The organism is Lelliottia jeotgali, assembly GCF_977070485.1.
The window spans coordinates 1-57671 of record NZ_CDRVFO010000022.1 but is presented as its reverse complement, the minus strand read 5'-3'; the positions used below and the strand labels follow the sequence as shown (position 1 = coordinate 57671).

At 60.8% G+C, this 57671-nt stretch carries 45 protein-coding genes and 1 tRNA gene; 13 read left to right on the top strand and 33 right to left on the bottom strand.

Annotated elements, in window-relative coordinates; all coding sequences use genetic code 11:
- Positions 1-9 precede the first annotated feature (9 nt).
- A complete protein-coding gene (locus tag ACW4TB_RS24455) occupies positions 10-645 on the bottom strand; it encodes a TetR/AcrR family transcriptional regulator (protein WP_012313442.1) in 636 nt (211 codons plus the stop codon).
- A gap of 71 nt (positions 646-716) precedes the next feature.
- On the opposite strand from ACW4TB_RS24455, the gene ACW4TB_RS24450 reads away from it, so the two are divergent.
- Positions 717-1850 (top strand): aminotransferase class V-fold PLP-dependent enzyme, encoded by a 1134-nt coding sequence (locus tag ACW4TB_RS24450; protein ID WP_279930360.1) that lies wholly within the window; start codon positions 717-719, stop codon positions 1848-1850.
- Between the two features lie 271 nt (positions 1851-2121).
- On the opposite strand, the gene ACW4TB_RS24445 is transcribed toward ACW4TB_RS24450, so the two are convergent.
- The 12 genes from ACW4TB_RS24445 to ACW4TB_RS24390 form a co-directional block, all read right to left on the bottom strand.
- Entirely contained in the window at positions 2122-2904 is a 783-nt protein-coding gene (locus ACW4TB_RS24445; protein ID WP_012313440.1) for a TatD family hydrolase, read from the bottom strand.
- A gap of 30 nt (positions 2905-2934) precedes the next feature.
- Complete coding sequence (locus ACW4TB_RS24440; RefSeq protein WP_012313439.1) at positions 2935-3921, bottom strand: DNA polymerase III subunit delta'; 987 nt, start codon at positions 3919-3921, stop codon at positions 2935-2937.
- A complete protein-coding gene (gene tmk, locus ACW4TB_RS24435; protein ID WP_042111273.1) occupies positions 3914-4546 on the bottom strand; it encodes a dTMP kinase in 633 nt (210 codons plus the stop codon). Before tmk ends, ACW4TB_RS24440 begins: the two co-directional genes overlap by 8 nt.
- Before the next feature lie 9 nt (positions 4547-4555).
- Complete coding sequence (gene mltG, locus ACW4TB_RS24430; RefSeq protein WP_012313437.1) at positions 4556-5719, bottom strand: endolytic transglycosylase MltG; 1164 nt, start codon at positions 5717-5719, stop codon at positions 4556-4558.
- A 4-nt stretch (positions 5720-5723) separates the two neighbouring features.
- On the bottom strand, positions 5724-6539 hold the full coding sequence (gene pabC, locus ACW4TB_RS24425) for an aminodeoxychorismate lyase (RefSeq protein ID WP_279930353.1): 816 nt from the start codon (positions 6537-6539) through the stop codon (positions 5724-5726).
- Positions 6539-7783: a beta-ketoacyl-ACP synthase II gene (gene fabF / locus ACW4TB_RS24420; RefSeq protein WP_012313435.1), complete on the bottom strand. Its 1245-nt coding sequence runs from the start codon at positions 7781-7783 to the stop codon at positions 6539-6541. The genes pabC and fabF overlap by 1 nt, the downstream gene beginning before the upstream one ends.
- 174 nt (positions 7784-7957) lie before the next feature.
- Positions 7958-8194, bottom strand: coding sequence for an acyl carrier protein (gene acpP / locus ACW4TB_RS24415; protein ID WP_012313434.1), 237 nt, complete (start codon positions 8192-8194; stop codon positions 7958-7960).
- A 203-nt stretch (positions 8195-8397) separates the two neighbouring features.
- Positions 8398-9138: a 3-oxoacyl-ACP reductase FabG gene (gene fabG / locus ACW4TB_RS24410; RefSeq protein ID WP_008096412.1), complete on the bottom strand. Its 741-nt coding sequence runs from the start codon at positions 9136-9138 to the stop codon at positions 8398-8400.
- A 16-nt stretch (positions 9139-9154) separates the two neighbouring features.
- Entirely contained in the window at positions 9155-10093 is a 939-nt protein-coding gene (gene fabD / locus ACW4TB_RS24405) for an ACP S-malonyltransferase (RefSeq protein WP_254467369.1), read from the bottom strand.
- A gap of 127 nt (positions 10094-10220) precedes the next feature.
- Positions 10221-11231, bottom strand: coding sequence for a phosphate acyltransferase PlsX (gene plsX, locus ACW4TB_RS24400; RefSeq protein ID WP_080516464.1), 1011 nt, complete (start codon positions 11229-11231; stop codon positions 10221-10223).
- Between the two features lie 3 nt (positions 11232-11234).
- The gene (rpmF, locus tag ACW4TB_RS24395) at positions 11235-11417 is read right to left on the bottom strand and encodes a 50S ribosomal protein L32 (RefSeq protein WP_010223221.1); all 183 of its coding nucleotides are present in this window, start codon (positions 11415-11417) and stop codon (positions 11235-11237) included.
- 13 nt (positions 11418-11430) lie between these two features.
- Positions 11431-11958 (bottom strand): YceD family protein, encoded by a 528-nt coding sequence (locus tag ACW4TB_RS24390; protein ID WP_012313431.1) that lies wholly within the window; start codon positions 11956-11958, stop codon positions 11431-11433.
- Between the two features lie 96 nt (positions 11959-12054).
- On the opposite strand from ACW4TB_RS24390, the gene ACW4TB_RS24385 reads away from it, so the two are divergent.
- Positions 12055-12633, top strand: a complete 579-nt coding sequence (locus ACW4TB_RS24385) for a Maf family protein (RefSeq protein WP_012313430.1) — start codon at positions 12055-12057, stop codon at positions 12631-12633.
- 92 nt (positions 12634-12725) lie between these two features.
- Here ACW4TB_RS24385 and ACW4TB_RS24380 read toward each other — a convergent pair whose 3' ends face one another.
- The 3 genes from ACW4TB_RS24380 to rluC are packed head-to-tail and all read right to left on the bottom strand — an operon-like array spanning position 12726 to position 15394.
- Positions 12726-13751 carry a S49 family peptidase gene (locus tag ACW4TB_RS24380; RefSeq protein ID WP_279930345.1) on the bottom strand — a complete coding sequence of 342 codons (1026 nt, stop codon included), beginning with the start codon at positions 13749-13751 and terminating at the stop codon, positions 12726-12728.
- 2 nt (positions 13752-13753) lie between these two features.
- On the bottom strand, positions 13754-14434 hold the full coding sequence (locus ACW4TB_RS24375; protein WP_012313428.1) for an HAD family hydrolase: 681 nt from the start codon (positions 14432-14434) through the stop codon (positions 13754-13756).
- 3 nt (positions 14435-14437) lie between these two features.
- Positions 14438-15394, bottom strand: a complete 957-nt coding sequence (rluC, locus tag ACW4TB_RS24370; RefSeq protein ID WP_042111265.1) for a 23S rRNA pseudouridine(955/2504/2580) synthase RluC — start codon at positions 15392-15394, stop codon at positions 14438-14440.
- An 811-nt stretch (positions 15395-16205) separates the two neighbouring features.
- Between rluC and rne the strand changes: the two genes are divergently transcribed.
- Complete coding sequence (gene rne / locus ACW4TB_RS24365) at positions 16206-19436, top strand: ribonuclease E (RefSeq protein ID WP_279930339.1); 3231 nt, start codon at positions 16206-16208, stop codon at positions 19434-19436.
- An 81-nt stretch (positions 19437-19517) separates the two neighbouring features.
- Here the strand turns inward: rne and murB are convergent, their stop codons facing one another.
- From murB to ACW4TB_RS24325, 8 genes are all read right to left on the bottom strand, one after another.
- Positions 19518-20537: a UDP-N-acetylmuramate dehydrogenase gene (gene murB, locus ACW4TB_RS24360; RefSeq protein WP_279930337.1), complete on the bottom strand. Its 1020-nt coding sequence runs from the start codon at positions 20535-20537 to the stop codon at positions 19518-19520.
- Entirely contained in the window at positions 20534-20998 is a 465-nt protein-coding gene (locus ACW4TB_RS24355; RefSeq protein ID WP_254467365.1) for a low molecular weight protein-tyrosine-phosphatase, read from the bottom strand. Before ACW4TB_RS24355 ends, murB begins: the two co-directional genes overlap by 4 nt.
- The gene (kdsB, locus tag ACW4TB_RS24350; protein WP_012313423.1) at positions 20998-21762 is read right to left on the bottom strand and encodes a 3-deoxy-manno-octulosonate cytidylyltransferase; all 765 of its coding nucleotides are present in this window, start codon (positions 21760-21762) and stop codon (positions 20998-21000) included. Before kdsB ends, ACW4TB_RS24355 begins: the two co-directional genes overlap by 1 nt.
- Complete coding sequence (locus ACW4TB_RS24345) at positions 21759-21944, bottom strand: Trm112 family protein (protein ID WP_003247142.1); 186 nt, start codon at positions 21942-21944, stop codon at positions 21759-21761. The genes kdsB and ACW4TB_RS24345 overlap by 4 nt, the downstream gene beginning before the upstream one ends.
- A gap of 44 nt (positions 21945-21988) precedes the next feature.
- Complete coding sequence (lpxK, locus tag ACW4TB_RS24340) at positions 21989-22999, bottom strand: tetraacyldisaccharide 4'-kinase (RefSeq protein ID WP_012313422.1); 1011 nt, start codon at positions 22997-22999, stop codon at positions 21989-21991.
- Positions 22999-23433, bottom strand: coding sequence for an ExbD/TolR family protein (locus ACW4TB_RS24335; RefSeq protein ID WP_012313421.1), 435 nt, complete (start codon positions 23431-23433; stop codon positions 22999-23001). The genes lpxK and ACW4TB_RS24335 overlap by 1 nt, the downstream gene beginning before the upstream one ends.
- Positions 23430-24032, bottom strand: a complete 603-nt coding sequence (locus tag ACW4TB_RS24330) for a MotA/TolQ/ExbB proton channel family protein (RefSeq protein ID WP_455843097.1) — start codon at positions 24030-24032, stop codon at positions 23430-23432. Before ACW4TB_RS24330 ends, ACW4TB_RS24335 begins: the two co-directional genes overlap by 4 nt.
- Before the next feature lie 144 nt (positions 24033-24176).
- Complete coding sequence (locus tag ACW4TB_RS24325; RefSeq protein ID WP_279930331.1) at positions 24177-26390, bottom strand: DNA internalization-related competence protein ComEC/Rec2; 2214 nt, start codon at positions 26388-26390, stop codon at positions 24177-24179.
- A 142-nt stretch (positions 26391-26532) separates the two neighbouring features.
- Between ACW4TB_RS24325 and ACW4TB_RS24320 the strand changes: the two genes are divergently transcribed.
- The gene (locus ACW4TB_RS24320) at positions 26533-27159 is read left to right on the top strand and encodes a DUF2062 domain-containing protein (protein ID WP_012313418.1); all 627 of its coding nucleotides are present in this window, start codon (positions 26533-26535) and stop codon (positions 27157-27159) included.
- Here the strand turns inward: ACW4TB_RS24320 and ACW4TB_RS24315 are convergent.
- From ACW4TB_RS24315 to ACW4TB_RS24305, 3 genes are all read right to left on the bottom strand, one after another.
- Complete coding sequence (locus tag ACW4TB_RS24315; protein WP_012313417.1) at positions 27043-27822, bottom strand: ABC transporter permease; 780 nt, start codon at positions 27820-27822, stop codon at positions 27043-27045. The two genes, ACW4TB_RS24320 and ACW4TB_RS24315, sit on opposite strands and share 117 nt — an antisense overlap.
- The gene (locus ACW4TB_RS24310) at positions 27819-28751 is read right to left on the bottom strand and encodes an ABC transporter ATP-binding protein (protein WP_012313416.1); all 933 of its coding nucleotides are present in this window, start codon (positions 28749-28751) and stop codon (positions 27819-27821) included. Before ACW4TB_RS24310 ends, ACW4TB_RS24315 begins: the two co-directional genes overlap by 4 nt.
- Before the next feature lie 132 nt (positions 28752-28883).
- Positions 28884-29507, bottom strand: a complete 624-nt coding sequence (locus tag ACW4TB_RS24305; protein ID WP_254467363.1) for a glutathione S-transferase — start codon at positions 29505-29507, stop codon at positions 28884-28886.
- Positions 29508-29706: 199 nt separating this feature from the next.
- On the opposite strand from ACW4TB_RS24305, the gene ACW4TB_RS24300 reads away from it, so the two are divergent.
- Both ACW4TB_RS24300 and ACW4TB_RS24295 read left to right on the top strand, forming a co-directional pair.
- Positions 29707-32154 (top strand): acyl-CoA dehydrogenase, encoded by a 2448-nt coding sequence (locus tag ACW4TB_RS24300; protein WP_279930325.1) that lies wholly within the window; start codon positions 29707-29709, stop codon positions 32152-32154.
- Positions 32155-32233: 79 nt separating this feature from the next.
- Positions 32234-32641 (top strand): PA2817 family protein, encoded by a 408-nt coding sequence (locus ACW4TB_RS24295; protein ID WP_039601026.1) that lies wholly within the window; start codon positions 32234-32236, stop codon positions 32639-32641.
- A gap of 41 nt (positions 32642-32682) precedes the next feature.
- Here ACW4TB_RS24295 and ACW4TB_RS24290 read toward each other — a convergent pair whose 3' ends face one another.
- Complete coding sequence (locus tag ACW4TB_RS24290; protein ID WP_279930322.1) at positions 32683-34203, bottom strand: hypothetical protein; 1521 nt, start codon at positions 34201-34203, stop codon at positions 32683-32685.
- A 316-nt stretch (positions 34204-34519) separates the two neighbouring features.
- Here ACW4TB_RS24290 and ACW4TB_RS24285 point away from each other — a divergent pair, with 316 nt between their 5' ends.
- The 3 genes from ACW4TB_RS24285 (at position 34520) to ACW4TB_RS24275 (ending at position 36473) form a co-directional block, all read left to right on the top strand.
- Positions 34520-35065, top strand: a complete 546-nt coding sequence (locus ACW4TB_RS24285) for a fimbrial protein (RefSeq protein WP_279930320.1) — start codon at positions 34520-34522, stop codon at positions 35063-35065.
- A gap of 65 nt (positions 35066-35130) precedes the next feature.
- Positions 35131-35856 carry a fimbrial biogenesis chaperone gene (locus ACW4TB_RS24280; RefSeq protein ID WP_279930318.1) on the top strand — a complete coding sequence of 242 codons (726 nt, stop codon included), beginning with the start codon at positions 35131-35133 and terminating at the stop codon, positions 35854-35856.
- Between the two features lie 77 nt (positions 35857-35933).
- Positions 35934-36473 carry a fimbrial protein gene (locus ACW4TB_RS24275; RefSeq protein ID WP_279930316.1) on the top strand — a complete coding sequence of 180 codons (540 nt, stop codon included), beginning with the start codon at positions 35934-35936 and terminating at the stop codon, positions 36471-36473.
- A 49-nt stretch (positions 36474-36522) separates the two neighbouring features.
- On the opposite strand, the gene ACW4TB_RS24270 is transcribed toward ACW4TB_RS24275, so the two are convergent.
- The 4 genes from ACW4TB_RS24270 to ACW4TB_RS24255 all read right to left on the bottom strand — a co-directional run bounded on the left by ACW4TB_RS24270 (position 36523) and on the right by ACW4TB_RS24255 (position 47742).
- Complete coding sequence (locus ACW4TB_RS24270) at positions 36523-40389, bottom strand: YD repeat-containing protein (protein WP_279930313.1); 3867 nt, start codon at positions 40387-40389, stop codon at positions 36523-36525.
- A gap of 71 nt (positions 40390-40460) precedes the next feature.
- Positions 40461-43361, bottom strand: coding sequence for a hypothetical protein (locus ACW4TB_RS24265; protein ID WP_455828671.1), 2901 nt, complete (start codon positions 43359-43361; stop codon positions 40461-40463).
- A gap of 1 nt (position 43362) precedes the next feature.
- Positions 43363-45828, bottom strand: a complete 2466-nt coding sequence (locus ACW4TB_RS24260) for a hypothetical protein (protein ID WP_279930308.1) — start codon at positions 45826-45828, stop codon at positions 43363-43365.
- Positions 45829-45915: 87 nt separating this feature from the next.
- A complete protein-coding gene (locus ACW4TB_RS24255; RefSeq protein ID WP_279930306.1) occupies positions 45916-47742 on the bottom strand; it encodes a hypothetical protein in 1827 nt (608 codons plus the stop codon).
- Positions 47743-47884: 142 nt separating this feature from the next.
- On the opposite strand from ACW4TB_RS24255, the gene ACW4TB_RS24250 reads away from it, so the two are divergent.
- The 4 genes from ACW4TB_RS24250 (at position 47885) to ACW4TB_RS24235 (ending at position 57501) form a co-directional block, all read left to right on the top strand.
- Complete coding sequence (locus ACW4TB_RS24250) at positions 47885-48550, top strand: hypothetical protein (protein WP_279930304.1); 666 nt, start codon at positions 47885-47887, stop codon at positions 48548-48550.
- Between the two features lie 2 nt (positions 48551-48552).
- The gene (locus ACW4TB_RS24245) at positions 48553-53643 is read left to right on the top strand and encodes an RHS repeat domain-containing protein (protein ID WP_279930301.1); all 5091 of its coding nucleotides are present in this window, start codon (positions 48553-48555) and stop codon (positions 53641-53643) included.
- Between the two features lie 297 nt (positions 53644-53940).
- The gene (locus ACW4TB_RS24240; protein ID WP_279930299.1) at positions 53941-56376 is read left to right on the top strand and encodes a fimbria/pilus outer membrane usher protein; all 2436 of its coding nucleotides are present in this window, start codon (positions 53941-53943) and stop codon (positions 56374-56376) included.
- Positions 56377-56421: 45 nt separating this feature from the next.
- Positions 56422-57501: a fimbrial protein gene (locus ACW4TB_RS24235; RefSeq protein ID WP_279930297.1), complete on the top strand. Its 1080-nt coding sequence runs from the start codon at positions 56422-56424 to the stop codon at positions 57499-57501.
- Positions 57502-57594: 93 nt separating this feature from the next.
- On the opposite strand, the gene ACW4TB_RS24230 is transcribed toward ACW4TB_RS24235, so the two are convergent.
- A tRNA-Gly gene (locus tag ACW4TB_RS24230) sits at positions 57595-57670 on the bottom strand.
- Position 57671: the final 1 nt, after the last annotated feature.

Below are 57671 nucleotides of genomic sequence, written 5' to 3'. Positions count from 1 at the left end.
CGGAGCGCTTCAGCTCGCGGGTTCCGGGTCACGCTTGCGCTTGTTGCCCATGCGCACGCCGATGTCCATGAGGAACTGGAAGAAACCTTCCTGGTCCTCAAGCACATTGCTCCAGAATGGCGAGTGGTAGAGCGCCACGGCACCGTGCACCAAGGCCCAGGCTGCGCAGTAATGGAAGTATGGCGGCACGTCTTCGAGCTTGCCTTCGCTGATGCGGCCCTTGATCAGCTGGGTCAGCCGATCGAAGTTGGAGGCACGGATGCTGTGCAGCTCCTCGACCATCTCCGGCACCTGGTTGCCCTTGACCACCTTTTCTTCCAGGCGATCGAACAACCGGTAACGCTGCGGGTCGCGCATGCGGAACTCGAAATAGGCGCGCGACAGCGCCTCTTTGTCGCGGTCGACATCGGCCGAATGCAACAGCGCATTCAGGTCACGCTCGTAGTCGAGCATCAGGCGCAGGTAGATCTCCGCCTTGGACTTGAAGTGCTTGTAGATCGTACCTTTGCCGATACCTACAGCGTCAGCGATCATCTCGACGGTGACACTGTCTTCACCCTGTTCGAGAAACAGCTTGAGCGCAGTATCGAGGATTTCCTGTTCGCGACGGCGAAACTCACGGACCTTACGAGGTTCTTTCTGCATGGGAAGGACTGGATGACATTGAAGCGGTTTATTATGCCTAACTTGCAGCAAATTGCACGGATCATCCAACCATGTCTATGTTTCACGATGAGTTCGACCAGGCTCCGGGGCTGCGCTACCTGAACCACGCGGCCATCGCCCCCTGGCCACGCAGGGCCAGCGAAGCCGTGTCGCGCTTTGCGCGGGAAAACGTGAACCTGGGCGCTAGTGACTACCCGGCATGGTTGGCCACCGAGCGACGCCTGCGTGAACGGCTTGCGCGCCTGCTCAACGCGCCCTCACGCGGCGATATCGCGCTGGTCAAGAACACTTCCGAGGCACTCTCGCTGGTGGCTTTCGGCCTGGACTGGCAGCCCGGCGACCAGGTGGTGATCAGCGACGAGGAGTTCCCTTCCAACCGGGTGGTCTGGGAAGCGCTGACCGATCGCGGCGTCGAGGTAGTTCAGGCAAGCCTCGCCGTAGCCGATCCGGAGGCTTCGCTACTCGGGGCCTGCAACCGGCGCACACGCCTGCTGGCTATCAGCGCCGTGCAGTTCGGCAGCGGCCTGCGCCTGGATCTGACACGCTTGGGCCAGGGGTGTCGGGCACGCAATGTACTGTTCTGCGTCGATGCCATTCAGCAGATTGGCGCCCTGCCTTTCGACGTGCAGCGCTATGAGTGTGATTTCGCCATGGCTGACGGCCACAAATGGATGCTGGGCCCTGAAGGCCTGGGGGTATTCTACTGCAGGGCCGCGTTGCGCCCGCAGCTAAGGCTCAACGCCTATGGCTGGCACATGCTGGATAATCTGGGTGACTTCGAACGCCGTCAGTGGCAGCCCGCCCGCAGCGCACGGCGGTTCGAATGCGGCAGCCCGAACATGCTGGGCGCTTGCGCGCTGGAGGCTAGCTTGTCGCTGCTCGAGGAAGTCGGCATGGACGAAGTTGCCCGACAATTGCAGCGACGCGTCGAGCAGTTGCATCAAGGGCTGGCGGGTATCGCCAGGGTCCAGTTGCATAGCCCGGATAGCCCGGAGCGACGGGGGGGAATTGTCACATTCAGTATTTCCGGCCAGAACAGCGCAGACATTCATCGCACCCTGACCGCAGAGCGGACGATCTGTGCTCTGCGAGGCCCAGGTGTGCGCTTTTCGCCGCACTTCTATACCAGTGAGCAGCTTATCGACGAAGCTGTGCAGCAAGTACGGCGCCTTGCCATGCGCTGAGGAAGGAAGCGGGCTCGGGCGTATTCCAAATCTGTTTAAAAAACGAACAATTGGCACTGGCACTGCGCCAAACCTGACCAATACTAGAAGTGTTGGCGCGGCGCATCCCCCCCAGTGGCGCGTCGATAAAGGTGCTCACGGACCGCGTACCTTTGTTTTACTCCTAATGGTCTTAACCCGGATTCCTCCCCCAGAACCCGGGTTTTTTTTGCCTGTATGACGAAGCTGGCCCGCTGGCAGCTTTGCAGCGCCGTTGAGATTGGCGCCCGACTCAGGCTACCCGGGCCAAAGGGAACAACCGCTTGAAGTTGTCGGTGGTTTGCCCGGCCAACTGCTGGTAGCTGACGCCGCGCAAGGACGCCACGTACTCGGCCACCTCTCGCACGTACTGCGGAAGGTTCGGCTTGCCACGGTAAGGAATCGGAGCCAGGTAAGGCGAATCGGTCTCCACCAGCAATCGATCGACCGGCACCTGTCGCGCCACCTCGCGCAACGCATCGGCATTGCGGAAGGTGACAATACCGGACAGCGAAATGTAGTAACCCAGGTCCAGGGCCGCCCTGGCCATCTCCCAGTCCTCGGTGAAGCAATGCAGCACACCGGCCTGCGGCAGGCTGGCCTCACGCAGCAGCGCCAAGGTGTCAGCTCTGGCTGCTCGCGTATGCACGATCACCGGTTTGCCGGTCTGGCGCGACGCCTCCAGGTGCAGGCGGAACGACGCCTGTTGCAGCTCGGCCGCCTCCGGCTCGTAGTGGTAGTCCAGCCCGGTTTCGCCAATCGCGACGACATGCGGGTGAGCCAGTTCGCGCAAGAGCCATTCCAGCGCCGGGGTCTCGCCGGGGGCCAGGTCAAGCGGGTGCACGCCCACCGAGCAGTCGACATCAGCGTACTGCTCGCTCAGCGCCTTCACTGCACCGGCATTTTCGGCACTGACACCGATGCACAGAAAATGCCCGACCCCGCGCTCGCGGGCCGCCTGCAGGGCGGCATCGAGGGAGCCCTGATGGGCACTGAGGTCAAGACGGTCGAGGTGGCAATGAGAATCTACGAGCATGGGAGACGTCACACATGAAAAATTGAAAAATCAGCGGGAGCCGGGCAACTGCACCCAATGGGCCAACAAAGCTTCCAGCAACAGCACGCGGTTGAGGTTCGCCTTGCCCAGCACCTTCTGGCGCTGCTCGAGGATCCACGCCTGCACCTCGAGCACCTTGGCCTGCCGGCTCTTCTGCGCAAGGTACTGCACCACCTTGCGCATATCGGCCAAGCCTAGCCCCTGCTCGTCCTGGGTCAATTGATAACGCAGGATCAGGTGCGACCAGTCAAAGAACCAGTCGAACAGCAGCAACAAGGGCACACCACTCCACGCCTCGGCCAGCTGACTGGGTGATTGCTGCTGCTTAAGCAGCTTTTTCACCCCATCGGTCACCAGCGCGCGTTGCTCGCGCACACCTTGGGCGTGCAGGTTCATCGCCATCAACGGCGAGCCGGCAGCGAGGGTCAGCAGTTCGTCACGCTCTGTTTCGTCACTGCCGGCCAGCGCAGTCGCCAGCCAGGCCTGGCCTTGGGCAAGGCTCGGTTGCGGGCAACTGACCTGCTGGCAGCGGCTCTTGATGGTCGGTAACAGGCGGCTGGGCTGGTGGCTGACCAGCAGCAGCACGGTGTCGCCGGAAGGCTCTTCCAGGCTTTTGAGCAGGGCGTTGGACGCATTGACGTTCATCGCCTCGACCGGCTCGATCAGGATTACCTTGCGCCCGCCCAGCTGCGCCGTCTGCACGACGAAGGACACAAGCTCGCGCACCTGATCGACCTTGATCGGCTTATCAGCCTCTTCCGGCTCCAGCACAAAGTTGTCCGGATGGCTGCCCGCGTTGAGCAGCAAGCAGGACTTGCACTTCCCGCAGGCATCAAGCCCCTGTGGCTGCTGGCACAACAAGCGGGCCATCAGGCGCTCGGCCAAGGCGCGCTTGCCGATACCCTGCGGCCCGTGCAGCAGGTAGGCGTGGGCATGCTGCGCACGCCCTGCCAACTGCTGCCACAGCGCCTGCTGCCAAGGGTAGGCTTCAGCCACGGCAACGCTCCAGGATGCCCGGCAACAGCGCGTCAATGGCGCGCTGCACGGCTTCCAGCGGCTGCGCCGCGTCCAGCAGATCGTAGCGCTGCGGCTCGCGTCGAGCGCGCTGCAGGTAAGCCTGGCGCACGGCCTCGAAGAAGGCTTGGCCCTCCTGCTCGAAACGATCCAGCCGCCCACGGGCAGCAGCACGGGCCAACCCTACTTCCACCGGCAGGTCGAAAACCAGCGTAAGGTCGGGGCGCAGCTCGCCTTGGACAAACTGCTCCAGCGCGGCGATCCGCTCTACCGAAAGGCCGCGGCCACCGCCTTGGTAGGCGTAGGTAGCGTCCGTGAAACGATCACACAGCACCACGGCCCCGCGGGCCAGCGCCGGGCGGATCACCTGCGCCAGGTGCTGGGCGCGCGCGGCGAACACCAACAGCAGCTCGGTATCGGCGGCCATCACCTCATCACTCGGTGCCAACAGCAGTTCGCGGACTTTTTCAGCCAGCGGAGTACCGCCAGGCTCGCGGGTAAGCACCACATCCAGCCCCTGCTCTCGCAGGCGTGCCGCCAGGTAATCACGGTTGGTACTTTTGCCCGCGCCTTCGGGGCCTTCCAGGGTAATAAACAAGCCGCTCACAGGCAGTCCTTAATGTTGTTCGTCAGGCGCGGGCGCGTCGGCCGGGGCGGGGTCGCTGGCCGGTGCCGGGTCCTGCGCAGAGGGTTCGCCCGGCTCTGGCGACGCAGGGGCCGGTACGCCCTGCGCATCCGGCTGAGCCTGGGGAGCGGGGCTTGACCGGTAATCCGCACGCCGCTTGAGCTGATACTCCCGCACTGCTGAGTTGTGATCGTCCAGATCGTCGGAGAACACATGACTGCCATCACCCCGGGCGACGAAGTACAGGCTGGTGCCATCGGATGGATGGAGCGCAGCGTGGATCGCCTCCCGCCCAACCATGGCGATCGGCGTGGGCGGCAAACCAGAGATGGTATAGGTGTTGTAAGGCGTTGGCTCACGCAGGTCGGCGCGGGTGATTCTGCCGTTGTAGCGTTCGCCCATACCGTAAATGACAGTAGGGTCTGTCTGCAGCATCATGCCCAGCCGCAGGCGACGAACGAAGACCCCGGCAATCTGCCCGCGCTCCTGCGGGATGCCGGTTTCCTTCTCCACCAACGAAGCCATGATCAGCGCCTGGTACGGGTCACGATAAGGCAGATCAGTGGCGCGCTCGGCCCACTCTTTGGCCAACACTTCGTCCAGCCGCATATAGGCCTGCTGCAACAGCTCGACGTCACTCATGCCCCGCACGAAACGGTAGGTATCAGGGAAGAACCGGCCCTCCGGAAACACGCCGGTATGGCCAAGCTTGTCCATGACTTCGGAGTCGGTAAGGCCCTCGAGGGTGTGCTTGATCTTCTCGTGCCTGGCGATCGCCGAACGCACCTGGCGGAAGGTCCAACCCTCCACCAGAGTCAGGTTGTACTGCACCACATCGGCGCGGCGCCAGGCGTCGAACAAGTCTTCGACGGTCATGCCCGGCGTGATGCGATATTCGCCGGTTTTCAGGGGCGTGCCGGCCATGTTGAAGCGCCAGTACAGGCGCAACCAGAAGGCGTCATCGAGCAACCCCTCGCCTTCCATGCGGTAGAACATGCGATTGGGGTTGGTGCCATTGGGCACGTCGAGCAGTTGCTCCTGCGTCACGCGCAAGGGCTGCTCCAGCACCGAGTTGACCTTCCAGGCAGACCAGCCCAATGCCAGGCCGGCCAGGATCAAGCCCATTTCCAGCAGCAGCAGGATTTTGCGTCTCACGAATTCAGGTATCCAGTAACGTACGGGCAAAGGCCTGCAGTTTACGGGTGAGCGGGCCCGGCGACCAGTTCAGTGCAGCAAAAGCCCGCACAGGCCAGACCCCATAAACGCTGTTGCAGATAAATACCTCATCAGCCAGCGCAAGCTCGTCGAAAGACAGGTCGCGCACCTGCACCGGGATACCCTGTGCCTGCGCCTGTTCCAGCAACGCACCTCGCATCACGCCTGCAACGCCGCAACGGCTGAGTTCGGCGGTGAGCAACACGCCGCCTTGCACCAGGAAAAGATTGCTGTAAACACCTTCGACCAGCCTGCCTTGCCCATCACACATCAAGCCTTCGGTATGTTCGCTGTCCTGCCATTCGGCACGGGCCAGCACCTGCTCCAGGCGGTTGAGGTGTTTGAGGCCTGCGAGCAACGGTTGTTCCCCAAGCCGGGTCTGGCAAGGGAAAAGACGCACACCGTGTTCGGCATGTTCGCCCGGGTAGCTGGGCAGCGGGCTGCTCAGCAGGATGCGCCGCGGCGCAGCACCTGCCATCGGCGCATAGCCACGCTGGCTGTCGCCCCTGGTGAGGATCAGCTTGGCGACGCCGTCACCCAGTTGGCTGGCATAACGCAGGATTTCATCGCGCACCAACGCAAGGTCGGCATTGATTGCCAGGCGCTGGCAGCCCAGGGCCAGGCGTGCCAGGTGACCGTCCAGCATGCTGGGCCGGCCACTGCGTACGGCGATGGTCTCGAACAAACCATCGCCATAGGCCAGGCCACGGTTCTGCAGGTTGACCGCAGTCGCAGGCTGGCCGTCGATCCAGCTGTGCATCAGCCGGCGAACCGGCGGAACACCAGCGAGCCGTTGGTGCCGCCAAAGCCGAACGAGTTGGACAGCACTACGTCGATCGGCATGCTGCGCGCCTGGTGGGGCACGAAGTCGAGGTCGCAGCCTTCGTCCGGCTCATCGAGGTTGATGGTTGGCGGCGCCATCTGGCTGTTGATCGCCAACACGCTGAAGATCGCCTCTACAGCGCCCGCAGCCCCCAGCAGGTGACCGGTCATCGACTTGGTCGAGCTGACAGCCAGCTTGTAGGCGTGCTCGCCGAACACACGCTTGATCGCCGCGACCTCAGCGACATCGCCAGCCGGAGTCGAGGTGCCGTGGGCGTTGATGTAACTGACCTCAGCCGGCTGAATGCCAGCATCACGCAAGGCGTTGGCCATGCAGCGCGCTGCGCCTTCGCCACTGTCGGGTGGCGAAGTCATGTGGTAAGCGTCGCCGCTCATGCCGAAACCAACCAGCTCGGCATAAATGGTCGCACCACGGGCCTGGGCGTGCTCCAGCTCTTCGAGTACCAGTGCACCGGCGCCGTCGGAGAGTACAAAACCATCACGCCCCTTGTCCCACGGGCGACTGGCACGCGCCGGCTCATCGTTGCGGGTCGACAGTGCGCGAGAAGCACCAAAGCCACCCATGCCCAAGCCGCAAGCGGCCATTTCGGCGCCACCGGCGATCATCACGTCGGCTTCACCGTAGGCGATGTTGCGAGCCGCCATGCCGATACAGTGGGTGCCAGTGGTACAGGCAGTGGCAATGGCATAATTCGGGCCCTGCAACCCCAGATGGATCGACAGGAAGCCGGAGATCATGTTGATGATCGAACCTGGCACGAAGAACGGCGAAATGCGGCGCGGGCCTTGATCGTGCAAGGTGCGGCTGGTTTCTTCGATGTTGGTCAGGCCGCCGATCCCGGAGCCCATGGCCACGCCAATGCGCTCGCGGTTGGCGTCGGTGACTTCCAGGCCGGCATTGCGTACCGCCTGGAAACCGGCCGCCAGGCCGTACTGAATGAACAGGTCAAGCTTGCGAGCTTCCTTGGCCGACAGGTACTGCTCGACCTCAAAGCCCTTCACCGAGCCGCCAAAACGGGTGGAGTAGGCAGAAAGGTCCGTATGCTCGATCGGCCCGATGCCACTGCGGCCAGCCAGAATGCCCTGCCAGGTGCTCGGTACATCCGTACCCAGTGGCGACAGCATACCCATACCAGTGACCACGACGCGTCTACGCGACACAGTACTCTCCTTTTCTAATAACAGAGTCTCTTGCCATTGCATTCAAGGCAATGGAATGAAATGGCAACAGGCTCTCGAAGCCTGCGGATCATTGCAGGACCTTCGCAAAGAAAAAACCGCACGCCGGCAAAGGCAGTGCGGTTCTTCTCGACAAGAAGCGTCGACTACAGCGTCTTAACCCTGGTGGGAGTTGACGTAGTCGATGGCAGCTTGAACGGTAGTGATCTTCTCGGCTTCTTCGTCAGGGATTTCAGTCTCGAATTCCTCTTCCAGAGCCATCACCAGCTCAACGGTGTCAAGCGAATCGGCACCCAGGTCATCGACAAAGGACTTCTCGTTGGTCACTTCATCTTCCTTCACGCCCAGTTGCTCGGCGACGATTTTCTTGACGCGTTCTTCGATGGTGCTCATACCTAGTTTTCACTCCTAATGGATATATGTCAGGCAGCTGGCCGGTGACCAATTTTATAGAAAGACGTTCGCTTTTCAAGCGGAACGCACCTTCGCTTCAGTCACCCTACCCTCTGCCTGGAATCTGGTTGCAGCTTTATAACGGATTTTAGGCTGGGAGTATGACTCTTTTTTTAAGCAATCCGTCACATTGAGTTGCAGTGTTACATGTACATCCCGCCGTTCACCGGCACGGTAGCGCCGGTGACATAGGCTGCGCCGTCGGATGCCAGGAAGGAAACCACCTTGGCGATTTCTTCGGCCTGACCCAGGCGGCCCAGCGGAATCTGGGTCTGCAGGGCTTCGCGCTGCGCTTCTGGCAATTCGCGGGTCATGTCGGTATCAATGAAGCCTGGGGTCACCGAATTGACGGTGATACCGCGCGAGCCGACTTCACGCGCAAGGGCGCGGCTGAAGCCTTCCAGGCCGGCCTTGGCGGCCGCATAGTTGGCCTGGCCAGCGTTACCCATGGCACCGACGACAGAGCCGATGCTGATGATACGGCCCCAACGCGCCTTGGTCATGCCACGCAGCACGCCCTTGGACAAACGGTAGAGGCTGTTCAGGTTGGTGTCGATCACATCGAACCACTCGTCGTCCTTCATGCGCAGCATGAGGTTGTCGCGGGTGATGCCAGCGTTGTTGACAAGAATGGCCGGGGCACCGAACTGCTCGCCGATGGCGCCCAATACCGCTTCCACGGACTCGGCGCTGGTGACGTTCAGCTCCATGCCGGTACCGGTGATACCGTGCTCTTTCAGGGTCGCGGCGATGCGCTCGGCACCGGAAGCCGAAGTCGCGGTACCGATCACGGTCGCGCCCTGGCGGCCCAGCTCAAGGGCGATGGCCTGGCCGATACCCCGGCTGGCGCCGGTAACCAGTGCAACTTTACCTTGCAGGCTCATGCAAGCTTCTCCAAATTCAGGCCAATGCCGCACGGGTGGCGGCGACGGCGTCGGGGGTATTGAGGTTGTAGGTGGTCACACCGTCGGCGCAACGCTTGTTCAGGCCAGCCAGCACCTTGCCCGGGCCACATTCGACCAGGTTGACCGCGCCGTTTGCGGCGAGGGTCTGCACGCATTCAACCCAGCGAACCGGCTGATACAGCTGCGCCAGCAGATCCTGCTTGAGGGTGTCGAGGTCGGCGGCGACGGCGGCAGTAACGTTCTGCACTACCGGAATCTGCGGTGCCTTCCATTCGATGGCATTGACGTGCTCGGCGAAACGATCGGCAGCCGGCTTCATCAGGGCGCAGTGCGACGGCACGCTGACCGGCAGCGGCAAGGCGCGCTTGGCGCCCTTGGCTTTGCACAGCTCAATGGCACGATTGACCGCCGCGACGTTGCCGGCGATGACCACCTGGCCTGGCGAGTTGAAATTGACTGCGCTGACCACTTCATCTTCGGCCGCTTCGGCGCAAATGGCCTTCACATCATCGTCGCCCAGGCCGAGGATGGCGGCCATGGCGCCATGACCGGCCGGCACGGCTTCCTGCATCAGTTCGCCACGGCGCTTGACCAGCTTGACGGCGTCTTTGAGCGACAGGCTGCCAGCAGCGACCAGAGCGGAGTATTCGCCCAGGCTGTGGCCCGACACGAAGGCCGGCTGCGCGCCACCCTCCTCCAGCCACAGGCGCCACAGGGCGATGGAGGCAGTGAGGATGGCCGGCTGGGTCTTGTCGGTTTGATTGAGTTGCTCTTCCGGGCCTTCCTGGACCAGCTCCCACAGGTCGTAACCCAGAGCCTCGGAGGCTTCCTTGAAGGTCTCAACGATCACCGGCTTTTCAGCGCCCAGTTCTTTGAGCATGCCCAGCGACTGGGAACCTTGACCGGGGAAGACGAATGCGAGGGATGCAGACATTGAACAAGCCCTTATGATCTTGTCGTCGGATAGAGTGCGCCGAGCCAAAGACTAGACGCGGAAACTGAAAACTTGGATGGAAACGCGGACCAAGCGGTCACATTTAAGCACTTCATCGGCGAAATGCCTAAGGCAAGAGATCTTCAAGGCGCCCGTGCAGGCGCTGCGGGAGGTTTTCCTGGATCTCGATCAGCGCACGCTGGATGGCGCTTTGAAAGCCCTGCACGCCGGCCGAGCCGTGGCTCTTGATGACGATACCCTGCAGCCCCAGAAAACTTGCCCCATTATGCCGCGCCGGCGCCAGGTCGGCCTGCAGACGCTTGAGCAGCGGCATCGCGACGGCCCCGGCAACACGTGACAACGGGCCACCCTTGAACAGTTTTTCGATGCGCGCAGCGATCATAGTCGCCAGGCCCTCGCTGGATTTGAGCAGGATATTACCGACAAAGCCGTCGCATACCACCACGTCCGCCTCCCCCCGATAAAGGCCATCACCCTCGACGAAGCCGACATAATTGAGGCCACGAGCGTTCTGCAACAGCGTGGCAGCCAGCTTGACCTGCTGATTGCCCTTGATGTCCTCGGTACCAATGTTCAAAAGTGCCACGCGCGGGCGCCGGACACCCAAGGCCTGCGCCGCAACCGAGCCCATTACGGCAAACTGGTAGAGGTTCTCGGCACTGCAGTCGACATTGGCACCCAGATCGAGCAACTGACAGTAACCCGCCTGAGTCGGGATAGCCGCGACCATGGCCGGCCGATCGATACCCGGCAGCGTCTTGAGCACCAAACGCGACAGCGCCATCAGCGCACCGGTATTGCCGGCACTGACGCACGCCTGGGCCTTGCCATCACGCACCAGTTCTAGGGCGATGCGCATCGACGAGTCCGGTTTACCGCGCAACGCCTGGGATGGCCGCTCGTCCATACCGATCACCTCACTGGCAGCGACAATCTGCAGGCGCGCGCGATCCGCAGCTGCAAGGCCACTGACAAGATCTTCTAGGAGGGAAGGTTGACCGACGAGGGTCAGGTGCAGCGAGGGGGTAGCCGAAAGGCAGGCAATGCTAGCCTGGACAATGCTGCGGGGACCGAAGTCCCCGCCCATTGCGTCGATCGCGATGACCTGAGCAGACAAGGATTACTCGTCAGCGCCCTTGTCGATCACTTTACGGCCACGGTATACGCCTTCTGGCGATACGTGGTGACGCAGGTGTACTTCACCGGTGGTCTTTTCTACCGACAGCGCGTTTTCCGACAGAGCGTCGTGCGAACGGCGCATGTCACGGGCAGAGCGGGATTTTTTGTTCTGCTGAACAGCCATAATTGATTAACTCCTAAACGTTTGGGTCACGCTTTAACTGCGCCAAAACACTGAACGGGTTGGACCGCGATACCTCGTCCTTGCTCGATTCGGGCTCGTCTGCGCCCGCCGGCTGCTGGCATTCTTCCGGATGATGAGCAGGCACGATGGGCAAGGCGAGCAGAAGCTCCTCCTCGATCAAGGCCTGCAGATCCAAAGGATCTTCGCCCAGTTCCAGCACGTCATAGCCTTTCGGCAACGACTGGGTATTCGCACCCTCCTTCACCACAGCGTAAGTGCATTCGCTGTGAATCGGCAGGGTGACCAGCTCAAGACAACGCTGGCAAACCATTTTGACTTCGACATCCAGCTCGCTGTGGATAACCACCACGTGCTGTTCATCTCGTTCAAAATCGAACTTCGCCTGCACCGTACCGACATTGTCGGAAAGCGGGTCGCAGAGTCTTTCCAAATCAGCGAGTTGCAGCGAACCGTTAAGGGTTACGCCACGATCGGCTAATTTGCGCGGGTCAACGTGAGGTGGAATCGGGTCATTCAACATAGGCGCAGCATTCTAGGGATGCCCCCTGCACCTGTCAAAGGAAATTCGGCGGCATGTTGCATGTTAGAATCGGGATCAACCGATCAGGAGTCTACCATGCTGCCTTTGTTGCTGGCTTCCAGCTCCCCTTACCGGCGCGAACTGTTCGCGCGCCTGGGCCTGCCCTTCACCTGGGCAAGCCCCGACCTGGACGAACGGCGGCTCGCTGACGAGCCCGCCACCGAGCTGGTGCGACGCCTGGCCAGACAGAAGGCCGAGGCACTGGCCGGCAGCCACCCGCAACACCTGATCATCGGCTCCGACCAGGTAGCGGTACTGGGCGAGCAGATACTGGGCAAGCCGCACAGTTTCGAGCGCGCCTGCGAGCAACTGCTGGAAGCCAGCGGGCAGCACGTCACCTTCCTGACCGGGGTGGCACTGCTCAACAGCGCCACAGGGCAATGCCAGGTCGATTGCGTGCCGTTTACCGTAACGATGCGGGAACTGGACCGTGAGCGCGTGGAGCGCTACGTGAAGGCGGAGCAGCCGCTCGATTGCGCAGGCAGCTTCAAGGCCGAAGGGCTGGGTGTGAGCTTGTTCAAGAGCACCCACGGGTGCGATGCCACCAGCCTGATCGGGCTGCCATTGATTCGGCTGGTGGATATGCTGACCACGGAAGGGGTAACAGTCCCCTGAGACCACCAGGGCAGTATTGCACCCCATCGCCCGCAAGCCTTATGCAGTAATTGCCGGAAAGCGGCTTGCTGGCAATGGGGCCGGGCAGGCACTCAGCGCAAGGCAGGCCCCTGGAAGCCCATGTACATGGCCAACTTTTCCGCCACGCTGGCACCGATGCGCTTGGAGAAGCGATCGAACGGTGACTCCTCGACCGTGAAATCGACCAGGTCCTTCTCCCCCACGATCTCACGCGCCACATAGCTCGCACTGCCCAGGCCATCGACAAGCCCAAGCGCCTTGGCCTGCTCACCCGACCACACCAGGCCGCTGAACAACTCAGGATGCTCCTTGTCTTTCAAGCGATCACCCCTACCCTGCTTGACCATGGCAATGAACTGCTGATGGGTGGTATTCAGCACGCCCTGCCAGAACGCCCGCTCTTCAGGCTTTTCCGGCGAGAACGGATCCAGGAAGGCCTTGTGCTCACCGGCGGTATACGTGCGCCGTTCGACACCAAGCTTCTCCATCGACCCCACAAAACCATACCCGGCCGCCGTCACACCAATGGAACCCACCAGGCTGGCCTTGTCGGCATAGATCTCGTCCGCCGCACTGGCAATGTAATAGGCACCCGATGCACCCAGGTCAGCGATTACCGCGTACAGCTTGATGTCCGGATACTCACCGCGCAGGCGACGGATCTCGTCATAGACATAACCTGCCTGTACCGGACTGCCTCCCGGGCTATTGATACGCATGACCACGGCCTTGGTCTTTGGATCCTTGAAGGCCTCGCGCAGACTCTTGACGAGGTTGTCGGCACTGGCAGCTTCCTGATCGGCGATCACACCACGCACCTCCACCAATGCGGTATGGCTGGTGCTGCGCGAAGCGGCCTTGTCCATATCCGTCCAAGGCAGGAACAGGGCCAATACACCGAAGAGATAGACGAAGGTCAGCAGCTTGAAGAAGATCCCCCAGCGACGCGCCCTGCGCTGCTCCTGGACACCGGCCAGCAGGGTCTTCTCCAGCAGCTTCCAGCTTTTGCGCTCTACACGCTCATCCTCTTGACGGTCTTCGCGCGTAAGGCGCTCTTCTTCAGCCTCGGAACCGGGTGCTTTCCACTCATCAACCATGCTCACCTACCTTGGAATTGGATTTGCGCAGAACCTGCCAGCCACTCGCGCAACTGGGAAAAATGATCAATGCACACCTGCGGACCGAACTCGGCCAAAGCCTGCAGCGGCATGGCACCATAGCCCACGGCCGCCGAATGCATACCGGCATTATTGGCCATCAGCAGATCGAATGCCGAATCTCCGACCATCAGCGCCTGCCCGGGTTCGACACCGCAATGCCCCAGAATTTCCTCGAGCATCAGCGGGTGCGGCTTGCCACGGGTCTCATCAGCGGCACGGGTGATGTCGAAAAAACGCTCCCAGCCATTGGCCTTGAGCACCCGATCCAGACCACGACGCGCCTTGCCTGTCGCCACCGCGAGGCGATAACCCTCGACCCGGAAGGCATCCAGCGATTCGACCACGCCCTCGAACAACGGCGAAGGCTGCTGATCAAGCGCCGTATAGATGTCGGCATAGTGCTGACGGAAGGTTTCGACCTGCACAGGATCGAGGTGCGGATAGAGGGTAGAAATGGCTTCACCAAGCGCCAGGCCGATGATGCCCTTGACGGCCTCCTCCGGGCTTGGCGCCTCACCGGCGCGCTCGGCGGCGGCATTCATCGCCTCAACGATCCGCCCGATCGAGTCGGCCAAGGTGCCGTCCCAGTCGAAGATCAGCAACTCGTAAGACTTTTTCATGAATCAGGACGCCCCCAGACGCTCCACGGTTTTCGCCCAAACTTCGTCCACAGGCGCCTCGAGCTTGAGCTCACCACCATCAGGCAACGGCACCGTGAGGGCATAGGCATGCAGGAACAGGCGCTTGCCTCCCAAGTCTCGAATCTCGCGACTGAAATCTTCGTCGCCGTATTTGCTGTCACCGGCGATCATATGGCCAGCATGCAGAGTATGTACGCGAATCTGATGGGTACGCCCAGTGATAGGGCGCGCCTCGACAATGGTGGCGAACTCACCGAAACGGCGAAGCACACGGAACAGGGTCAGCGCTTCCTTGCCCTCGTCATTCACCTCGACCATACGCTCGCCCGAACGCAGGTTGCTCTTGAGCAACGGGGCATTGACCTGCTTCTTCGAGGTAGGCCAGTGGCCACGCACCAGCGCCATGTAGCGCTTGTCGACCCCATCGCCACGCAGCGCGGCATGCAGATGGCGCAGCATGCTGCGCTTCTTGGCAATCATCAGCAGGCCCGAAGTGTCGCGATCCAGGCGGTGCACAAGCTCCAGCTCCTTGGCATCCGGACGCAACTGGCGCAGCGCCTCGATCACACCAAAGCTCAGGCCACTGCCACCATGCACGGCGATACCGGCCGGCTTGTTCATCACGATCAGCGCCTTGTCTTCGTAGACGATGGCGGCTTCCAGGCGCTGCAGCAGCCCCTGGGCAACCGGGGCCGGCTCGTCACGCTCCGGGAGGCGCACAGGCGGTACACGGACGATGTCACCCGCCTGGATCTTGTACTCAGGCTTGACACGGCCCTTGTTGACCCGGACCTCGCCTTTGCGCAGGATGCGGTAGACCAGCGTCCTGGGTACACCCTTGAGCGCCGTGATGAGGAAATTGTCGATGCGTTGGCCGGCAAGCTCCGGCGCGACTTCGATCAGCTGAACGCCGGAAGTCGGAGGGGTATTGGTCGTCATCAAGGGATCATAACAATTTTTTATGGAATTGAAGCACTTAATCATTACTGCTATAGTCGCGAACGCCGCCAAAAGCGGCAGGCCAGCGGCACCAGGCCCTTAGCCGGTCCCTGACCAACGCAATTCTGCAGGACGCGAGGCCGTCCTACGGGGTTTTCGCCAGTTTACCGAATTGCCTGGAATCGCCACCAGCGCTGTGTAGAGAAGACCGAAAAAAAACGACAAGTGCGGTGTTTCACCTGCTTACCCGCTTCTTTTCGCTGCACCTCTGCCCGCCCCGACGCTTGCACGCAACGCACGGCGAATGCTTCGGAAATACCTGCCTTGGACATGAATGGCGTCAGCGCGGAAACTGCGCTGGCGAAAAATGCAACCCGTTGCGGATTCAGCGCGCGGCAGCACCCGAATTATCAGGGATACGTGCAGGGTGGAGATGCACAGCCCTCGGACCGTGTAGCACCGCGTCCGGCCACCGGCCCAGTGAATGGCCGGCGAGCGGATAAGGTCCTGAACAGATGCCCCATGGGCGTCCACGGCTGACGGTTGATTCCTCCTCCTGACTGAGTGCACGAGGCCTGCTGGGTTGATTCGGATATCGATTCGGATATCTCTGCAGATACCGCAGGGGCCTCTTGGCACCGCAGCAAACAGGACGCGTCGTCGCGACAACGGCAGGCTGGGAAACCGGCTGGTGCCGAACGTTGCTCGACACGGGGGTGGCCCGGCCACCCTTTGCGCACCTTGGCACCGACCATGAGAAGTCGTGTGTGCCGAACGCCGTTTCCGGCAGCCCGGAAACCGACGGTACAACATGAAAAGAATGCTGATTAACGCAACTCAACCCGAAGAGTTGCGTGTAGCCCTGGTGGACGGCCAACGCCTGTACGACCTGGACATCGAGTCCGGTGCGCGCGAGCAGAAAAAGGCCAACATCTACAAAGGCAAGATCACCCGGATCGAGCCCAGCCTCGAAGCCGCCTTCGTCGACTTCGGCTCCGAACGTCACGGCTTCCTGCCGCTGAAGGAAATCTCCCGCGAGTACTTCAAGAAAGCCCCTGAAGGCCGCGTCAACATCAAGGACGTCCTGAGCGAAGGCCAGGAAGTCATCGTCCAGGTCGAGAAGGAAGAGCGTGGCAACAAAGGCGCCGCCCTGACCACCTTCATCAGCCTGGCAGGCCGCTACCTGGTGCTGATGCCCAACAACCCCCGCGCTGGCGGCATCTCCCGCCGCATCGAAGGCGAAGAGCGCAACGAACTGCGTGAAGCCCTCAACGGCCTGACCGTGCCAGGCGACATGGGCCTGATCGTGCGCACCGCAGGCCTTGGCCGCAGCAGCGAAGAAATGCAGTGGGACCTCGATTACCTGCTGCAACTGTGGACCGCCATCAAGGAAGCATCGCTGGATCGCGCTGCGCCGTTCCTGATCTACCAGGAAAGCAACGTCATCATCCGCGCCATCCGCGACTACCTGCGCCAGGACATCGGCGAAGTGCTGATCGACAGCATCGATGCCCAGGAAGAAGCACTGACCTTCATCCGCCAGGTGATGCCGCAGTACGCCAGCAAGGTCAAGCTGTACGAAGACAGCGTACCGCTGTTCAACCGCTTCCAGATCGAAAGCCAGATCGAGACCGCCTTCCAGCGCGTCGTCGACCTGCCGTCGGGCGGCTCTATCGTGATCGACCCGACCGAGGCCCTGGTTTCCATCGACATCAACTCGGCGCGCGCCACCAAGGGCAGCGACATCGAGGAAACCGCCCTGCAGACCAACCTGGAAGCGGCCGAGGAAATCGCCCGCCAGCTGCGCCTGCGTGACATCGGCGGCCTGATCGTCATCGACTTCATCGACATGACGCCGGCGAAAAACCAGCGCGCCGTCGAAGAACGGGTACGCGAAGCCCTCGAGGCCGACCGCGCCCGCGTACAGGTCGGCCGCATCTCGCGCTTCGGCCTGCTGGAAATGTCCCGTCAGCGCCTGCGCCCGTCGCTGGGCGAAAGCAGCGGCATCGTCTGCCCGCGCTGCTCCGGCACCGGCATCATCCGTGATGTCGAGTCGCTGTCCCTGGCCATCCTGCGCCTGATCGAAGAAGAAGCCCTGAAGGACCGTACTGCCGAAGTACGCGCCCAGGTACCGATTCCGGTGGCCGCCTTCCTGCTCAACGAGAAGCGCAACTCGATCACCAAGATCGAACTGCGCACCCGTGCCCGCATCATCATTCTGCCGAACGACCACCTGGAAACCCCGCACTTCGAAGTCCAGCGCCTGCGCGACGACAACCCGGAAGTGCTGAACAACCAGTCCAGCTACGAAATCGCCGCCACCGAAACCGAAGAAGCGCTCCAGCCGACCGCCACGCGCACCCTGGTGCGCCAGGAAGCAGCGGTCAAGACTGCACCGGCCCGCGCCAACGCTCCGGTACCGAGCGCTGTCGAAGAACAGCAGCCTGCCGCACCGGCAGCCCCGGCACCTAGCGTTCCGGAGCCAAGCCTGTTCAAAGGCCTGGTGAAGTCGCTGGTCAGCCTGTTCGCCGGCAAGGAAGAGCCTGCCGCCGCCCCGGTGGTCACCGCCGAGAAGCCTGCCACCGAGCGCACTCAGCGTAACGAGGAGCGTCGCAACGGCCGCCAGCAGAGCCGCAACCGCAACGGCCGCCGTGACGAAGAGCGCAAACCTCGTGAAGAGCGTGCCGAGCGCACCCCGCGCGAAGAGCGCCAGCCGCGTGAAGAGCGCGCACCTCGTGAAGAACGTGCACCTCGTGAAGAGCGCGCCCCTCGCCAGCCACGCGAAGACCGCCGCGGCAACCGCGAAGAGCGCGTCCGCGAACTGCGCGAGCCTCTGGATGCAGCACCGGCCGCTCGCGAAGAGCGCCAGCCACGTGAAGAGCGTGCACCTCGCGAAGAACGTGCTCCACGTGAAGAACGCGCACCTCGCGAAGAACGTGCTCCACGTGAAGAGCGCGCGCCTCGCGAAGAACGTGCTCCACGTGAAGAGCGTGCGCCTCGTGAAGAACGCGCTCCACGTGAAGAGCGTGCACCTCGTGAAGAACGCGCACCGCGTGAAGAACGTCAGCCACGCCCTCCACGCGAAGAGCGCCAGCCACGTGAAGCTGAGCAGGCTGCCGAGAAGGCTGCAGAGCTCGCCGATGAGCAACTGCCGAACGAGGAGCTGCAACAGGACGAGCAGGAAGGTTCCGATGACGAGCGTCCGCGCCGCCGCTCTCGCGGCCAGCGTCGCCGCAGCAACCGTCGTGAGCGCCAGCGCAACGCCAATGGCGAGCTGATCGAAGGCAGCGACGAAGAAGGCAGCGACGAGCAACCGCAACAGCACCAGGCCACCGAGCTGGGTGCCGAACTGGCTGCCGGCCTGGCTGTCACCGCGGCTGTCGCCAGCAGCAACATAAGTGCTGGCGCCGAAGCGCAAGCCAACCAGCAGGCTGAACGCGCCAGCGCCGAAGCCGCCACCACCGACAACAGCGAAGTCGCTCAGCCGGCCGAGCAGGTCGAAGCCGTCGCCAAGGCCGAGGAAATCGCCATTGCACCGGTGGTCGAGCAGCCGCTCAGCGAGCCGGTCGCTGCGATCGAAGCCGGTGCCGAGCCTGTGGTTGAAGTTGCGCCTGAGCCGGTAGTCGAACAAGCCCCTGCGGTCGAGCCGGTAGTGGTTGCCGAGGCGCCTGTAGAGGCACCTGTCGAAGCGCCGGCCATCGAAGCAGGTGAAGTAGAGAAAGCCCAGGTTGCCGCTGAACAAGCGCCGGCTGCCGAGCTGCCTGCGGCTGTCGTTGAAACCCAGCCAGAAGTGGCTGCCGAGCCTGCAGCAACCGTAGTTGCAGCAGCGCCAGTGGTCGCCGAGCCTGCCCCGGTAGAAGCACCGGCAGCGGTCGAAGCCGCCACCGTCATGCTGCCTAACGGTCGCGCCCCTAACGACCCACGTGAAGTGCGTCGTCGCAAGCGTGAGGCCGAAGCGGCTGCCAAGGCTGCGCAGGAAGCGGCCGCTGCTGGCGCGCCAACGGTGGAGACCGCTGATGAGCAAAAGCCTCATCACGGTTGATAGCCACGGCTGAATGAAAAAGCCCCGCCAGTGCGAACTGGCGGGGCTTTTTCTTGGCTGTTGAGCGTGCCTGCACCGGCCTCAGTACAGGTTGGGTTCCATCTCCAGCTCAACCCCGAAGCGCGCCAGGATATCCGCCTGAATGCGCTGCGCCAGGTCATGCAACTGCGCTCCGCTCGCCTGGCCATAATTGACCAGCACCAGCGACTGCAAGCGGTGCACGCCGGCATCGCCATCCCGATAACCCTTCCAGCCGGCCTGCTCGATCAACCAGCCTGCCGCCAGCTTCACATGCCCGTCAGCCTGGGGATAACCCACCACACCTGGATACTCGGCGCGGATCCGCGCCACCTGTTCAACGGCAACGACAGGGTTTTTGAAAAAGCTGCCGGCATTACCCAACTCTGCCGGATCGGGCAGCTTCTCGCGGCGAATACTGCAAATAGCGTCGCTGATCGCCTGCGCCGTCGGCTCCTGCACGCCCTGCTCGGCCAGACGCTGACGCACCGGGCCGTAATCCAGATGGGCCTGCAGACGATGGCTCAGGGCAAAACGCACCCGCAGGATCAACCAACGCCCAGGGTTACGCTTGAACAGGCTGTCGCGGTAACCAAAGGCACATTCCTCGAGCCCGAAGTCACGCAGCTCACCCGTCTGCCGGTCCAGTGCCGTCAACCCGGCAAACACATCCTTGATCTCCACCCCATAGGCACCCACATTCTGCATCGGCGCAGCCCCCACCGTCCCCGGGATAAGGCTGAGGTTCTCAAGGCCACAAAGGCCTTGCTGCAACGACCATTGCACGAAGGGATGCCAGGGCTCACCCGCCTCGGCCTCCACCAGTACACGCCCCGCTTCATCGTCAAGGACGTGACGGCCACGGCTGGCCATGTGCAGTACCAGCGCGTCGACATCACGGGTCAGCAGCACGTTGCTGCCACCACCGATAACCATCACCGCAAGCCCACGCTGGCGCGCCTGTGCCAAGGCCTCGCGCACCTCGTCATCGGTATGTACCTGAACGAAGTGCCGGGCTTTCACATCGATACCGAAGGTGTTGTAAGGCTTGAGCGAAACCTGCTCCTGCCAGTGCGCCGTCATAACCGCCCCTTGATTTCGACAACCAGCTCACGGCAGGCCGCCTCGATCAGGTCCAGCACCTGCTCGAAGCCCTCTGCGCCGCCATAGTAAGGATCCGGCACTTCATCCACAGCCGCCTCATAGCGGCGCAGGAACAAGTCCAGCTCGCCAATCGCATTGTGCGGACGCATGGCGCGAAGGTGGCCCAGGTTGCTTTCATCCATGGCCAGAATCAGGTCGTACTCGGCAAAGTGCTCAGCCTTGACCTGCTGGGCACGCTGTTGCGACAGGTCGTACCCCCGCGCCAGCGCGGCCTTGCAGGTACGGTTGTCAGGCCCCTTGCCCACGTGCCAGTCACCGGTACCGGCTGACGCCACGTGAACCTGCCCAGCCAAACCAGCGGCCTGCAACTGATGGCGCAGCACGCCTTCGGCAGTGGGCGACCGGCAGATATTGCCCAGGCAAACGAACAGGACGCGCATCAGGCCTCCAGCAAGCGCCGAACGCGCTCGAGGTCTTGTGCAGTATCGACACCCACTGCTGGCGCCTCGATGGCATCCGCCACGTGGATACGCACGCCATGCCACAGCGCACGCAGCTGTTCAAGCGCCTCGGTCTGCTCGAGCCAGCACGGGCCCCAGCTGACGAAATCCTGAAGGAAACCGACGCGGTAGGCGTACATGCCGATATGGCGGCGGTAGGGCACGCCCTGCGGTAGTTGATTGCGGTCCTTGGCGAAGGCATCACGCGCCCACGGCAGCGGCGCACGGCTGAAGCTCAAGGCCAGCCCGTTCTTGTCGCTGACCACCTTGACCGCATTGGGGTTGAACACGGTTTCGGGGTCATGGATCGGCTCGGCCAGGGTCGCAATACCTGCCTCCGGATGCGCCGCCAGGTTGGCTGCGACCTGATCGATGATCACCGGCGGAATAAGCGGCTCATCACCCTGGACGTTGACCACGATGGCGTCGGCAGGCAGGCCAAGCTGCGCGGCCACTTCAGCCAGGCGGTCGGTACCCGACTCATGGTCGGCGCGGGTCATCAGTACTTCAGCACCAAAGGCCTGACAGGCCTCGACGATACTGGCGTCATCGGTGGCGATGACCACACGGCCGGCACCGCTCTTGCGCGCCTGCTCCCACACATGCTGAACCATCGGCTTGCCGGCGATCAGCAGCAACGGCTTGCCCGGCAGGCGCGTCGAGCGCAGCCGGGCGGGAATGACCACGGTGAAGTCAAGGCTCATTTGTCCAGACGCTCGTCGTCGGTCAGGGTACGCGCCTCGCTTTCCAGCATCACCGGGATGCCATCGCGAATCGGGTAGGCCAGGCCGGCGCCCTTGCTGATCAGCTCGGTCTTGTCAGCGCTGAGCTTGAGCGGGCCCTTGGTGATCGGGCAGGCCAGGATATCGAGCAGTTTGGTGTCCATGGAAGCTTCCTTGAGGCCAGGTGGCCGGAAATTGAAAAACGGGCTCAGGGCGTTCGATGCCCAGGCAGCAAGCGTTGCAGCTGGCTGTCGAACCAGCCGCAGAAGGCCGGCGTAGGCAGGGCCTCCACGGCCAGGTACCACCAGTCATCGGCAGCGAAGGCCCGGCACTTCACCGCATCCTTCTCGGTCATCACCAACGGCAGCGACGGGCTGAAAGCCAGGCTTTGAGCGCTGAACTGGGCGTGGTCGGCGAACGGATGCGGCACCGGCTGCCAGTTTAGCCCCAGCAGGGTATTGAAGAAACGTTGCGGGTTGCCGATACCGGCCACCGCATGCAGGCGCTGGCCCGCAGGGAAGAAGTCGAGCGCACGGCGCTCGCCAGTGCGCAGGTTGACCAGCGCACTGGGTTGCAGATGAAAGGCGAAACCCTCCGGGCGGTCGGCACTGGCGCCGTTGAACAGCACTGCATCAACCTCTTGCAGGCGCTCGGCAGGCTCGCGCAGGGGCCCGGCCGGCAAGCAGCGGCCATTGCCCAGGCCACGCGCAGCGTCGATCAGCACCAGTTCCAGGTCGCGTGCCAGGCGGTAGTGTTGCATACCGTCGTCACACAGGATCAGGTCCAACGGCTCGCTGGCCAGCAATGCCTGCACGGCGCGGGAGCGGTCGGGGTCGATCATCAGCGGCACGCCCGTACGCTGAACGATCAGCAAAGGTTCATCGCCGGCCTGCTCGGCACTCTGGATGGCTTCGACACGCCAGGGCAACCGAGGCGGTTCTGCACCGTAGCCGCGGCTGACCACCCCCACCTTCAGCCCCTGGCGCCGGCAATGCTCGATCAACCAGAGGATCATAGGCGTCTTGCCGGTGCCACCAATGGTGATGTTGCCCACCACGATGACCGGTACCGGGGCGCGGTAGCTGGCGCTTTCGCCACTGAGAAAACGCGCGCGCTTACGCGTCACCACGCGCCGGTAAAGCGCCTCGAGCGGGCGCAGCAGGGCAAGGGCCGGATGCCCGGCGTACCAGGCGGCTAGCAGACGGTCGGCGAGCGCCATCAAGGTGTCCCCTGGGCGGCCTCGACGGTGGTCATGCGCAGTTGGCTGAAACCGAGCTTGCCGGCGGCATCCATCGCAGTGATCACGGCCTGGTGCGGGGTCTTGCCATCAGCACTGATGGCCAGCGGCAGCGTGTTGTCACCGCCCGATTCGCGCTGGATCGCCTCGGTCAGGGTCGCCAGGTCGCTCTTGGGTAACAGGTGATTGTTCACCGAATACACGCCGTCGGCACTGATGGTGACCTCCACCAGCTTTTCCGGGTCTGCGACGGGCTGTTCGGCACTGACGGCCTCGGGCAGCTCCACACGCAGCTGGGTCTCACGGGTAAAGGTGGTGGTGACCACGAAGAACAGCAGCAGGACAAACACCACGTCGATCAACGACGCCAGGTTGATGTCGACGTTCTCCCGCTGGCGATTGCGCCGAAACTTCACGCCTTGCCTCCGGCCACTTCGACTTCGCGGTCGCCCTGGATGACCTCCACCAGCTTGATCGCCTCTTGCTCCATGCCCACCACCAGTTCGTCGATGCGCCGCAGCAGGAAGCGGTGGAAGAACACCGCCGGGATGCCGACCATCAGGCCGGCCGCCGTAGTGACAAGGGCCTTGGAGATACCACTGGCCAGCACTGCGGCATTGGCGGTCATCTGCGACCCCATGAAGGCGCTGAAGATATCGATCATGCCCAGCACGGTACCCAGCAGGCCGAGCAGCGGGGCCATCGCGGCGATGGTACCGAGGGTGCTGATATAGCGTTCCAGTTCATGGATGACCCGCGAGGCAGACTCCTCGATGCACTCTTTCATGATTTCACGGCCATGGCGCGAGTTGGCCAGGCCCGCAGCGAGAATCTCACCCAGGGGCGAATCGGCGCGCAGAGCCTTGAGCTTGTCACTGGTGAGCTGCTTGTCCTTTATCCACATCCACACCTGGCCCAGCAGGTGCGGCGGGGTAACGCGGCTGGCGCGCAGGGTCCACAGGCGCTCGGCGACGATAGCCATGGCAGCGATGGAGCTCAGAATGATTGGCAGCATCATCCAACCACCGGACTTGACCAATTCCCACACAGTAAACGCCCCCTCGGAAAAAGGCCGCCACTCTAACATAGGCGCGCGAGGGGCTCATCTGCCGGAGGTCAGGGAATTGAGCAGGTATACACGTGGCACGCTCATCAACCATCACGGCACACTGCCCCGCCAAAAGCGTTTCTGCCCCCGCACCCCCTCCACCTCGCCATGGTTGCCCAACACCAACCGCAACGCCCCCTCTACCGCCGTATCGTGAATGGCCACCCCATGCCGCCGATACCGCTCGATCACCTGCACATGCGGATGCCCAAAACCGTTGTTACGCCCCCGCGAAATCAGCACGCCGCGCGGCGCCGTGGCGCGGATGAATGCCTCGGTCGAGGAACTACGGCTGCCATGGTGCGGTGACTGCAGCCAATCGATACGAGGCGTCGCGTGGGCCGCCAACCATGCGCGCTCGGCCCCCGCCTCCATATCGCCTGCCAATAGCAGCCGCTCCCCCTGTGCCTCGACCAGCAGCACGCAAGAGCGATCGTTGCTGCTCTGCCCCTGGGCCCAATGCCACAGCGAAAAGCGCACGCCATCCCATTCCCACTGCTCATCACTGGCACAAGGCTGCAGTGCAAGGTCCTCCAACACTTCGCCGCCCAGCACACGTACCACCGGCAACCCACGGTAGACGGCCGGCGCACCACCCGCATGGTCGGCATGGGCATGACTGATAAGCATGATGTCCAAGCGCTTTACGCCCAACTTGTGCAGGGTCGGCAACACCACCCGCTCACCCAGATCACTATCCCCCCGCGCCGGGCCGGCGTCGTAAAGCAGGCTGTGATTTTGCGTGCGCAGCAATACCGCCAAGCCCTGCCCGACATCCAGCTGCCAGACCTCCACCTGCCCCTGCGGCACAGCCTCCCTGGGCACCCACAATGCCAGCAGCATGGCCCCGCCCAGGCTGCGCAGAGGTACACCGGACGGCAGCAGCACCAGCAACGCGCCCAGGCAGACCATCAGCCAGGCCCAGACCGGCAAAGCAGGCGGTAGCCATGCCGGGCGCCAATGCGCTACCCAAGCCAGCAACCGGAACAAGACATCCAGCAGCCCGCCCGCCAACCACAACAGACCTTCACCTACCCCTGCCAACGGCAGCAGCAACGTTCCAAGCAGCGCCAAGGGCAATACCGCGAGGCTGATCCACGGCACTGCCAGCAAGTTGGCCAGTGGCGCACTCAGACTGACCGGCAGACCGGTCGCAATCAGTACCGGCAGCAGGCCGATGGCGATCACCCACTGGGCGCGGGTCCACCCTTGCCAGGGCCGCCATCGGCCCACACGTGAACTGAAGCAGTAGACCAGGGTCGCCACCGCCGCAAACGACAGCCAGAACCCTGGCAGCAGCGGCGCCAGGGGCTCGGCGACCAGCACCCCGATAAGTGCCAGCAGCAAAGGAAACAGCGCCCCAAGATGGCGAAAGCGCAGGCGCCAGAGCAGAACCACCGCCAGCATCAGGCAGGCGCGCTGCACCGGCACCCCCGCACCGGCCAGCCAGCCATAGGCCAGCGCCGCACCCAGTGCCAGGCCACACGCACACGGCAACCAAGGTAGAGCCTGAGGCCACAGGCCCCAGCGCGCCAGGCCCGCGACCAAGGCGTAAAGCAGGCCGGCGACCAGGCCGATGTGCTGCCCCGAGATCACCAACAGGTGTACCGTGCCCGTGGCCTGCAGCGCTTGCCAGTCCTCACGGGCCAGGCCGGCGCCATCGCCGAGCACCAATGCGACAAGGGCTGCTTCCCGGCCATGCGCGGCGACGCTCAACAAGCGCTGGCGCAGTGCGTCACGCCACCCCGGCTGCCCGGTATCCAGCACATGGCCGGCCTTGACCGTGCCAGTGGCGCCGATGCGCTTGGCCAACAACTGTGCCTCCCGGTCCGGACCATGAGGGTTGAGCAGCCCGGCCGGGCGCTGCAAGGTAGCAGCCAGGCGCCAGCGCTCGCCAGCACGCACCGGCGGGCCATCGAACCAATGCAATTGCAGGCGCTTGGGCAACGCAGCGCGGCGCGAGCGAGGTTGCTCCAGCTCAAAGCGCACACCACTCAGCGTGTTGGTCGGCAAGCCGACCACCCTGCCCTCCAGCCACAGCGTGCGGCCATCCAGGCTTGGGGCCAGGCGATCATCCAGTGCCTGCTGCGCCGACCAGCAAGCCCAGCACATACCCAGCACGCAGCAGCCCAGCGGCCACAGGCGTGTGCACAGGCAAAACAGCCCCCCGCCGAGCAGCAGCCACAGCCACCCGACCGATGGCAATTCAGGAAGGACGCCCAGGCACAACAGCCCGAGCGCCAGCGCAAACATCCCTGTGCGCATGAGTTAGAGCTCCGGAAACGTAATTACCCCCTCAGGCATAGACGAAATGACGCGCAGGCTCGCTCAACAATTGTCACAAACTCTGAACGAGGCTGAGATGGAATCAAGGCATACTTCCCTGATGACCGCTCGGGGAGCCTACATGCCGCGCCGCCTTTTCAAACGCTACATGCCGGACCCGACCAGCATTCGGGAACACAAGTCCTTACGCTTTTTCGGCAAGTTGCTGCACGACCCGAATCTTTGGCACCTGAACCGCCACTCGGTGGCCCGGGCCATGGGCGTGGGCCTGTTCGCGGCGTTGATTCCCGTCCCCATGCAGATGCTACTGGCGGCAGCGCTGGCGATCCCGGTGCGTGGCAACCTGCCGATCGCCGTCAGCCTGGTATGGCTGACCAACCCGCTGACCATGCCGCCCGTGTTCTTCGTCACCTACATGACCGGCGCCTGGTTGCTAGGCACGCCGCCGCGCAGCTTGCCCGAAGACCTCACCTTCGAATGGATCACCGACCAGCTGGCAACGCTATGGCAGCCGTTCCTGCTGGGCTCGGTAGTGTGCGGTGTGGTGCTGGGCATCGTCGCCTGGTTCACCACCCTTTTGTACTGGCGCTGGTGGATTGGCCGGCAATGGCGCCGGCGCAAGCACAGGGCCTCAGGCGCGCATGCCGCGGCCACTGACCAGCAGGCGGACGCACAGCGCGTAGAGCACTGCGGTGGCGACCAGCATGAAAGTGATCGCCGTTCCAATGCTGATATCCGACACCCCTAGGATGCCGTAGCGGAACGAGTTGACCATGTGCAGCACCGGGTTGGCCAGCGACACGGTCTGCCAGAACGGCGGCAGCAGGTTGATCGAATAGAACACCCCGCCCAGATAGGTCAGCGGCGTCAGCACGAACGTCGGGATGATCGAGATATCGTCAAAGTTGCGAGCGAACACGGCGTTGACGAAGCCCAGCAGCGAAAAAATGGTCGCCGTCAGCAGCACCACGACCACCGTCACGCCCAGGTGATGGACCTGTAGGTGAGTGAAGAACAGCGACAGGATGGTCACGATCACTCCCACCGCCAGGCCTCGCAGCACCCCGCCCAGCACGTAGCCGACCAGAATGATGTGCGGCGATACCGGCGATACCATCAACTCTTCGATCGAGCGCTGGAACTTGCTGCCGAAAAAGCTCGACACCACGTTGCCGTAAGAGTTGGTGATCACCGACATCATGATCAGCCCGGGGACGATGTACTCCATGTAGGTGAAGCCGCCCATGTCGCCGATCTGCCGGCCGATCAGGTTACCGAAGATGACGAAGTACAGGACCATGGTGATGGCCGGCGGCAGCAAGGTCTGCGGCCAGATACGCAGGAAGCGCCGCACTTCGCGGTAGACGATGGTGTTCAGGGCGACCCAGTTGGTGCGCAGTTCCACACTCATACGGCCACCTTCGACAGGTTCTTTTCAACCAGGGACACGAACAGCTCCTCGAGACGGTTGGTCTTGTTGCGCAGGCTCTGCACTTCGATGTTCTGCAGTGCCAGCTGGCCGAACAGCGCGGTAATGCCGATGTCCTTGTCCACCTGCACCTCAAGGGTATGGGGTGTCAGCAGGCGGCACGGGTAGCCCTGCAGCGTGGGCGCCTGGGCCAGGTCCTGCCTGAGGTCGAGGACGAAGGTCTCGACATGCAGCTTGCCCAGCAGCTTGCGCATGCTGGTGTTCTCGACAATCGTGCCGTGGTCGATGATGCCGATGTTGCGGCACAACTGCTCGGCCTCCTCCAGGTAATGCGTGGTCAGGATGATGGTGATGCCCTTCTGGTTGAGCTCGGTGAGAAAGCTCCACATCGAACGGCGCAGCTCGATGTCCACCCCTGCGGTAGGCTCATCGAGGATCAGCAGGCGCGGTTCGTGGATCAGCGCCCGGGCGATCATCAAGCGGCGCTTCATGCCACCGGAAAGCGAACGCGACTGCACGTCCCGCTTGTCCCACAGCCCCAACTGGGTCAGGTATTGCTCGGCGCGCTCCTTGGCCAGCTTCGGCGGGATGCCGTAATAGCCGGCCTGGGTCACGACGATGTCGAAGGTTTTCTCGAACTGGTTGAAGTTGAACTCCTGGGGCACCACGCCAAGGCAGCGCTTGAGCGCGGCAGGCTCGCGGTCCAGGTCATGGCCGAACACATTCACCGTGCCGCTGGTCTTGTTGACCAGGGTCGAGAGGATGCCGATGGTGGTGGATTTGCCGGCGCCATTGGGGCCCAGCAGGGCGAAGAAGTCACCTTCGGCGACGTCCAGATCTATGCCTTTGAGGGCCTGGAAGCCGTTGCCGTAGGTTTTGGTCAGCTGTCGGATGGACAGAGCAGAACTCATAGCGGGTCACGTACCGAGTGAAAAGGTCAGGACACGCCAGGGCAAATCACTGGCGCAGTGAGTGCAGCCATGGTGCAAGGCCTGGCAGCACAAGTACAGTCAAGTGTATTGATAGTGACTATCGAAGCAGGTTCAGGTCAGTGCCGTCATAACCGCCGCCTGATAAGCAGGGCGTTGCTTCAGCCGCTCGTACCAGGCTTGCAGGTGAGGCATGGCCGGGCGCTCGATGGGCATTTCGAACCAGGCGTACACGAAACTCCCCAGTGGGATGTCGCCCATGCCGATCTGGTCACCGGAAAGGTACGGTTGGTGCGCCAGGGTTTCATCGGCGATCGACAGCAGCTGCGCGCACTGCTTGTGTGCGGCGTTGATTGCTATCCAGTCGCGCTGGTCTTCGGGCGTGCGCAGCAGGCCCCAGAACAGCGGCCGGAACGCCCCTGCAAAGGACGACGTGGTCCAGTCCATCCACTTGTCCGCCAAAGCGCGCTGGCGCGGGTTGTCCAGGTACCAGCCCTGCCCGGCGCCATATTCGGCACACAGGTAGCGCACGATGGTATTGGACTCCCACAGGGTCAGGTCGGCGTCTTCGAGCATGGGCACCAGGCCGTTGGGGTTACGGGCGCGGTATTGCGGCTCGTTGACCACGCCGAAGGCGCCGCCGGCGTCGATGGATTCGAAATCCAGGCCCAACTCGTGGGCGATCCACAGTGCCTTGCGCACATTGCTCGAATTCTTGCGACCCCAGATCTTCAGCATGACGACGTCCTTATGAATGCGAAGGGGTGAGTCTACTCCAGGCCTCTGTCGCCTGCATCGGCGAGTGGGTCGATACAGACGAACAATGAGCTGAAACTCCCACAGCCACACCCTGTCACTGTTCTGATACTGCCGTTCACTGTGTTGCGTCTAAGCTCTGTGAAACGGCCCAAGCCCCTGGTTCCAAGGAGGAAGGATTATGTTGCTGTTGTGGTTGCTGGTCTTGGCGATCGGCACGGCGTACCTCACCCACCGGCGTCTGCCACCGCTGCAGATACTCGCCATCGTTGCCGGCTATACCCTGTTGATGGGCATCTTCAGCTCGGCACCCGGCTGGCTGCTGGCGTTGATCTGGCTGGTTCTGGCCGCCAAGGCTGCCCTGCTGTTGCTACCCGAGTGGCGGCGCAAGGTATTCACCGGCCCTGTGTTCAAGTGGTTCCAGCGCACCCTGCCACCCATGTCGCAAACCGAACGCGAAGCCATCGACGCCGGCACCGTATGGTGGGACGGCGAGTTGTTCAGCGGCCGCCCCGACTGGCGCACGCTGCTCGACTACCCTGCGCCAACACTTACCGAAGAAGAGCAGGCCTTCATCGATGGCCCGACCGAGGCGCTGTGCGCGATGGTCAGCGACTGGCAAATCGGTCAGGATCTCGACCTGCCACCCGAGGCTTGGGCCCATATCAAGTCGCAGGGTTTCTTCGCCCTGATCATTCCCAAGGAGTACGGCGGCAAAGGTTTCTCCGCTTACGCTCATTCTCAGGTCGCCATGAAGCTCGCCACGCGCAGTGGTGACCTTGCCTCCACGGTGATGGTACCCAACTCCCTCGGCCCGGCTGAGCTGTTGCTGCATTACGGCACCGACGAGCAACGCAACCACTACCTGCCACGCCTGGCTCGGGGCGACGACATTCCCTGCTTCGCGCTCACTGGCCCCTTGGCCGGCTCCGATGCCGGCGCCATGCCGGATACCGGCATCATCTGCAAAGGCCAATGGCAAGGTGAGGAGGTCATCGGCCTGCGCCTGAACTGGGAAAAGCGCTACATCACCCTCGGCCCGGTCGCCACCCTGCTCGGCCTGGCCTTCAAGGCCTACGACCCGGATCACCTGCTGGGTGAAGAAGAAGAGTTGGGCATCAGCCTGGCGCTGATACCCACCGACACACCCGGTGTAGAGATCGGCAAACGCCACCTGCCACTGGGCGCGGCCTTCATGAACGGCCCCAACAGCGGAAAGGACGTGTTCATCCCGCTTGAATTTCTCATCGGCGGTCAGGCCATGCTCGGCAAGGGCTGGATGATGCTGATGAACTGCCTGTCGGTGGGCCGCTCGATCTCCCTCCCTGCTGTCGGCACAGGTGCTGCCAAATACACCAGCCTGGTCACCGGCCAGTACGCCAACATCCGCGAGCAGTTCAACGTGCCACTGGCGGCTTTCGAAGGCATCCAGGAGTCATTGGCACGCATCGGCGGCAACGCCTGGCTTATGGACAGCGCCCGCCTGCTGACCGCCAAGGCCGTGGACCTGGGCGAAAAGCCTTCGGTGCTGTCGGCAATCCTCAAGTACCACCTCACTGAACGTGGGCGCGAATGCATCCAGCACGCCATGGACGTGCACGGCGGCAAGGGCATCATCATGGGCCCGAACAATTATCTGGGGCGCAACTGGCAAGGGGCGCCGATCTTCATCACGGTCGAGGGCGCGAACATTCTTTCGCGCAACTTGATGATCTTCGGCCAGGGTGCCATCCGCTGCCATCCGTTCGTGCTGAAAGAAATGGCTTTGGCTGGCCGAGATGACCGGGAGCAGGCTCTGAAGGAATTCGACGAGCTGCTGATGAAACACATCATGTTCGCCGCCGGCAACGCGGCCAGCACGCTGATCTTCAACCTGGGGCTGGGGCGCTTCGAGCCGGAGCCCGGTGATGCCTTGAGCCAAGGTTATTTCCGCGCCCTCAATCGCCAAGCCGCCGCCTTCGCCCTGCTGGCCGACCTGTCGATGATGCTGCTGGGGGGTGCGCTCAAGCGCCGCGAGCGCCTGAGCGCGCGCCTGGGCGATGTGCTCAGCTACCTGTACCTGTCCAGCGCCGCGCTCAAGCGCTACCACGACCTGGGCTCACCCGAGCACATGCAGCCACTGCTGCGCTGGGCCATGGAAGAAAGCCTGGGCCAGGCGGAAAAGGCGCTGGACCGCCTCCTCGACAACTTCCCCAACCGCTTTGTCGGTTGCGCACTGCGCGTGCTGGTGTTCCCCTTCGGCCGCCGTCATGCCGGGCCCAGCGATGAACTGGACGCCGAGGTGGCGGCGCTGATTGGCCGCAGCAAGGGCGACTCGGCACTGGAGGAGTTGCTCGCCGGCTGCTTCCGGCCGCAGGCCGAAGGTGACCCGGTGGCAGCATTGCAACGGGCCTGCAACCTGTTGGACGAAGCAGCGCCACTGCACAAATTGCTGCATCAGGCGATCAAGGAGGGCAAGGTACAGCCAGCACCTGGGCAGTCGGCCATCGATGCGGCAGTTCAGTGTGGTGCACTGCAAGTCGAAGAGGGACAACGCCTGCATGCAGCCGAAAAGGCACGCAGGGCCGTGATCGATGTGGATGCATTCGACAAGGAGCAATTACTGCCTGAACACGGCAAGGTGCGCTGAATGCAGGGGGCCGTTTTGCGGCCCCCTGCCCACCGGCGTATACTCCGCCCCCGTTTCAACCACCGCGAGGACCATCCACATGGCCAACCCCCACCTGGAATACCACCTGCAACTGCTGAACCACCTGCGCACCATCCTCGTGGCGCTGGGTGAAGCCGACCAGGTACCGGAGGAAAGCCACGCCCTGTTCCTCGAACGCTTCGATGAACTGCTGACCCTGCTGCCGCAAGACCCGCTGCAAAGCCAGTACCTGGGCCAGGACCTCATCTGCCAGGTCATCCAGCGATACCCACAGATTGCCCATCTGGTGCCACGCGACTTGCTATGGTTCTTCGCCGGCGACTGCTTGCACTTCATGCCTGATGAAGAGCTGGAACTTTATCAACGCCTTGAAGAGCGCCGGTACGAAGCCGAACAGAACGATGAGCCCTTCGACTGGCACCAGGAGAAGCAACTGCTCAATGGGCAACCGGGCAGCCAACACTAGACTGGGCTGGCCCGGGGCAAAGTCGAATGTGACAAAACGCTTCAGGCTTGTTGTAGCCGCATTACATCGCGTAGAGACAGCAACGGCATAGGAATGATCGTCACCGCGAATCGCCATTCAGTGTCTACACGAAGATCTTCAGCCATCAGGATTGTCACAGTAGTTGGTGCTGCCGACAGGGGTGTGAATATTCCTTGCGCCGAGACCTCACCGTTGCCAGCAAGGATATGCCACTTGACATGCTCCGGCTGTAACACCGCCTCCTCCTGATAGCGGTTGAAATAGCAACAACTCAAGCGCAAAGCGGCGCCCTCAGCGTGAAATCTGATGAAGTGAGTCGGCCCGACGAATGTCGTGACGTAAAGTGCTGAGGCCGAGGCTCCTCCTCCAGCAGCCGTTACCACATCGGTGCGCGCAGGTAGCAACGAATAGCTTGATTTCAAAACAGCGGGGATCAGCGTTTCCCCCTGTTCGCTGAACAAGATGCCAGGCGGCTTTGTTGCGGGCTCATAAAAGTGATCGCTGCCTTCTTTGACAATACGTCCACCTGCATCACCCGCCACACTCCAGACCGCACCGGGTACGGGAGTGCCGACAAACCCCAATTGCTGCCTTAGCTCACCGGCGGGAAAAATCCGTGCCTGCGGAGCGATTTTGTGCACTGTACCAGCACTCGCAACCGTTGAGGGATTCCACGGCCTTTCAGGGCCGACCTTGTAGTTGCTTAGCCACCCCGTGGAGAGCTTCGTTCCTCCATCAGGTACGCAGGCGCCCGGTGGCGTAACCAGATGGCTGAACCACGCATTGTCTGCGGGGGGGTAACCTGCAGAAACTTCTGGAAAATTGGTTTGTGAAAACTGCGCAGACAAGACTGTCTGCACTTCAGGCGTAGGGGCCTGTAGCCTCCGACCTGCAAGGTTTTTGTATGCTTGAGGTTGTTGATGAAACAGGAAATGCCGATCTGCCAGACTCTCAGTCGTCAACATGTAAATGTAGAGGTCCTGAAGCCGCGAATCGACAGCCCGCGGCATCATCGCGATTTCAATTTTTTCTTGCCGATCATAATAATCTTCATACTCCGCAGGCACTGCTGTAGGGATTCTGGACCCCTTTGGGTAGTAATAGGCGTAACTGGCGTCCCCGTTCCATTCGAGGCTCAGCACACTTTGATCTTGCGCACGGTACCTGAGGTAGCTGCTAGCGAGAGGCAACGTCACCCTCAGCCTCGCAGCGGGGAGCGGTACCTCGATCAACCGAAGGATCTGCTCGTCACCCCTATTACCGAGCTTCTTGGTGTCGGCGACAACGTCATACGCCGGGTACAGATTAACTTCGCTATAAACATTGCCCGTCGCAATAATTTCAATGCGCGAAAACTTTCTCATCGTCGTCTCCATGATCCCGCCCGGCATAGGCGTGACCGTAACAATCGACTCGATCAGAAAGTCATCATGATTGACATATCTCCACAACGCATTGGCAGTGAACCGGTCCATCCACATGGACAGTAGCACTGAGCCCCCAGAGGCTGGATCAGCATCTTCATCGATTGCATTTTTCATATACGCACCCCGTCTACGAATAATTCCTTATTGAACATCTTTGAACAGGGTTCTGAAAACTGGCATTTTTGTCAGTTGTCTTGATCGCTGAATTAACCATTCTTATACAGAGTTCAGTAACGACATGCTTGCCGGTTCGCTGGGCGCTACATGATCAACCGCCAAGGTGATGAATTTACCTGAATATCATCAGACTTTTCCTACGCCGTTCCATTGCTTATCGACCTAAACTTCGCGCCCTGCCGGTCCAGTTGTTCGGCAGAAACTCAAAGGACGAGAACGTCCTGCTTACAACTGTTCCACAGTGGAGTTCAACATGAAAAAGACGCTCATCACGCTTGCCATCGGGCTTGGCCTGGCCAGCAATGCAGCATTCGCCAACACCGGTTCGATCAACTTCTACGGCCAAGTCCATGCCGGTACCTGCCCGATCGAGATCATCGACCCATCAACAGGCCTGCCGGTGGCCCGTGTCAACATGGGTAACGTCAACGTTTCGCAGTTCACCGACATAGGTGATGAGGCCGCCTCGCGCGCCTTCGGCATGCGTATCACCCCAGGAGGCGGCTGCACCATTACCGCAGGTAGCAGCGCCAAGGTCACCTTCACCGCTGCGTACGGCGGCGCTGGTGCTGCTGGTGAGTTGTATGCGCTGGAGCCAGGTGGGGCAAATAACCTGGCCTTGACCATCAAGGACAATGCCGGCACACCGGTGGTCAACGGTACGCCTTCCAAGGATTACCCACTGGATGACACGAACCCCACCACCATGATCTTCTCTGCGGCATACAAATCCACTGCCGCCGGCGTCACTGCCGGTACCGCTAATACCGATGTGCAATTTCTTGTCGACATCCCATGAGAAAGTGCCCCGGGCGTGCTGAATCCGCCTGGGGTTAACTCATCCCGTTCTGCAGGTATCGCCAGATGAAGACTCACTTGCGCCGCCTTGGCTGGGGTATTTGCCTCGCAGCCATCCTGCAACCCGCTCAGGCAGCGCTCACCGTCAATACCACACGTATCGTTTTCGACAGCGACAAACGCAGCACTTCTGTGGTTATCGCCAACCCCAGCCCCCGCCCCTACGCGGTACAAAGCTGGGTCAACACCGCCAGGGACGATACCGACACAGCCGTCCCTCTGGCGACCTCACCAGGATTGTTTCGCCTGGACCCCGGCAAGGAGCAGATGGTGCAGATCAGCCGTCTACCCAACAAGCTGCCTGTGGACCGGGAAACACTCTTCTACCTCAATGTTCAGGAAATTCCCGAAGTAACCCCTGAGGACGTAAACGTACTCAATGTTGCGCTGCGTACGCGCCTCAAGCTTTTCTACCGCCCCAGCGAATTGAAAGATCGACCCTTCGACCGCATCGGTGAGCTGAAATGGTCCGTGCGCCAAGGCCTTGGGCGTGTCCAGCTAGTGGTAGACAACCCGACGCCCTACCACTATACGTTCGGCCGCCTGGAGGTCAGTACTGCAGATACAACGGAAGCTATACAGGCCATGGCAATGGCGCCGCCGTTCGGGCAGCAGGTTTATGACCTTGCCCGTATCAAATCGGTAAATGCTTTGCAGTTGACCTTTACCACCATCAATGACTACGGGGTCGCCACCCCGGCGATGCACAAGGCACTGTCGAGCGGTTCCTGAGTTTGCCTGCCAATACATACGAACGAGCCCTCCGGGCTCGTTCGCTATCGTACTTCACAAAAATCGAGGAGCCTTCCATGAAGCCCCTAGTCATTGCCTTCGGACTCGCCATGGCCAGTCAACAGACGCTGGCAAACACCGGCTCGATCAACTTCTTCGGCCAGGTCAGCAGTGGGACCTGTGCGATTGAAATCATCGACCCTTCGACCGGCCTGCCCGCCAGCAGAATCTACATGGGCAACGTGAACGCTGCCCAGTTCAAGCAGGCAGATGATGAGGCCGCGAACCGCGCCTTCGGCTTGCGCCTTACACCCGGCAGAGGCTGCATACTGCTGCCCGGTGCCAGTGCCAGCGTAACCTTTACCGGAAGTTACGGCGGCGCTGGCGCCAGCGGCACACTGTATGCCCTTGAGCCAGGTGGCGCCAAAGGTTTGGCTTTGATCATCAAGGACAACGTAGGCACACCGGTAGATAACGGTATCGCCTCCAAGCAGTACCCCCTGCATGACAGCCAACCTACCGACATGTTGTTCTCTGCCGCTTACAAAGCGACCGCTACCCAGGTAACCGCCGGTTTCGCCAACAGTGATGTTCAGTTCAGGGTGGACGTGCCGTAAGCCCCCCAAAAAAGATCGGGCCTTACGGCCCGATCTCATTCCCCCTACCTCATGCCCCTTGGCCGGCCAGCCTGTCCAAAGGATCGTAGCTATAGCCGTTGCCATCGTAGCTGCTCAAGCGACCCAGGGCGTCATAGCTCAACGTCTTGCCTTTGTCATCGAGCTTCATGTTGCCGTCATCGTCATACTCCAGCGTGAAGTCGGCATAGTCAGCGTGGTTGTTTTTCACGCCGGTAAGTTGCGCAGGGTCTTCATTTTCGAATAGGTAAGTGGCCTCGTTTGCGCCCTTGCTACCGTCTTCTTCCTCAAATTCAGTCAGCACCCAGGTGATGTTATCGAGTGCATCGAACTCGAAAAACTGGTAACGAATAGTCTTTCCGGCCGGGTCTCTCGGGCTATGGGAAAGCAGCCCTTCACAGAAGTATTCCTCCAGGCGGCCGCGCACGTCGTACTTGTACGTTTCCTCACGCAAGGCACTGCCATTCTCGCTCAGCTTTTTGAAGGTGATCTGGTCAAGCACGCTGTATTCCTGCACCAGCTCCTGTACACCCTGCACCCGCAACCCGGCCTCTTCCACCAGCTCCTGCACAGCTTCGTTGGCGAACGCAAAGCCTTCGATCGGTGCCTCGACCTGGGTGCTCAGGAACACGAACCTGCGCAGACATTCCCGCCCCTGGTGGTCATACTCCAGTTCCGTGGCCAGCCCCTGCGTGCCATCCAGGGTGAGTATGCATTGGGTATTGCTCAACCCATCATAGAAGAACCGGCTGCTGGTGGTCCCCAGCGCAGTCTGCTGTAGCAGGCCACTGGCGTAGTAATCGTAGGTCTGCGTCTGGCCGAGAACATCCTTGTAGAACAACTGGCGCCCCAACAGACTGGTGCCATACTCCATGGCCCAGGTCTCATTCCCGATCGTGCGGGTTTCTTCCTTGATCTGGCCTGTGCTGAAATAGGCCCGGGTCAGCTCCTCCCCCTCCTCCTTGCACCAGGTGAGCCGCGCGTTTTGCGGGTCGAATTTGTAGTCCGCCTGTTTACCCGGAATGCGCCGCACTTGCGGGTCCTCACCCAACTGCGGAATGTACTGGTATTCGATGACGTTGCCGGCAGCCGTCTTCACCTTGCTCGGCCTGGATTGGCCAGGTTCGTAGTGCATGCTCCTTGGCCGCCCCCCGGTTATGGAGGTGATCATGCGGTTCAGGCCGTCGAAAACCTGCTTCCCCAGCACGGTGCCCCCGACACTGATACTGGTCGGCAGGTCGTCGCTGCTGTGCACGGCATAATCGCGGTGCACCACTGACCTGTCCGCCAGCGTCTGGTCGACCAGGCGCCCGAAAGCGTCATAGCTGGAGCGGGTAACCGCTTTGCGTGCATCGACTTCTCGCACATTACGCCCCAGGCCGTCATAGAAGTACTCATGCTTGGCATACAGCTTGCCCGCCAGGTCGAAACGCTGCAGCTGGGCAGGCTGCTCGAACAGGTTCAACCAAGTGATAGCCTTGCCCACGCTCGACGTGCCATCGGCAGATTCGCTCCAGCTGGTCAGGGTGGGCAGATTGCCCTCGGAGTCTTTACCGTCAGGGTTGGACCCGATCGGGTCATGTTCCTCAAACTGCTTGACCCCATCCGGGCCGGTCTCGCAGCGCTGCTGGCCCCAGTCGTCGTATTCATACTGGATCGCCAGCGGCATTTGCTGCTGCCCTTTCCAATCGTATTCGATTGCCTCGGTCAGCTGGCCAAGCTCATCGTAGGTAAACGCATTGCGCGGGCGGAAAACCTGATGCAGCTGGATGTCTTCGGCGTCGGCGTCATGACGTTCCTCACTGACCACTCGCCCCAGGCCATCGATGTACGAGCGAATGGCAACCCCCTTGACATCCACCCGGCTTTGCGACGCCTTGCCGCCAGGTGCGCTCACAAGGCCATACTCATACACGCGCGTTGCCGTGTACGCCGCTTCATTGGGCGATACCGTTTCGCGAACGACCCGGCGCAGAGCATCGTACTCGTACTCGATTTCGACATCGTTGTCGTCACGATTGAGTAGCGGTTGGCCAATGAGCACCGAATCCTTCAACGTGATCACCTGGCAGACATGGCGCGGCTGGCCGGTCTCGGCGTCGAGCTCGCCATGATCAAAGCCAGTCACCTGCTGCTCGGTCACCAGCGCAGGGTGCCCATCGAGGGCTTCCTTGTTGTAGGTAAAACCGGTCTTGGTAGCTTTACCGCCCATGAGCAACGTTTGCAGCAGCGGACGACCATGGCGCAGCAAGTCGGCGGGTTCATCGATCGAACTCATGGTGGTTACTTGCAGCGCAGCCTGCTCCTTCTCCCCTACCACTTCACACAGGCTTTCCTGGGTCGCGACCAGCCAATTGGACACAGGCAGTGTGGTCGAAGCACCTGGATAGCTGACCCGGGCGAGCGCTTCATACTCAAAACGCCTGCGCAAGACCGGTGTGGACTTGTCGCCACCTGATGCCGGATACTCCGTCACACTCTTCTGATTTCGCACGAAACCGTCCGGGTCGGGCGGGCAGCCGTCACCACCTTGGGCAGGGTAATACTCGATGACAGTACGCTGGCCTGAGGGCAGGGTCTGAGCAGTCAAATTGCCATGCAGGTCATACTCGGTCCTGGTGGCAGGCTCGTGACGAACTTTGGAGGCATCCCCTTGCAGCGACCAAGTGCGGTCTTGTTCCAGCGGCAGCTGGAAGTTGCTCGGCTGATTGTCGAACTCCGTTGCCACATTGCCGTGGTACGTCGTACTGCTGGCAAGCTGGTTTTTGCCTTGCAACACAACCTCGCTCACCTGCAGGTGAAAACGGTTGTACGTGCGCTGCGTAGTACGCAACACCTGATCCTTGCCATCCCCACCCTTGCCCCACTGGTGCGCCGTACTTCCATAAAGGTACGTGGAGCGGGCGCGATACAGGTTATCTTCACCATCGTCACGCCAAGTGACACCGCTGCCGTTACCGACAAAGTTGTTCGGCGCCTGAATACTGTCTTGCAAAATGGTGTAGGTGTAGGTGGTTTTCATCGGTGGCTGGTCAGCACCAGGGTTGACCACATGGGAAGTCACCCGTGGTATGGCTGTACGCGATCCGCCGCCCGGTAGCAGATGGCCTGTATCGCCGTCCTCGCCGTAGCCGATGTTTTCCACGCTACCGTAGGGTGTGGACACCTTGGCCAGGCAGGTCAGGCCAAAGGCAGTGGTGTATTCAAAACGCCAGTTGCCCCCCACTTCTGCCGGCAAGTCAATTTGGCTCAACGCCCCATTGCGCAAAATGAGCTTGTATTGCGCCAAAGGTTTGTTGGCACCATTGGCATTGGGGTGCAGGTCGAGGGTCACCGTGCTGCCATAACTGATGTTCAGTAGTTCCAGCCCTGTGCCATCGACAATACGTTCCAGCCTTTGGTTATCGGGCGTATAGCTCAGCAGAATACGATGGCCGGAAGCTGCGCGCACCTCGGAAGGCAACGCAATGGCATGCTCACCCACCCCATATACACTGAGGACTTCTTCCATGTACGACTTGTGAACCACCCGAAACTGTTGCTTGTTGCCGACACTGTCATCAAGAAAACGGAAACTTTCGAGCTTTCTTTCCTTGATCCCCGGCTCTGTGCCACTGCCCGTCACCTTGAAGCTTTCTCCTGTGTGAAGCCGCAGCATGCGCGTACCGGGCACGTACTGAGTCAGGTCGATGTACCAACCGCGCCCAAAGCCGACGTCCTGGTCGCTGAACGGGTTGAACACAAGCCGGATCGGCAGTTCTGGCCCCATCTGGTCATTACCGACCAGGGGTGGCAGGTTGATACTTAACGCATACTGGCCGGTGCGCGGGTCGACATTGTTTTGCACAAAGCCAGAAGCATTGAATGCATTGGAATGGAGTACGGTTTCAATAGTCATGTGATTGATTTTCCGAAAGGCGTAGTGGAGTGCTCACCTCAGCGCCCACGTGTGCCGAGGTGAGCCCATGCTTAGCGAATGGAAAGTTTCAGGACGTCCCGATGGGTTATTCCTTGCCTTTCTTCTTCCGCCGTAACGGCAAACGCAAAGTTCAGCGGATGCTCGTTGCCCTCCTCATCCAGCAGCGTAAATACCAGGTCCTTTTCAAGTACCTGGCGATAAGCCGGGTCTTCCATCCCGCTCTGCAGAACGAAACCCGTGTCCCGCTGCAGGATGAGCATCAGTTGCCCAGCCCCCGGCTTCGCGCCTTGCACCAGCCTCGGCAGTACATACCCTCGCTGCTTCGCCATGCGGTAGAGCAGCCCGTCAAACAACAGTTCGTCGCGGACCCCGCCATCAAGCGACTGGAACGAGAAACCCGTGTAGCTGACAAAATCGTCGTCTTTGAGTGGTGGCGTCGACGACCCGGGCCTCCACGACCAACGTACACCCGATTTGTTATCGGCATCCCTGATGATCAAGCGTGCGAATTTGGTCACCCGGCCCTCCCTCAGGACGTGCTCAAGCAACCAGTTGTCAGTACTTTTGTCGACGTAAGCGAACTCATCCCCTTCGGACGGAGACTCATCCCCTGCCACGCGGGTACGCTTGAAGGAATAGAGCTCCTGTGTGAAGGAAGGCAGGACCTGCCCCCGCAACTCCAGCCTGCCTTTCTCGCCAAACCTCGCCGATGTCACTGTCTTAGCCGTCAAGGTATTCTGTATCGAGGCAATAACCCTGATAATCCCTGGCTTACGGGAATGGAGAAAGAACCGGCGGGTTCTGGCCTGCAAGGGCGCGCTCGACTCACCCTTTACAGCAGCTTGTACAGCAGCTTGCCTGTGGATGTTGTTTGCATCCCTGTTTACCGCCCAGCCTCCATACCCTTGATCATCGCTGGCCAAGGCTTCTTCCAGCGGCGCGAGGAAGGGTAGATCGTTATTGCTGTCGAGATCCAATAACTTCAAAGTTGCCATATCGGCGTCGGAGATGTCGACCGGTTGATCATTGTGATCATTCGAAGCTGCAACGGTCACCTCGACTTCTATCTGCTGCCAGCCGTTGGCGAAGCACTGGGGCGCACCGAGGGCTCTAAGTTCAAAGGTGCCGATGGCCTCCCATGACAACAGCCCGGCTGTTGCCTGCCGGCCTTCGCTGAACTCCACGATGGCGTAGCCGGTGCGCTCCACACCGTCAAACGCAGTGACCACCGCAATAGGTAATTGTGGGTTGTCCGGAGGCATATACACGTTGCCATCGAACTCACCCTCCCCATTCACAGTCCAGGTCATAGCGCTGCCCAGGTCTTGCGACAAGTCTTTGGACATCACGGTGAACTGCGTGGGTTGAACCGAAAGCGCTTGGGCCACGTGGAACGGAACCACATTCAGGCCTGCATGCCATCTGATCACTACCACCGCAGCTTCAGCGCTTTCTCCGGTCATCCGATTGGTGCAACGGATTCGCTGAACCCTGAAATCGACCGCGCCACTAGGCGGATAGGGCGTGAAAATGGCTCGACCGTCACCCCTGTCATCAAGGTCACCAATCGGCTCGTCCAGCGTCTGAACGCGTTGTTCACCCCCCGAAAGAAGCGCTGCGCCCACCAGCGTCCATTCCAGCCTGCCTGCCTCGACACTGGAGGCGCGGAGCTCGATCGGGTCTTCACCTTGCACCCAGGTGGCAACACGCGGTGCAACCTGCACCGCACGGGCACTTTCCATCACCAAGGCGTGGCTGCGCCCCTCGCCGCCTGCTTCAGGCGAGGTGGCGGTCACCAGCACCATCTGCTGGTCCTCGACGAAACTGGCTGCAGGGCGCGGGCTGTAGCTGGCACCCCTGAATGAGCCGATCGCCGCAGGGCGCTTCAGGTTGATGGCCGACCACTGCACCGGGCCAGTTGCGCCATCGGCAGTGAACGCGATGGTCTGTCCGGCTACGACTTTCGCGAGGGCGGGTTCGACCGTTACGGCGTGCTGTTTTTTCTGCCAGTCGCCGGGCACGACAAGATCGGCTCCGGTTTTTGGTGCCCCTGGAACGAACTCATGGCCACTGGGCAGGCTGAAGGTCTTCAGTACATCCTTGAACTGCCCCGCCCCCAGATCCGCGATATCAGGAACGAGGATCAGGGTACCCGGCAGACCGGCCGTATCCTCGGCGATCGGATAAGGGAAACCGATACCTGGGTCTGGCTGCCCCCCTGGGCGCAGGTCAATCCCCAGCTTCATGAAGACCAGCACCGCACCGTCTCCATGGCGAGGGCTACCTTCGCTTTGCCCCCACGGGGCCGGCATGGTACGCACCATGAACTGGTCCGGGCTCAACGGGTAGTAATCGTCCATGACGAAACTGCCCAGGGTATAGGTGCGCTGGTAAACCTGCATATAGCTGATCGCTTCCTGCAGGCGAAGGCCGATCATGTTGTTGACATAATCGTTTGGCCCCAGGTTGGTGGAAAACTTGACCGCACTGGCAAGATTCAGTTCCAGCAAGGTGAACCGGCTCCCCTTCGGCCGGCCGACCCGTAATGACAACGGGGCTTCGACGCGAAAACCCATGGCCTCGGTTATGGTGAAGCTCTCCACGACGCGTTTGGGGCTGCCTGGCAGGTGCACAACTCGCATGTATTCACCTGCGAGAATGTTCATCCGCAACGTCAGGTCCTGGCTGAACCGCGTCGCATTTTCGAAGCTGACCTGGGGCGCGCCCAGTACCAGCCCTTGCAACGAAACGCTAATTCGCTCTCCCTCGTCGAGGTAGGCCTCCAGATTGATAGGGTCCATCGCGCCGAAATTACCGAGAGCGTCGAGGTACTGTTCGCGAAGCACAAGGTCAAGGAGCCGGCGGTCCAGGGCAAGCACGCCCCCCCACCCGAGACGCACCGAATCTTGCAGATTTGTTTGCAAAGTCGCCTTCTTCATATCACGGTCCATCTCAAACCTCCTTGATGGCTTGATTGAGGATATCGGCGTAACGCCGCACCGGAACGAATGGCAGCGGCAAAACGACGTAGTCGAGGGTATCGGGAGAAACCCCGTCGTCGTAAAATGCCGATATGATCACGTACTGCTCGTCCGCATCGGGCGCGGGCGTGTAGACCCGGGTATCCTGGTCGACGGTTCCGCTGCCGCGCAGCACTGTCCACTCGACAGGCTCGGGTACCTCAACCTTTTCAAAATTACGGTTGAGCCTGTAGAACGGCAGCGCGACGCTGCCACCGCTCCTGGCTTCTGGCTCCAACCAGTAATTGGGGTTCTTGGCGCCAACCACCAGCATGTCGATGGTCGCAGCCGCACCTCCGGCAGCCGGGCGAACGGTGACCGGGTCCAGGCGCAGCGCGCCGGCGTGTAGCGGGTCTAATGGGGCAGGAGTGGGCAGTCTCACCGGCGCGGTATACTTGTAACCTTCAGGGTTCAGCGGATCGTTATCGGGGCCGACGTTACCCAGCTCGGGGTCGTCCCATCTCAGGGCGGCAGAATCTGGCGTGCCCGCACTCAGTGAATAACTTTGGCCCACATTGACCACCGCTACCCATGGGTTCACCGTGACCTGGCTTGGCACAACGCTAACCAACGCCCTGCTCACCAGTTCGCCACTGGTGGCCGTCACGATCAACCGGCGGTAGCCTTCAGCACGCAGCGCATCATCCGATGGCGCCGTATATCGCCCCGTCGATGGATCGTTGAACGCCCCAGTTTCGCCGGTTTCGCCCGGGAGGTTTTCCACTTTCCAGGTGACACCACCTGTTGTACCGTCGGCGGTGAACTCGATCACCTGCCCGCTTGCAACGATGGGTTCCTGAGGGCTTATAACCAGCGTGGTGCGCTTGGGCGCCAGGTTGCCGAGCAGGGTCAAGTCGGTCGGCATGGCCACGTCGCGCGGTTCGACGACGTTATCGCCACGGAAAAGCAAGTTGTTAAGACGCAACGCGTCGATTTCGAACGTGATATTCTTGAAGTCGTCGAATCGCGCTTGATACCGTGGGTGCAGTATGCCCTCCAACTCAGCTTCTATTTCTCTTGCCATGTCACGCCAGCGATCTTTGTCTGAGCCGCTACCAATATCAATGGTAAACTCCGCAGACAAATCGAACTGCTCCAATTCAAAAACCAACTTCGCCTGCCCATCCACCTTCCTGATTACAAACTTAAATCCTACATCAGCCTTTACATCCGCATAGACACCAAACGAGTCTGACCCGCTCCCCCACTTCCCCGTCCAGGTAGCAGCAACCGAACCAATACGCGCGCTCGAAACAAGTGTTCCCTTCAACGACCTCTGCTCGAACAGCAACTCATTGCCGCTGGAAAAAAGTACAGGAGAAAGATTATCGAGTTTCAAATGAGTTTCCCAATACTCCGACCCCATCCCCCCACTTCTTTTTTTTGCCAACGAAACCGTCTCATTGGCGACAACCTCTGAATTGGCCACAAGTTTAAAGCGTTCGCCGGCCAATGCTTCTACATCAAATCGTCCTTTCGTCATTTCGAGCTGTTCAAAACCCAGCTTAAAAATTTGATTGGCCAAGAATTTATTCGAAAAAACCAGGTTACTGGTATACGGCTCTGGGGCCTCAGGCAACATGTACAGCATCGCCGCATCATCATGGGGGTAAGTGCCGGCTTCACTGCCTTTCATGGCAACGAACACAACCACTGCGCCGTCACCATAACCCTCACTGCCGAGCACAGTCGCCCCAGGGGCAGCATGGGTGAGAAGACCAAAGACACCAGGATTGATAGGCGACCCCTCGTCAACGACCATCTCGCTGAGCGGGAATTGGGTGATTCTTTCATTTTTTTCATTCCAGGCGTCGAACACGTTCTGGAAATACAACCCCAAGCGCTGCTTCTCAAACTCAGTGCCCCCTCCACTGAACTGATGGTCGAATGCGTCATTCAAATCAAGCAAGACTTTGCCGCTACTGTCAACCGAGCCTGCCACGGCCTCCAGCCTGATATTCATATCCAGTAAACCGCGCGTGGCAGCGTTATAAACCGTCAGGGCTCCAACGCGCCTGACAGGTTTACCATCGAGGAACTTTTCGCTCACTTCGATGTGCTTACCGCCCACCAAGCGCATCTGCAACTTGCCTTTCGAGTCCTGGATACTTGCGTTTTCGAAAGACAGCCGTGGCTTGTCAAGTATGAGGCCTAGCAAGACATGCTCGATGCCATTACCTACATCAACGCTGCCATCGGGTAGCGCAGGGAAGAACACATCTTCGATATCGACCCGGTCAATGTATTCCTGCGTCAGCAGGGCATTGGTAGCGCTCCGGTCAAACACCAGCAGCGCATCCCACTTCAGGGTTTTTGCACCCTTGTCCATTTCGGCAAGAAACTCCTCAAGCGATTGAGCGCTGATGGCTTGAGTCAGTACAGGAATTTTACTGTTCATCAGAGTTGATCTCCATGTTCCATGTTTTCATTAATGCAACGTCAGGCCGCCGGCGAGCTTGCCCGGCCGGGCCTGTTTCAAATTCGCTTACATTGACTTTTTCGGAGTAAGCAGTAGCGGCCTGAGCGAGTGCCAACTGTCGCCTTTATCGAAACTTACTTTCCCGTTAACGGTGTACTGCCTGTTGTCTTCCAAACCGTTATAAACAGCAACACTCAACCACTGCTGTATCCGTCGATTGCCATGTTCGCCAGCCGTGACAGGCACCCCATTACGTAATACCGCGCCGCTTTCAATGGCCAACGTGAAGGGCTGGCCTGGCGCAGCGAAAGGCCAGAGCAGCGCCCCGGATACCTCGAGCATTGCACCGTTCTGGGTGAGTTTGGAGCGCCGAAGTTCGCCGTTGTTTTCCGCTTGCGGGCACGTGATGTTGCTATCGAAAACCAGCGGCTGGACGCGCAAGTCCACAGCGGTGGAGGGCGCCGAGCGCACGCCATTTTCATCGACAATGTGGTAGAACACGGTGAAACGCCTGCTGTTATTCGCGCCGGGTTGATGCATGTTCGCGGCGACAACGGAGGGGTCTATCTTGAATCGTCGGCCGCCTTCTTCCACCGGTGTGTCGGTAATCTGCTTGCCGTTTTGCTCATAACCGTCCCAGTGAACCTCAAAGTGTTCGCCTGGGCGCAAAGGGATATCAGGCACCGTTACATAAGCCCCGAGAATTGCGTAGTCCGCCAATAGCTTTTGCTTGCCCGGCCCATCCTCTTGGGCACGTTCAATGGCCGGTGCGGCAAGGCTGCGAGCCGTTTCAAACTCGACCTCCAGGCTATCTGAAGTCAACGCATGCCCAGCACGTGCTACCTGGTAGAACACTTGATGGTCACCCGCTACAAGCAGGCTTGCGTCAACCCGAAATACGGTTTCATCGCCTTCCAGGCTACTCGCATCCATGCGAGCAAACTGCACCGCAGGCTCGATCTGGGCGGGGCTTTTCCAGTGCAGCAGCAAGTAGTCGCCCGCTTGAATACCCGGATATGAAGGTATGCGAACAGTTACTCCATTGGGGAACTTGCCAGGGTCGAGCGGTGTGCCCGTAAAGCCATCGACTTTGGGTTCGGGCAACAGGTCGACCGGGCTCGGCGCCCTTGCTACCGCCATTTCCTGCACAGGCGATTCAATTGTTTCACCATTACCGGCCAGCGTGATGGTGTACTGGAACTCCACCCGTCCATCCCGCACGTGCATGAAATGCGACTTGTCGACTTGCCATTGCAGAGGCTCAGCCAGGTTGGTCTCGGTCACTTCGTAAACTTCGCTCGCCGGTGGTATTACTTCCTTGCCAGCAGCCTGAAACTTGCGCGCCACCAGCTCGATGCTGTCGCCAACCTGCAAGGCCCGGTAGCGTGGCGCAAACAGGCGCACACCCTCAGAGTTCAGATCCGAAGCAACAATCACACGATCATGCGACTCACGTGCCTGCGCCACCGATAATGTTTCGGCACTACCACTACGGTCGCGCAAACCCAGGTAACAAAAGACCCGCATTGAATCCGGCGTGGTCTCTGCTGCGTTATCAACCTTATAAGATAAAAATGCCCACCCACCGTCGAAGGGTTCAACAAAACGATTGGTAACGCTTGCCACCATCGTTTTTGTCGTGTCGTAGTCGAAAGGCACTTCACGCATTGCGTCAAGTTCATCAAAAGGGGTGCCGTCTGCAGCGACGCCGCGCCAGATCGGATAAATATGTTGACCAAACCTGATATCCGCATCCGTGATGACAAATTCCAGGTTTGCACCGTTCATGTTTTTGACATCAATTTCACCCCACGCATTTTGCGTTGGGATTTCAGGGGCGGGATTGTGCGGGGACTGTTCAGCCCGCTCTTCCAGTGTGCGTTTGGGCGCCATGAACATACTCCAAGGGGATTCGAGATGCCCTTAGTTGTACGGCTCAACACCGCGGCTGGCTACTGGCAGAAATAACAGGTAGCACTCGCCCGCCAGGCACGCGGGCACCTGTTAATTCTGACAGGTGTCACAGCACGGCAAGTTGAATAAGCTCCAAACAGGCAGCACGCCACCATGGCCCCAGCGATTCACATCGATTCTTTCTTATGTCTGTTTAAATAACCTGAACAGGGAGCCCAAAAAAATGAAGCACTTACATTACCGTCGCCTCGCCGTCACAACGGCCATCAAACGAGCAATGCTGGCTGCACCTTTGCTTTTAAGTGGGGTTGTCGCCCATGCCGCAACCCAGGCGGACCCAACGCCCATCCTCGCGCTATACCAGACAGTGGAGAACAACACCGAACCTGCTTGCGGACTGGAGCTGCCCGCAACGGGCAGCGGCACTACCGTGAAACTGCTACCCAAAAAAGCTTGCCCAGCCAACGCCAGAGAGCCCCACGCAATTCGCATTCGAAACGTGCCGATCAAATCGACATTTCTGCTGACTGATAACGAGCGCTGCGAAAAGGCCAACAGCGCCTGGGTCGAACTCGACACCAGCCGCGCCAACGCTTCGCTGGAAAAACTGGGCATTGACAAGATCTGGACCTACGCGGGCAGCCCGGAGAAACCCGGTTACCTGACCAACAGCGGCCTCGATAGCAATGCACCCAGCCGCGGCTTCAGGATCATCGGTAAAGGCAACCCGGTCGCGCAGGGGGAACTTGCCTGCATCGTGGTTACCATGGCCCCAGGAGGCAATTGATCATGGTCAATTCTTCCGGGATACACAGCAACGCCACCAACTTCCAGAGCTTCGTGCAGAACCATGTCGACCAGCGTACCGGCCAGTACAACCTGGCCATTGACTTGCAAGTGCCTGCCGGCAACGACCTGACCGGCCCCGGCCTGCCCTTGCGCCTGTCGTACAGCCCGTTCGACAACAGTGACTCAGGCTTCGGCACCGGTTGGCAACTGGCGATGACCCGGTACGTGCCCGCCACTCAAATGCTTACCCTGCACACGGGGGAAAGCTTCAAAGTGACAGGTACCGGCCCGCAACCCACAATTCGCGAAAAGAAAATTCACAGTTTCAACTTTTACGACGACGGCGAAAACGGCAATGGCCCATACCGTGTAGAGCACAAGTCCGGCCTTGTGGAGATACTCACTCTGCAAGACGCGGTCAACCCCATCGCCCTGCCCGCCAAGGTCAGGGCGCCCTCCGGCCACGGGCTAACGCTCAGCTACGTCCCTGAGAACCGGCGGCTGGAAAAGATCATTGATGACAATGGCACGCTGCTGCTGGAGTTGAAGTACACCGACGGCAGGGTAACCATCGATACGCACCCCGGCGCCGGTGCCGACAACCTGCCATTCATGCGCTACATGCTGGAACTGAGAAACCGGGCATTGGTGGAGGTAAAACTACCCCCCGAAGTGGGCGGCAACTGGCGTTTCGGCTACACCACAGCCAGGGGCCTGACCTGCCTTGCAAAAGTGTCCACACCTTCAGGCGCCGTGGAGGAGGTGCGCTATGGCGAGAACGACGACCCGGGCCACCTGCTGCCCGGCACGCGACCTCAAAGAGTGCTGCCACGGGTCACCACTCATGAAGTCAAACCTCGCGCCGACCAACCGCCGCTGAAAACAACCTACACCTACACGCACTTCGATGAGCAAAACAACATCGAGGTGGCGCACAGTTTTGTCGGCAGCAACAGCGATGTCAGCTGGCGTGACGACGGCGAGGACAACCTGTACCGGGCGAAATCCAGCTACCGCTACAGCGTCACCGCTCATTACTGGAAAGCGGGCAAAGTCGCGCGCAAACAGACGCAGACATTCAACCGCTACCACCTGTTAACCAAGCAAACGCTTGAAGAAGATGGCCATATCGAAGAGACCGAAACCGTCTTCCATGAAAGCCCTGGCAACAGTTTCGACGATCAACCGCGCTACTTCCAGCTGCCCAAAACCATCACAAAACGCTGGACGCTGCGCGGTGACGCCAGCAAACTGCACCTGGAAACCGCGACCACCGCGTATGACGATTACGGCAACGTCATCGAGGAGCAAGCCCCCACGGGTGTACGCGTCACCTACGAGTACTATGACAAGGACGGCGAGAAGGATGGCGATACCTGGGCCTGCCCGCCCGACCCGCAAGGCTTTGTACGCAACGTCAAATGCAAGACGGTTTACCCCGTGCAGGGTTTGCCCGGCGAAGCCCCCGTCCAACGGACCCGGCTGACCTACAAGGCCTACCCGGCGCTGTCCAGCCTTGGCCAAGCGAGCGAATGGCTTGCACCTTGTGCAGAACAGGTGCTGCAAGTGTTCGATGCCGGCCAGCCCGGTGAGCGCGAACAGCTGCTGATAAAGGTAGAGCGGGCCTACCTGAACATGCCTGACAATGCCTTCCTGCACGGCCGCCCGAGCTACCAGGTGACCACCCGCTACGGTGAAGACAGCACCAACCCGGTACGCCGGGCCATTGAAAGCCGCACTTCACGTATCGAATGGGAGTACCGCAAGGTCGTCGACAAGGAACATGGCCTGGAATACTGGACCGATGAAACCGTGTCCGGCTTCGACCTGATGCAGAAGGCCACGAGCATGGCCGTGTCTGGCCTGCATGGCCAGAGCGTGTACGAAGAAGATGACACGGGTAACAGCATTCGCCGCCGCTACGACCCGCTCGGCCGCGTGATGGAGGAAACCGTGGCGCCAGGCCAGGGCGTGGACGAGGCCAAGGTAATCCATGCCTACGGGCTTGTCACCCATCCTGAAGAAGGCGCTGCCGGGCTGGCCTGGCAGTCAGTCACTGGAAGTACGGGCGTGAGCACCTTCATAACGTTCGATGGCTGCAGCAGGGTGGTGAAAGAAGAGCGCGAAACGGACGCCACCGATACCGCGCCGGGCACTGACAATTCGCGGCAGCGTAAAGTGGTTGCGCAGCGCAAGTACGATGAACTGGGCCAACTGAGCGAGGAAACCGCCTTCGACTACTACGACGGCAAGACCCTGACGCTGACCTCCACCTTCGAATACGATGCCTGGAGCCGGCTGCGCAAGACCACCTTGCCGAACGGCGCTACGCAGCACAGTGAATACTCGCCATTTGGCGAAACAGGCGACATCGTCACCCACTGGGTCGAAACAGCGGACAAACCTGGTGTTCGCCAGCAGCAGCAGGTTACCGAGAGCAATCGCTTCGACAAACTGTCGAGTCGGTATCGGCTGGACGACGCAGGCCAGACCATTGGCCGACACGATTTAAGCTACGACGGCCTTGGCCGCTGCATCAGCGACGATCACACCTTCAAACGAAACGGCAGCCCTGTCAGACGAATCAACAAGTACGCCTACGACGCCGAAGGCCGCGTGACCCGCACCGAACGGCCCGACCAATCGGCAGTGCTCAGCCAGTTCGCGCTGCACAGTGCTGCCCCATTGGCCGAACAACTGCTGGTCGAGCGGCGCAAAGGTGTTGAGCCCACCCTGGCCTGGCAACGGGGTTACGATGGTCTCGACCGGTTGAAGTCGCTGAAGGCTGGTTTGCAACAGGAAACCTACACCTACAAGCGCAACACCTCGCTGATAGAAACCCGCACCACTGCGCAGCGCACCTTCACCTACCACTACCGCCCCACGCGTTCCGCCCAACCCAACCAGATCGACGTTGATGACATAAAGAGTACGACGTTCGATTACAACACCAAAACCTCGGCCATCAGCACGGCCAGCGACGCACAAGGCGAGCACACCTATACCTACACCGATCAAGGCTACCTGCTGAAAACCGAATGGCAGGGCCAGGACGCCGCTGGCCACCACTGCGACTACCGCAATTCGTTCCAGGGCCTGCCATTGGGCTACACCGAAAGTGGCGGCGCGGAGGTGACCCACGACTACAACGAGCTGGGCCAGCTGAAACAGACAAGCCAAGGTAACCTGGTCGCAACGTTCGAATACGACAAGCTCGGGCGACTTTGGAAAACCACGACCCAGGACCTGGCCAACAACCAGATACTGTTGTGCGAGCAGACTTACGACGAAGTTGGTCGCGAGAAAAACCGCGAACAAACGCTCACCCGTCACGACGGCTCCACTGTCACCCAAAGCATCGCGCTGGCGTGGCAGGAAGATGACCAGCTGCGTACCCGCACCCTCACCCGTGACGGCCAACAATTGTTGGTGGAAACTTTCGACTACGATGCACTCGACCGGCTGGAGCAACACCAATGCCAAGGTACTACCCTGCCGCGCAACGCTGCTGGCCGGGCTATCAAGAATCAGTACTTCGTCTACGACGAACTGAACAACCTCATCGAGTGCTACACCGATTTTGCCGACAACGCATCGGACGAAGCCTTCTATACCTACGACGGCTTCATCCTGAAACGGGCGGAGCACTCCCTGCAGCCTGATTATCCGGCCAGCCAGGCGTTCGACCACGATGCCGAAGGCAACCTGTTGAACGACGAACAAGGCAACCAACTGGTGTACGACGACCATGGTCGCCTGAGCGAAGTACAACGGGCCAGCGATGGGCAACCCCTGTATCGCTACCGCTATGACGGCCATAACGACCTGATCGGGGTACGTCATGAGCAAGCCGCGGAAGTGTCGCGCCGTTACCAAGGCTACCGGATAAGCAGTACACGCGATGCCGACTTGCTCACCGAGTACCTGTACGCAGGCGACCGCCCTCTGGGGTTGCAACGCCCAGGCCAAACCGCAGACAACCGGCTGTACGCGACCGACGCGGCAAACAGTGTGGTGGGTGAATGCAGCCGTGATGAACTGCACGATAACGCGTACACCGCCTATGGCGATTCACCGGACAACGACCAACTGGTGGGCCTGCTCGGCTTCAACGGTGAAGCCCGCGAACTAGCCTTGGGCTGGTCGCTGCTGGGGCGCGGCTACCGTGCCTACAACCCTGGGCTGATGCGTTTCCACAGCCCGGACACGGCGGCGCCAGAAGATGCCGGTATCAACCCGTATGTGTACTGCGGCGGCAACCCGGTCAACTGGCACGACCCCAGCGGTCACTACGGCATGCGGCACAGCGCGGAGGCGCCGTACGTTCCGCCCAAACCACTGAAGGCCAAGGCCGACTGGCGATCCTGGCTTGGCGTCGCCCTGGGTGCTGTCTTTGCAGTGGTCAGCTTCATGTTCCTGCCGCCGGTAGGCCTGACCATGGCATTCGCGTTTGGCGCAGCCAGCCTTGCCATTGACGCGGCCGCTACGGCGGTTTCTGTAGGGGCACTGGTAACAGGGAGCGCTGCGGCTAATGACTGGGCGTTCTGGCTGGGGATTGCCAGCGCGCTGAGTACGTTGGGGATCATGGCGTATAGCCGGCTGGGGGTGAAGGGGGTGGGCAAAACCGCCAGTGTTGTTACTAAACCCGACAGTGTATCTCCGAAGAACGTGCCGTTCGTGAAGGCTAAAAAAGGAGATATTAACTTCAAGATGCGTGTCTCCCAAACTGCTCCCGCACGGCTACAAACCAAGCGCAGAATAGCGTTGCCATTTACTGCTGATACTGCCACTCAAACAATGCCCACTGGTATGGGCGTAGACGCGTCTACACAGATGAAGCGTGTAACTTTCTCTGATGCAGACATATTCATCTCGCCACAATCCTCAATCAGTAGCACGGCTTCCACGGCTTCAAATTCTTCAATAGGCTCTTACCGATTAGAACAATTGTTTTCCGAACCTGCTACTTCCATTGCTCCCACACCAGCACCTCCCGGCAAAATGAGTCCCGGTTCCATGCTGGGTTACCAGCTCAATCCCGAAACTAGAAAATGGGAGCCTACATTCCGATCAAGCTATAGGCCTTTTTAGTAGCAACCCAGGCGGCCAGTTCATAAGCTGGCCGCTCTTTGATGAAACCGCCAATACCAAATACGGAATTATCCTGCTTAAAGTCAGAGTTTTCCTACATGCATCACTCGTCCGGGACCGTACCCTGCGCCCTGATTTTTCTCCCGATGAAGCCACAGAGTTCAGTCTCTGACAGAGACAAGGCCCTCAAGCTACAAATCCCCTAGGTGCCTGAGTATGCAAAAAACCAAACAGTGCCGGCAGTTGCCGATTCGCCTTCGCACAACCTTGTTTCTACCCATGGCAAGTTGCAGCCTCTTGTTTTTGCTCACTGATCAGGCCCTTACGGAAGAACGCCCGCTGCAATTCAACCCCAACTTCATGCGCCAAACTCCAGGCCACTCCAGCGACGCCAGCGTTGCCGCCCTGAGCACACTGGCCACCCAAGCTACCCTGGCGCCCGGCCGCTACCAGGTTGAAGTGCTGGTCAACCTGGCCCCAGCGGGCAAGCATGAAATAGATTTCCGTGAACGCAGCGACGGCAAGGGCCTGGAGCCCTGCCTCAGCGCCAGCCTGCTGCGAGAGCTGGGCCTGCGTGAACAGGGCCTGGCCGAGCCACTGCCCAGCGACGAGCGCTGCGTCGACCTGCCCGTACTCGTGCCCGACGCCACCTATGACCTGGACCCCGGCCAACTCCAGCTCGCGCTGTCCATCCCGCAGATCGCCCTGCGCCGCGATGTGGCTGGCAGCGTTGCACCCGAGCGCTGGGACAACGGCATCAATGCCGCCTTCGTCAGCTACCAAGCCTCCGCGCAGCATTTCAGCGGCAAGACCGGCAAATCCAGAAGCAACCAGGACCTGTACCTCAACGGCGGAATCAACCTGGGCGGCTGGCGACTGCGCAGCAGCCAAAGCTGGCGCGACGACGGCGAAGGCCAGGACTGGGTGCACTTCAACACCTACGCCCAGCACGACCTACCCGGCCAATGGGGCACGCTGACCCTGGGCGAAACCTTCAGCAACGGCGATGTGTTCCGCAGCCTGCCTATCAAAGGCGTACAGCTGGCCACCGACATGGGCATGCTGCCCGATGTGATGCAAAGTTACGCGCCAGTGATCCGCGGCGTGGCTCAAAGCCGGGCCAAGCTGGAGGTGCTGCAGAACGGCTACCCGATCTATTCCACCTACGTTGCCGCCGGCCCTTACGAAATCAACGACCTGGGCATCGGCGGCGGCAGCGGCGACCTGGAAATCGTCCTCACCGAGGCCGATGGCCAAGTGCGCCGTTTCATCCAGCCCTACTCCACCCTCAGCAACCTGCTGCGCGAAGGCGTGTGGCGCTACAACCTGGTGGCCGGGCGCTATGACGGCGCCGACGGCATCGACAACCCCGCACTGTGGCAAGCCACCCTGGCCCGCGGCGACCAGTGGGGCACCACCCTGTATGGCGGGCTGTTGGGCAGCGAGTACTACGATGCCGCCAACCTTGGCATCGCTCGCGACTTCGGCACCCTTGGCGCAGTGTCGCTGGACGTGACCCAGGCGCGTACCGACCTCGGCGAGCAAGGCGGCCAGGTGCAAGGGCAGAGTTATTCCGTGCGCTACGGCAAGGCCTTTCAGACCGGCACCAGCCTGCGCTTCGCCGGCTACCGCTACTCCACCGAAGGCTATCGCGAGTTCGACGAAGCCGTGCAGCAGCGCAATGCCTCCAGCCGCTATCAGGGCAACCGCCGCAGCCGCCTGGAAAGCTCGCTCTACCAGACGTTCGGCAACCGCAACTCAATGAGCCTTACCCTTTCCCAGGACGATTACTGGGGCACCAACCGCCAGCGGCGCCAGTACCAGTTCCAGTTCAATACCCAGTACCGCCGGGTCAGCATCAACCTGTACGCCTCGCAGTCGTTGAGTGACGACCGCGGCAGCGACCGTATCGTTGGCTTGGGGGTCACCATCCCGCTGGGCTGGGGCACCTCAACGAGTGCAAGTTTCGATGTGCAGGAAAGCAATGGCCACTTCAGCCAGCGCGCCACCTTGAACGGCGGTTCTCAGGACAACCGCCTGAGCTACCTGGCATCGCTGGCCAACGATGAACAGCAGCACAAGACCGCCTCGGCGTCAGTGGGCTACCAGACGCAGAAGGTAAACGTGGGTGCCGGCTACACCGAAGCGGATGAGTTCCGCAGCGTTTCGGTCAATGCCAGTGGCGCGGTGTTGGCGCATGCCGGCGGCATCGTGCTGGGGCAATACCTGGGCGAGACCACTGCGCTGGTCCATGTGCCCGATGTGCCCGGCGTTGGTGTTGACAACGTGCCCGGTGGTAGCACCGACAGCAGTGGCTACATCCTCGCCCCACACGTGCGCCCCTACCGGGTCAACCAGGTAACCCTGCAAACCGACCAACTCGGCCCGGATGTGGAAATCGAAAACGGCGCCACCCAGGTTGTCCCCCGCCGAGGCGCAGTCGCCCTGGCAACCTTCAAGGCACGCCAGGTCAGCCGCCTGATCCTGACCCTGCAACATGCCGACGGCCGCCCGCTGCCCTTCGGTACCCAGGTCAATGACCAACAGGGCAAGCACCTGGCGGTAGTGGGCCAGGCTGGCCAGGCGCTGATTGCAACAGATGCACAGGCACAAACCCTGGAGGCGCGCTGGGGCGACCGCGCCGAACAGCGTTGCCGGTTGAAAATCGACCCGGCAACCATGCCAGAAGAGCAAGGCTACCGCCTGCAGACCTTGCGCTGCCCTACCCCATGACCCAGCCCGTGCGACGATGCCGCAGGCTTGCAACAGGAACCGACCATGCCCCACTTTTCGCGTTACTTCATCGGCCTCGCTGCTGCGGCGACGATGATGACACTGTCAAGCCAGGCCCATGCCCTGGGATGCGAATGGCCAACCACCGCAGGCCCGTTGCAGTTCACGCACAACCTCGCCGGTGTGAGCTGGGTGGCACGCGATGCACCCGTGGGTAGCAAAATCTACTCAGCCACTACCACTGGCGTACGAGGCCCCGGCTTTGCCTTGAAGTGCGACAACGACGGGACACTAAGCCTGACCGCGAATATGGGGACGCCATTACCTGTCGCCCCCGGTACCTTTCCCCCCGTCGACGGGAAGGATGTGACGGGCAAAGTGCTACAAACCACCATTCCGGGCGTAGGCCTGTATCTGGAGCTGGGCGGCTTCCTCAACGCAACGTCCAGCAACTCGTTCCAGGCAAACGACGGTGGTATCGGCGCCGTTCCCTATGTGGGTGAAAACCAGAGGAACATGAGGCCCACGTTCATGGAAATGACCAATCTCACCATCAAGTACATGGCCTTGATCAAGACCGGCCCCATACCGCCTGGCGTAAGTTCATTCAACCAGGAGGTCGTCAGGGGTGTCATCAGCGATGTAGGGGATGCCGTAAGACTGAACCTGGGCGGGCAAGTCCAGCAGGCTCAGTGCACGCTCAGGGCCGATGCCGTCAGTGCCAACCCGGTACAACTTGGCACCCACGAGATTGCCGACTTCACAGGCCAGGGCAGCACCAGCGATCCGGTTGATTTCTACATTACCCTCAACGACTGCGAGGACGACCCGGCAGGCAGCGTTGCCCGCGCGTTCATGCGCCTGGACGGCGTGGACGGCTCGGTGCCGGTGGACCGTGACCTGGGATTGTTCACCCTGACCACCGGCTCGAGCGCCAGCGGCATCGGTATCCAGGTGACGCGCAGCGACAATACCCCACTGAAACTCGAAGAGTTCGTGGATATGGTGCCCCTTAGCCCCGGCATTACGCGCCTCGATCTTCGTGCCCGGTATTACCAGACCCAAGCAACGGTGACACCCGGCGAGGCCAAAGGCGCATTGAACTTCACCATCGAATACCGCTAAAGGGCGGCCATGGCCGGGTAGCCATGGCCCCGCAATTTCGCAGGCAAAAAAAACGCACCAAAGGAACTTATAATTCCTTGGTGCGTTTTGTATTGGAGCGGGAAACGAGACTCGAACTCGCGACCCCGACCTTGGCAAGGTCGTGCTCTACCAACTGAGCTATTCCCGCA

What these genes read in the sequence shown, in the direction of transcription:
- ACW4TB_RS24455 (WP_012313442.1), bottom strand. Translation starts at nt 645, where the DNA reads ATGCAGAAAGAACCTCGTAAGGTCCGTGAGTTTCGCCGTCGCGAACAG.
- ACW4TB_RS24450 (WP_279930360.1), top strand. Translation starts at nt 717, where the DNA reads ATGTCTATGTTTCACGATGAGTTCGACCAGGCTCCGGGGCTGCGCTAC.
- ACW4TB_RS24445 (WP_012313440.1), bottom strand. Translation starts at nt 2,904, where the DNA reads ATGCTCGTAGATTCTCATTGCCACCTCGACCGTCTTGACCTCAGTGCC.
- pabC (WP_279930353.1), bottom strand. Translation starts at nt 6,539, where the DNA reads ATGCACAGCTGGATCGACGGCCAGCCTGCGACTGCGGTCAACCTGCAG.
- acpP (WP_012313434.1), bottom strand. Translation starts at nt 8,194, where the DNA reads ATGAGCACCATCGAAGAACGCGTCAAGAAAATCGTCGCCGAGCAACTG.
- fabG (WP_008096412.1), bottom strand. Translation starts at nt 9,138, where the DNA reads ATGAGCCTGCAAGGTAAAGTTGCACTGGTTACCGGCGCCAGCCGGGGT.
- fabD (WP_254467369.1), bottom strand. Translation starts at nt 10,093, where the DNA reads ATGTCTGCATCCCTCGCATTCGTCTTCCCCGGTCAAGGTTCCCAGTCG.
- rpmF (WP_010223221.1), bottom strand. Translation starts at nt 11,417, where the DNA reads ATGGCTGTTCAGCAGAACAAAAAATCCCGCTCTGCCCGTGACATGCGC.
- ACW4TB_RS24390 (WP_012313431.1), bottom strand. Translation starts at nt 11,958, where the DNA reads ATGTTGAATGACCCGATTCCACCTCACGTTGACCCGCGCAAATTAGCC.
- ACW4TB_RS24385 (WP_012313430.1), top strand. Translation starts at nt 12,055, where the DNA reads ATGCTGCCTTTGTTGCTGGCTTCCAGCTCCCCTTACCGGCGCGAACTG.
- ACW4TB_RS24380 (WP_279930345.1), bottom strand. Translation starts at nt 13,751, where the DNA reads ATGGTTGATGAGTGGAAAGCACCCGGTTCCGAGGCTGAAGAAGAGCGC.
- ACW4TB_RS24375 (WP_012313428.1), bottom strand. Translation starts at nt 14,434, where the DNA reads ATGAAAAAGTCTTACGAGTTGCTGATCTTCGACTGGGACGGCACCTTG.
- rluC (WP_042111265.1), bottom strand. Translation starts at nt 15,394, where the DNA reads ATGACGACCAATACCCCTCCGACTTCCGGCGTTCAGCTGATCGAAGTC.
- rne (WP_279930339.1), top strand. Translation starts at nt 16,206, where the DNA reads ATGAAAAGAATGCTGATTAACGCAACTCAACCCGAAGAGTTGCGTGTA.
- murB (WP_279930337.1), bottom strand. Translation starts at nt 20,537, where the DNA reads ATGACGGCGCACTGGCAGGAGCAGGTTTCGCTCAAGCCTTACAACACC.
- ACW4TB_RS24355 (WP_254467365.1), bottom strand. Translation starts at nt 20,998, where the DNA reads ATGCGCGTCCTGTTCGTTTGCCTGGGCAATATCTGCCGGTCGCCCACT.
- kdsB (WP_012313423.1), bottom strand. Translation starts at nt 21,762, where the DNA reads ATGAGCCTTGACTTCACCGTGGTCATTCCCGCCCGGCTGCGCTCGACG.
- ACW4TB_RS24345 (WP_003247142.1), bottom strand. Translation starts at nt 21,944, where the DNA reads ATGGACACCAAACTGCTCGATATCCTGGCCTGCCCGATCACCAAGGGC.
- lpxK (WP_012313422.1), bottom strand. Translation starts at nt 22,999, where the DNA reads ATGGCGCTCGCCGACCGTCTGCTAGCCGCCTGGTACGCCGGGCATCCG.
- ACW4TB_RS24330 (WP_455843097.1), bottom strand. Translation starts at nt 24,032, where the DNA reads ATGCTGCCAATCATTCTGAGCTCCATCGCTGCCATGGCTATCGTCGCC.
- ACW4TB_RS24325 (WP_279930331.1), bottom strand. Translation starts at nt 26,390, where the DNA reads ATGCGCACAGGGATGTTTGCGCTGGCGCTCGGGCTGTTGTGCCTGGGC.
- ACW4TB_RS24320 (WP_012313418.1), top strand. Translation starts at nt 26,533, where the DNA reads ATGCCGCGCCGCCTTTTCAAACGCTACATGCCGGACCCGACCAGCATT.
- ACW4TB_RS24315 (WP_012313417.1), bottom strand. Translation starts at nt 27,822, where the DNA reads ATGAGTGTGGAACTGCGCACCAACTGGGTCGCCCTGAACACCATCGTC.
- ACW4TB_RS24310 (WP_012313416.1), bottom strand. Translation starts at nt 28,751, where the DNA reads ATGAGTTCTGCTCTGTCCATCCGACAGCTGACCAAAACCTACGGCAAC.
- ACW4TB_RS24305 (WP_254467363.1), bottom strand. Translation starts at nt 29,507, where the DNA reads ATGCTGAAGATCTGGGGTCGCAAGAATTCGAGCAATGTGCGCAAGGCA.
- ACW4TB_RS24300 (WP_279930325.1), top strand. Translation starts at nt 29,707, where the DNA reads ATGTTGCTGTTGTGGTTGCTGGTCTTGGCGATCGGCACGGCGTACCTC.
- ACW4TB_RS24295 (WP_039601026.1), top strand. Translation starts at nt 32,234, where the DNA reads ATGGCCAACCCCCACCTGGAATACCACCTGCAACTGCTGAACCACCTG.
- ACW4TB_RS24290 (WP_279930322.1), bottom strand. Translation starts at nt 34,203, where the DNA reads ATGAAAAATGCAATCGATGAAGATGCTGATCCAGCCTCTGGGGGCTCA.
- ACW4TB_RS24285 (WP_279930320.1), top strand. Translation starts at nt 34,520, where the DNA reads ATGAAAAAGACGCTCATCACGCTTGCCATCGGGCTTGGCCTGGCCAGC.
- ACW4TB_RS24280 (WP_279930318.1), top strand. Translation starts at nt 35,131, where the DNA reads ATGAAGACTCACTTGCGCCGCCTTGGCTGGGGTATTTGCCTCGCAGCC.
- ACW4TB_RS24275 (WP_279930316.1), top strand. Translation starts at nt 35,934, where the DNA reads ATGAAGCCCCTAGTCATTGCCTTCGGACTCGCCATGGCCAGTCAACAG.
- ACW4TB_RS24270 (WP_279930313.1), bottom strand. Translation starts at nt 40,389, where the DNA reads ATGACTATTGAAACCGTACTCCATTCCAATGCATTCAATGCTTCTGGC.
- ACW4TB_RS24265 (WP_455828671.1), bottom strand. Translation starts at nt 43,361, where the DNA reads ATGGACCGTGATATGAAGAAGGCGACTTTGCAAACAAATCTGCAAGAT.
- ACW4TB_RS24260 (WP_279930308.1), bottom strand. Translation starts at nt 45,828, where the DNA reads ATGAACAGTAAAATTCCTGTACTGACTCAAGCCATCAGCGCTCAATCG.
- ACW4TB_RS24255 (WP_279930306.1), bottom strand. Translation starts at nt 47,742, where the DNA reads ATGGCGCCCAAACGCACACTGGAAGAGCGGGCTGAACAGTCCCCGCAC.
- ACW4TB_RS24245 (WP_279930301.1), top strand. Translation starts at nt 48,553, where the DNA reads ATGGTCAATTCTTCCGGGATACACAGCAACGCCACCAACTTCCAGAGC.
- ACW4TB_RS24235 (WP_279930297.1), top strand. Translation starts at nt 56,422, where the DNA reads ATGCCCCACTTTTCGCGTTACTTCATCGGCCTCGCTGCTGCGGCGACG.